The 42,304-nt window shown below is 44.0% G+C and carries 37 protein-coding genes; 21 read left to right on the top strand and 16 right to left on the bottom strand.

Translation table 11 applies throughout. The features are described from left to right. Nucleotides 1–126: 126 nt before the first annotated feature. Complete coding sequence (locus ACJ751_RS20330; RefSeq protein WP_407747355.1) at nt 127–288, top strand: hypothetical protein; 162 nt, start codon at nt 127–129, stop codon at nt 286–288. Next, complete coding sequence (locus ACJ751_RS20325) at nt 273–506, top strand: type II toxin-antitoxin system RelE/ParE family toxin (protein ID WP_407747354.1); 234 nt, start codon at nt 273–275, stop codon at nt 504–506. Before ACJ751_RS20330 ends, ACJ751_RS20325 begins: the two co-directional genes overlap by 16 nt. Before the next feature lie 97 nt (nt 507–603). On the opposite strand, the gene ACJ751_RS20320 is transcribed toward ACJ751_RS20325, so the two are convergent. Together ACJ751_RS20320 and dnaK are read right to left on the bottom strand one after the other, a co-directional pair. Next, on the bottom strand, nt 604–1,314 hold the full coding sequence (locus tag ACJ751_RS20320; protein ID WP_407747353.1) for a hypothetical protein: 711 nt from the start codon (nt 1,312–1,314) through the stop codon (nt 604–606). 336 nt (nt 1,315–1,650) lie between these two features. After that, complete coding sequence (gene dnaK / locus ACJ751_RS20315) at nt 1,651–3,567, bottom strand: molecular chaperone DnaK (RefSeq protein ID WP_407747352.1); 1,917 nt, start codon at nt 3,565–3,567, stop codon at nt 1,651–1,653. Nucleotides 3,568–4,428: 861 nt separating this feature from the next. On the opposite strand from dnaK, the gene ACJ751_RS20310 reads away from it, so the two are divergent. From ACJ751_RS20310 to ACJ751_RS20290, 5 genes are all read left to right on the top strand, one after another. Beyond that, the gene (locus tag ACJ751_RS20310; RefSeq protein WP_407747351.1) at nt 4,429–5,106 is read left to right on the top strand and encodes a hypothetical protein; all 678 of its coding nucleotides are present in this window, start codon (nt 4,429–4,431) and stop codon (nt 5,104–5,106) included. 9 nt (nt 5,107–5,115) lie between these two features. Beyond that, the gene (locus tag ACJ751_RS20305; RefSeq protein ID WP_407747350.1) at nt 5,116–5,853 is read left to right on the top strand and encodes an N-acetylmuramoyl-L-alanine amidase; all 738 of its coding nucleotides are present in this window, start codon (nt 5,116–5,118) and stop codon (nt 5,851–5,853) included. An 86-nt stretch (nt 5,854–5,939) separates the two neighbouring features. Next, nucleotides 5,940–6,473, top strand: a complete 534-nt coding sequence (locus ACJ751_RS20300; protein WP_407747349.1) for a GNAT family N-acetyltransferase — start codon at nt 5,940–5,942, stop codon at nt 6,471–6,473. Nucleotides 6,474–6,734: 261 nt separating this feature from the next. Beyond that, complete coding sequence (locus tag ACJ751_RS20295; RefSeq protein ID WP_407747348.1) at nt 6,735–7,811, top strand: DUF2235 domain-containing protein; 1,077 nt, start codon at nt 6,735–6,737, stop codon at nt 7,809–7,811. A 171-nt stretch (nt 7,812–7,982) separates the two neighbouring features. Beyond that, nucleotides 7,983–8,399, top strand: coding sequence for a helix-turn-helix transcriptional regulator (locus ACJ751_RS20290; protein ID WP_407747347.1), 417 nt, complete (start codon nt 7,983–7,985; stop codon nt 8,397–8,399). Here the strand turns inward: ACJ751_RS20290 and ACJ751_RS20285 are convergent. Continuing rightward, nucleotides 8,371–8,928: a DsbA family protein gene (locus ACJ751_RS20285; RefSeq protein WP_407747346.1), complete on the bottom strand. Its 558-nt coding sequence runs from the start codon at nt 8,926–8,928 to the stop codon at nt 8,371–8,373. The genes ACJ751_RS20290 and ACJ751_RS20285 overlap by 29 nt on opposite strands. A 161-nt stretch (nt 8,929–9,089) precedes the next feature. Between ACJ751_RS20285 and ACJ751_RS20280 the strand changes: the two genes are divergently transcribed. Continuing rightward, nucleotides 9,090–9,503: a VOC family protein gene (locus ACJ751_RS20280; protein WP_407747345.1), complete on the top strand. Its 414-nt coding sequence runs from the start codon at nt 9,090–9,092 to the stop codon at nt 9,501–9,503. Nucleotides 9,504–9,706: 203 nt separating this feature from the next. Here the strand turns inward: ACJ751_RS20280 and ACJ751_RS20275 are convergent, their stop codons facing one another. After that, a complete protein-coding gene (locus ACJ751_RS20275; RefSeq protein WP_407747344.1) occupies nt 9,707–10,264 on the bottom strand; it encodes a GtrA family protein in 558 nt (185 codons plus the stop codon). Nucleotides 10,265–10,724: 460 nt separating this feature from the next. On the opposite strand from ACJ751_RS20275, the gene argS reads away from it, so the two are divergent. Continuing rightward, complete coding sequence (argS, locus tag ACJ751_RS20270; protein WP_407747343.1) at nt 10,725–12,587, top strand: arginine--tRNA ligase; 1,863 nt, start codon at nt 10,725–10,727, stop codon at nt 12,585–12,587. 146 nt (nt 12,588–12,733) lie between these two features. On the opposite strand, the gene ACJ751_RS20265 is transcribed toward argS, so the two are convergent. Then, complete coding sequence (locus ACJ751_RS20265) at nt 12,734–13,756, bottom strand: tetratricopeptide repeat protein (RefSeq protein ID WP_407747342.1); 1,023 nt, start codon at nt 13,754–13,756, stop codon at nt 12,734–12,736. A gap of 32 nt (nt 13,757–13,788) precedes the next feature. Next, nucleotides 13,789–15,735, bottom strand: coding sequence for a 1,4-alpha-glucan branching protein GlgB (gene glgB, locus ACJ751_RS20260; RefSeq protein WP_407747341.1), 1,947 nt, complete (start codon nt 15,733–15,735; stop codon nt 13,789–13,791). A 209-nt stretch (nt 15,736–15,944) separates the two neighbouring features. Between glgB and ACJ751_RS20255 the strand changes: the two genes are divergently transcribed. Together ACJ751_RS20255 and ACJ751_RS20250 are read left to right on the top strand one after the other, a co-directional pair. Beyond that, nucleotides 15,945–18,743: an outer membrane beta-barrel protein gene (locus ACJ751_RS20255; RefSeq protein ID WP_407747340.1), complete on the top strand. Its 2,799-nt coding sequence runs from the start codon at nt 15,945–15,947 to the stop codon at nt 18,741–18,743. A gap of 46 nt (nt 18,744–18,789) precedes the next feature. After that, nucleotides 18,790–19,524 (top strand): GLPGLI family protein, encoded by a 735-nt coding sequence (locus ACJ751_RS20250; RefSeq protein ID WP_407747339.1) that lies wholly within the window; start codon nt 18,790–18,792, stop codon nt 19,522–19,524. Between the two features lie 22 nt (nt 19,525–19,546). Here the strand turns inward: ACJ751_RS20250 and ACJ751_RS20245 are convergent, their stop codons facing one another. Further along, nucleotides 19,547–19,984, bottom strand: a complete 438-nt coding sequence (locus tag ACJ751_RS20245) for a helix-turn-helix domain-containing protein (protein WP_407747338.1) — start codon at nt 19,982–19,984, stop codon at nt 19,547–19,549. Between the two features lie 471 nt (nt 19,985–20,455). Here ACJ751_RS20245 and ACJ751_RS20240 point away from each other — a divergent pair, with 471 nt between their 5' ends. Continuing rightward, entirely contained in the window at nt 20,456–21,286 is an 831-nt protein-coding gene (locus ACJ751_RS20240; protein ID WP_407747337.1) for a hypothetical protein, read from the top strand. A gap of 282 nt (nt 21,287–21,568) precedes the next feature. Further along, nucleotides 21,569–22,780: an epoxide hydrolase family protein gene (locus tag ACJ751_RS20235; protein ID WP_407747336.1), complete on the top strand. Its 1,212-nt coding sequence runs from the start codon at nt 21,569–21,571 to the stop codon at nt 22,778–22,780. A gap of 66 nt (nt 22,781–22,846) precedes the next feature. Here ACJ751_RS20235 and ACJ751_RS20230 read toward each other — a convergent pair whose 3' ends face one another. Then, entirely contained in the window at nt 22,847–23,572 is a 726-nt protein-coding gene (locus ACJ751_RS20230; RefSeq protein ID WP_407747335.1) for a hypothetical protein, read from the bottom strand. 102 nt (nt 23,573–23,674) lie between these two features. Next, the gene (locus ACJ751_RS20225) at nt 23,675–24,430 is read right to left on the bottom strand and encodes a hypothetical protein (protein ID WP_407747334.1); all 756 of its coding nucleotides are present in this window, start codon (nt 24,428–24,430) and stop codon (nt 23,675–23,677) included. A 206-nt stretch (nt 24,431–24,636) separates the two neighbouring features. Between ACJ751_RS20225 and ACJ751_RS20220 the strand changes: the two genes are divergently transcribed. Beyond that, complete coding sequence (locus ACJ751_RS20220; protein WP_407747333.1) at nt 24,637–26,442, top strand: DUF4082 domain-containing protein; 1,806 nt, start codon at nt 24,637–24,639, stop codon at nt 26,440–26,442. Nucleotides 26,443–26,558: 116 nt separating this feature from the next. Here ACJ751_RS20220 and ACJ751_RS20215 read toward each other — a convergent pair whose 3' ends face one another. Further along, complete coding sequence (locus ACJ751_RS20215) at nt 26,559–26,963, bottom strand: response regulator (RefSeq protein WP_407747332.1); 405 nt, start codon at nt 26,961–26,963, stop codon at nt 26,559–26,561. A 256-nt stretch (nt 26,964–27,219) separates the two neighbouring features. On the opposite strand from ACJ751_RS20215, the gene ACJ751_RS20210 reads away from it, so the two are divergent. Beyond that, the gene (locus ACJ751_RS20210; protein WP_407747331.1) at nt 27,220–28,719 is read left to right on the top strand and encodes a malate:quinone oxidoreductase; all 1,500 of its coding nucleotides are present in this window, start codon (nt 27,220–27,222) and stop codon (nt 28,717–28,719) included. Between the two features lie 65 nt (nt 28,720–28,784). Here the strand turns inward: ACJ751_RS20210 and ACJ751_RS20205 are convergent, their stop codons facing one another. After that, nucleotides 28,785–29,534, bottom strand: coding sequence for an SDR family oxidoreductase (locus tag ACJ751_RS20205; protein WP_407747330.1), 750 nt, complete (start codon nt 29,532–29,534; stop codon nt 28,785–28,787). Nucleotides 29,535–29,984: 450 nt separating this feature from the next. On the opposite strand from ACJ751_RS20205, the gene ACJ751_RS20200 reads away from it, so the two are divergent. Genes ACJ751_RS20200 through ACJ751_RS20185 form a run of 4 tightly spaced genes read left to right on the top strand, consistent with a single transcriptional unit; the run spans nt 29,985 to nt 34,615 of the window. Then, a complete protein-coding gene (locus ACJ751_RS20200) occupies nt 29,985–30,983 on the top strand; it encodes a glycosyltransferase (protein WP_407747329.1) in 999 nt (332 codons plus the stop codon). Beyond that, entirely contained in the window at nt 30,976–32,118 is a 1,143-nt protein-coding gene (glf, locus tag ACJ751_RS20195) for a UDP-galactopyranose mutase (protein WP_407747328.1), read from the top strand. The genes ACJ751_RS20200 and glf overlap by 8 nt, the downstream gene beginning before the upstream one ends. Beyond that, a complete protein-coding gene (locus ACJ751_RS20190; RefSeq protein ID WP_407747327.1) occupies nt 32,108–33,370 on the top strand; it encodes a family 1 glycosylhydrolase in 1,263 nt (420 codons plus the stop codon). The genes glf and ACJ751_RS20190 overlap by 11 nt, the downstream gene beginning before the upstream one ends. A gap of 36 nt (nt 33,371–33,406) precedes the next feature. After that, nucleotides 33,407–34,615: a family 1 glycosylhydrolase gene (locus ACJ751_RS20185; RefSeq protein WP_407747326.1), complete on the top strand. Its 1,209-nt coding sequence runs from the start codon at nt 33,407–33,409 to the stop codon at nt 34,613–34,615. 346 nt (nt 34,616–34,961) lie between these two features. Here the strand turns inward: ACJ751_RS20185 and ACJ751_RS20180 are convergent, their stop codons facing one another. After that, complete coding sequence (locus tag ACJ751_RS20180; RefSeq protein WP_407747325.1) at nt 34,962–35,972, bottom strand: phosphatidylserine decarboxylase; 1,011 nt, start codon at nt 35,970–35,972, stop codon at nt 34,962–34,964. A 155-nt stretch (nt 35,973–36,127) separates the two neighbouring features. On the opposite strand from ACJ751_RS20180, the gene ACJ751_RS20175 reads away from it, so the two are divergent. Next, nucleotides 36,128–37,003 (top strand): cyanophycinase, encoded by an 876-nt coding sequence (locus ACJ751_RS20175; RefSeq protein WP_407747324.1) that lies wholly within the window; start codon nt 36,128–36,130, stop codon nt 37,001–37,003. An 81-nt stretch (nt 37,004–37,084) separates the two neighbouring features. Here ACJ751_RS20175 and cphA read toward each other — a convergent pair whose 3' ends face one another. Next, nucleotides 37,085–39,718, bottom strand: a complete 2,634-nt coding sequence (gene cphA / locus ACJ751_RS20170; RefSeq protein WP_407747323.1) for a cyanophycin synthetase — start codon at nt 39,716–39,718, stop codon at nt 37,085–37,087. Nucleotides 39,719–39,818: 100 nt separating this feature from the next. Then, the gene (locus tag ACJ751_RS20165) at nt 39,819–40,733 is read right to left on the bottom strand and encodes an isoaspartyl peptidase/L-asparaginase family protein (protein WP_407747322.1); all 915 of its coding nucleotides are present in this window, start codon (nt 40,731–40,733) and stop codon (nt 39,819–39,821) included. Between the two features lie 111 nt (nt 40,734–40,844). Between ACJ751_RS20165 and ACJ751_RS20160 the strand changes: the two genes are divergently transcribed. After that, nucleotides 40,845–41,711, top strand: a complete 867-nt coding sequence (locus tag ACJ751_RS20160; RefSeq protein ID WP_407747321.1) for a cyanophycinase — start codon at nt 40,845–40,847, stop codon at nt 41,709–41,711. A 13-nt stretch (nt 41,712–41,724) separates the two neighbouring features. Here ACJ751_RS20160 and ACJ751_RS20155 read toward each other — a convergent pair whose 3' ends face one another. Together ACJ751_RS20155 and ACJ751_RS20150 are read right to left on the bottom strand one after the other, a co-directional pair. Further along, the gene (locus tag ACJ751_RS20155) at nt 41,725–42,024 is read right to left on the bottom strand and encodes a hypothetical protein (protein WP_407747320.1); all 300 of its coding nucleotides are present in this window, start codon (nt 42,022–42,024) and stop codon (nt 41,725–41,727) included. 45 nt (nt 42,025–42,069) lie between these two features. After that, nucleotides 42,070–42,304: Hsp20/alpha crystallin family protein (locus ACJ751_RS20150; RefSeq protein WP_407747319.1), on the bottom strand; the 235-nt coding region annotated here is incomplete at its 5' end.

Raw genomic sequence — 42,304 nt, 5'->3', positions numbered from 1 at the left:
TATACCCTGCAACGCGGCGTCGCGAAAAATAAAAATGCTTCGTTTTTGATGGAGAAGATGGAGATCATTTAATGTGAAAATTAGCAAATACCTGCCCGTCCGAAGCGACAGCGAAGGCGGGTGAAAATGGCATTACTGGAAACAGATAAAGCGGTTGAAGATTGGTGGGACGAATTAACCGAAGCTGATAAAAACCTGGTAAAGGAATCGGAGACTCAATATGGAAAGGGTAACTACATTAGCCACCAGGAATTGATGCAACGGTTTGAAGAATGGAGAAAGAAGTAGTTTGGACAGCTGTCGCACAAAAGGATTTCTGGGAAATAGTTGCTTATTTATCAGAAGCCTGGCCAAAGTCAGTTTTGGATCGATTTCATGGTGTACTATCAATAAAGATCCATCTTCTTCAAAAGCAACCTCAAATTGGGTTCAGATCAAAAAAGTATTCAAAATACCGAAGAACATTGGTAACCCGTCATTATGCGTTGATTTATTTCAGTAAATAGAAAACACATAGTGATTCATCGGCTGAAACATACTCGGTTAAAATAAAAATCCCTCCTGGTGTTGCCGGGAGGGATTTTGTTTTACAGAAGCACTTCTTTATTCGTAAAAATAGGTTACGGTATAAGTATCCTGGTCGGTTTTCATAATGCATGTTTCGGGCAAACCGTCGCTATTATAAGTATAGGTGAGTATTGTTGTTTGCTCGGGCATAAACATGCCCTGATAATTGATAATTCCTCTTGTAAACTCAACAATGTTATTTTTTGAAGCACCTGGCGCCAGGTAAGAAGGAAATCCTGTTATACCATCTACCGGTTTCAGGGCGGCAAAGTTTAATTTATTTACCGGGTTAATTTTATTATCATAGGTACATTTATAATACCTGGTAGTATTGTATGCCGCAGAGGGGTTGCCATAATGTACTTCAGCAACGTTATTATCCTTTATCAAAAAAGTGTCGGTTAACTGGCTATTTCCCGATCCTGTGTAAAAGGAACTGTTTTTTACCAGTATTTTGTCGGTAGCATACGTGTATTCGCGGGTGGAATAGCTTGAATTGCCGGTGAATATTACTGAATCATTGATCACCTGCCCCGCATTGTTAAATCTAAAATACGTCACTTCTATTCCCAGGCTGACTGCGGGGGTGGTGTTGCTGGCTTTAAAAGAATTTTTCTCTGTGCCGTTATAATAGTATTGAAAGCTATCTACCGGTGTAACGATCAGGGTGCCGGTTGATTGGTCACCTGTTGAAAAAATAAATTTATTAAGCCGTTGCTGGTCGTCATATGTAAAATCAATGACCATACTCTTATTTGCCGGCTGAGAGGAAACATGCTGTATAACTCTCGAAATACGCAGTATTGTAGCGTTGGGGTTTGTAGTGTCGTTGTGGGATTTGTGACAGGAAAACAAAACCAAAGGGAATAATAATATCCCGAGGTTACGGATCAGCGGTTGCATAATAGGGTTAATTTTTTTTAATTGGCTGCAAGATAGGAACGGAGTTTGGTCCTTAAAAATCAAATAAATATTCGCGTTGAATTAGCCCAAAACGGTCAGCAGGCGAATATGGATATCATTTAAAAACAAAACCCTTCCGGCTAACCGGAAGGGTTTGTTATTTATTGTAATCCTCGTCCCTTATTTCACTTCTTCAAACTCGGCGTCGGTTACGTTTTCGCCGCCACCGCCGTTGTTACCGCCCTGTTGCTGGTTGCCACCGGCTCCGGGTTGTTCGCCACCAGGCTGCTGGCCTTGTGTAGCTTTGTACAACTCTTCGCTGGCTGCTGTCCAGGCATTGTTCATTTCGGTTGAAGCCGCATCAATGGCTTCAATGTCCTGTGACTTGTGCGCTTCTTTCAATTTGTTCAACGCATTTTCAATAGGCGCTTTTTTATCGGCCGGGATCTTGTCACCATATTCCTTCAGTTGTTTTTCTGTTTGGAAGATCAAACTGTCGGCCTGGTTGATCTTGTCGATCTTTTCGCGGGCAGCCTTGTCACTGGTTTCATTGGCCTTTGCTTCGGCTTTCATTTTTTCAATCTCCTCTTTGCTTAAACCGCTACCGGCTTCAATCCGGATCTTTTGTTCTTTACCAGTGCCCTGGTCTTTCGCTGTTACATGCAGGATACCGTTGGCGTCGATGTCGAAAATAACTTCGATCTTAGGCATACCGCGTGGTGCAGGTGGAATGTCTGTCAACTGGAAGCGACCGAGGCTTTTGTTCTGGTTAGCCAGCGGACGTTCGCCTTGCAGTACATGAATCTCAACACCAGGTTGATTATCGCTGGCGGTTGAGAATATTTCTGATTTCTTGGTTGGAATAGTTGTGTTGGCTGTGATCAACGGGGTCATGGCATTACCCAGGGTTTCAATACCCAGGCTCAGCGGAGTTACGTCGAGCAACAGTACGTCTTTTACTTCACCGGTCAATACCGCACCCTGAATAGCAGCACCTACGGCTACCACCTCATCGGGGTTCACACCCTTGTTAGGTTTTTTGCCAAAGAATTTTTCTACTATTTCCTGTACTTTAGGAATACGGGTACTACCACCTACCAGGATCACTTCATCGATCTGTGAAGTTGATAAACCGGCATCTTTCAGCGCCTGCTCACAAGGTTTCAGACAGCGTTCGAATAATTTATCGGCCAGCTGTTCAAATTTGGCGCGGGTTAATTTTTTAACCAGGTGTTTAGGTACACCATCGATAGCAGTAATGTATGGCAGGTTGATCTCTGTTTCTGTTGAAGAAGACAATTCAACCTTGGCTTTTTCAGCAGCTTCTTTCAAACGCTGTAAGGCCATTGGGTCTTTACGCAGGTCAACAGCTTCTTCATTTTTGAATTCAGCGGCCAGCCAGTCCATGATCACTTTATCGAAGTCGTCACCACCCAGGTGGGTATCACCATTGGTTGATTTTACTTCAAAAACGCCATCACCCAGTTCCAGTACAGAAATATCGAATGTACCGCCACCAAGGTCAAATACGGCGATCTTTTGGTCGTGCCTGCCTTTATCGAGACCGTAAGCCAGGGCGGCAGCCGTAGGCTCGTTCACGATACGGCGTACATTTAAACCGGCAATTTCACCTGCTTCTTTGGTAGCCTGGCGTTGTGCGTCGTTAAAGTAAGCCGGAACGGTAATTACGGCTTCATTTACTTCCTGACCCAGATAATCTTCAGCTGTTTTCTTCATTTTTTGAAGGATCATGGCTGAAATTTCCTGGGGTGTATATAAGCGGCCGTCTATGTCAATACGTACCGTATTATTGTCACCTTTAGCTACTTTGTAGCTCCAATGGCTGATCTCTTCTGTCACCTCGTCAAACCTGCGACCCATGAAACGCTTAACGCTCATGATGGTATTGTGCGGATTGGTGATAGCCTGGCGTTTAGCCGGATCGCCTACTTTTCTTTCGCCGTTCTTTAAAAAAGCCACAACAGACGGGGTGGTACGGCGTCCCTCGTCATTGGCAATTACCACGGGTTCATTACCTTCCATTACTGCCACGCAGCTGTTTGTGGTACCGAGGTCAATTCCTATTATCTTTCCCATATATGCTGAATTTAATGTTCTCTTATGGTTATCAATGATTATGCCGTGGGCAGGAAGGATGAAAAAATGTCAGTTCCATGGCAGATGCTGTCATTAATTGGTTGACAGTTAATCTCAAATAGGCAGTTTGGCGTTCTGAATGCTGCGTTTTAGGTTCACAGTGGCAAGGCAGACGGCAGAAGGCAGAAGGCAGACGGCAGACGGCAGAAGGCAGAAGGCCCTCCTACGCTAAAGCTTCAGCGTGCAAAGCAGAAGGCCCTCCTACGCTAAAACTTGCGCCTCCGCTAAAGCTTCGGCGACACACGGACGGCGGGCAAGGCAAATTTCTTCGCAAATCCTTTTAGACTTCTCTTAGAATCCTTGTAGGCTTCTTCGCAAATTTGCGAAGAACTTGCGAAGAATTTGCGAAGAAGGGTAAGCCGTGTCTTTGCTCAGGGGCGAAGGAGACCAAGCCAAGAACCATTTGTTCCTTTTCAACTCCGTCAACTTTATCAACCCTCCTATCAACCTGCCCACCCAGAACTCTTAACTCCCACTCTTTCCCTGGTTAACTTGTCAACTCGTCAACTTGTTAACTCGTCAACTTGTTAACTCGTCAACTGATCAACTCGTCAACTGGTCAACTCGTACTTTTACTACCGCATCACGTATAACTTCCTTTTGTTATTAATTAATGTCTATATATCTTCATGCATTCACACCCCCTATACCTGCCGGTTATGCGCTGCGGAAGCGATATTTACCGGTAATCTTCAATTTGAACGATTAAATCGTAAGTAGAAACTCTTGGTTTTTGAAATCCGGCATTCCCTTTGAAAGTAAAGGGATTGTCAAAACAATGTCCCTTAAAAACAACTCCTTATGGTTTTTCAGTTCTGGGCCTTATTTGCCATTTTAACTGCCTGTGTTGTCGTTTGCGACAGAAAATTCAACATGTTGCGCGACCTGAGCAAGGCCAGTCCGCGCCCCTATAGCTGGTCGCGGGTACAACTGGCCTGGTGGTCGGTGATCATTATTACGGCGTTTACCTCTATTATCATTCAAACCGGTCATGCGCCCAATCTGCATCATTCAACCCTTGTGTTACTGGGCATCAGCGCCGGCACCACAGCCGTTGCCCGGGTTATTGATCTGGGCGATCAGCAGAATGCGTTGATCTTCCGGCATCAGGACATCAAGACCACCAATTTTTTCTTAGACATTTTATCCGATCAAAACGGGGTGAGCATTCAACGGTTCCAGGCCGTTTTATTCAATACCATTTTTGGTATCTGGTTCATTTCATCGGTACTGGGCAACCTGGGCGATCCCGGCTTTTGCATGTCCGATTTCGTCAAAGGCGATCCCAACCTGGCTAATTGCCTGCTGCATTCTACCGATTTTTTAATTCCAATTGTCAGCGACAATAATTTGATCCTGCTTGGGTTAAGCTCGGCTACCTATGCGGCTTTAAAGATCACAGAAAACAGAGGAACTGCTTCGGAAGCCCTGACGGAAAAAGTGGTGGATGAAGCCTTGAACACACCTGCACAGGGTTAAAACGTTTATATGAACATCACATCAGTAGCTAGTCCCAACTTTACACAGGGAAGAAGGACTTACCGGCCTGAAGCCATTGTTATTCATATTATGGATGGCACCCTGAAAGGTACCGACGGCTGGTTCATAAGCCCGCTGTCGCAGGTATCGAGCCATTATGGTATTGGTAAGAACGGCGAAGTACATCAATATGTCGATGAAACTGATACCGCCTGGCATGCCGGCCGTATTCACGATCCTACCTGGCCGCTTATTAAGAAGACCTCCGACGGCATGTTCATCAATCCCAACTATTACACCATTGGGGTTGAACACGAAGGCAATGAAAGCAGCGAATGGACAGACGCCATGTACGCCACCAGCGCTCAATTAATAAGAGGACTTTGCCAGCGTTGGAGCATTCCCGCTGATCGTCTGCATATTATAGGACATCATGAAATTTATTCTTTAAAGAACTGTCCGGGTTTAAAGGTGGATATGGATAAACTGATCGCCCTGGTTAATGGCAGCACCCAGGTGGTGAACGGACAGATAAGCAAAACCGAAAAGTCTGGCAAGGTAACCACGCTTACGCGGCTGAACCTGCGGGCCGGTCCGGGCAAAGTGTACAAAATAACGAACATGGTCAATGCCGGCATTCAACTGGCGTATGATGGGTTTACCATGCAGGGCGAAACAGTAAATGGCAATGGCAAATGGTATTATACTGAGGAGGGGAACTGGTTTTGGAGTGGCGGGGTGAAGTAATCGGACTACACATTTTCTTAAAATTGGACTATAAATATAATTCAATGCCTTCTTAGCTTTGCCATTCGCAAATAGAATTTAAATCCATGAATGTAGATCTGCAACCCACATTGGAAAATGAGCGTGTTATTTTGCGTCCATTACAACAGCAGGATTTCGAGATGCTCTATAATGTTGCAGCCGATCCTGCAATCTGGCAACAACATCCCAATAAGGATCGCTGGAAAAAAGACGTATTCAGCACCTTTTTTGAGGGGGCCATTCAAAGCGGCGGCGCATTCCTGGTCATTGACAAAACTACCGGGTTAGCCATTGGCAGTACCCGCTTTTATGATTACAACTCCAAAGACAATAACATCTTCATCGGCTACACGTTTTATGCCACAGCATACTGGGGTAAAGGGATTAACCTGGCGGTTAAAGCTTTACTATTGAACTATATTTTTAAATATGTGGATAAGGTTTATTTCCATATTGGAGCAGAAAACATCCGGTCACAAATTGCTATTGCGCGTCTCGGTGCCATAAAGGTAGGTCAGCAGGAAGTCACCTACTTTGGCGAAACTCCTAAGCTGAATTTTGTTTACGAGATCACTAAAGTTGCTGCAAGCCTTACATAAGCAATACTACTCAGCTTCTCCTTCTTGACCAATATCAATTCAAGAAATGTACATTGAATAAAAATAGTTTATAACTTGCCGGCATCTTCGGTTTATCCTTCCTGATTGGGCGTTATAATATTCCGTACAACTACCCTAAAAAGATCAGTAATTCCCGGTTGCTTCCTTTCTCCGTCCCTAAGTAATTTTATTGCAGCCGTTCTTTAAAAAAATACCTGAAACCATTCTTCCCTAACCGGAAGGTGCATAATTGTAACTGCCATGAAGCGTCTTATTACCTGCAGCGATGGAACCTGGAATAAACCAGGCAATACCGATCGCGGTCAACGTGTAGAAACAAACGTTGAAAAAATGTATCAATGTATTTGTTCGTACGACAATTCAACGGGGCAACCCATACCTCAACTTAAGTTTTACGATAAGGGCATTGGCACCGGCTACTCCTGGAAGGGGAATTTACTGGGTGGCATTACCGGCGCCGGCATTGATGAAAACATTAAAGACATTTACATTTTCCTTATTACCAATTACGAGCCTGGCGATGAAATTTACCTGTTCGGGTTTAGTCGCGGCGCCTATACGGCCCGCAGCATTGCCGGACTGATCCGCAATTGCGGCATTCTGAAACCCGAATACCTGGGCCTGGTTGATAAAGCCTACGAACTGTACCGCATGCGCGATGAATATACCTCACCCGAATCGGACATGATGGTGGGGTTTAGAAAACAATACGCCTGGGAAAATGTAACGCCAATAAAATTTATTGGCGTTTGGGACACGGTGGGCAGTCTGGGTATTCCCCTGCCCTGGTACCGATCCTGGAATATGAAGAGATACCAGTTTCACGATGTAACACTCAGCAGTTCTGTCGAGAACGCTTTTCACGCGCTGGCCATCGATGAACGAAGAAAAATGTTCGCGCCTGCTTTATGGCAACTCAGCGATACGGTTAAAAACAATCCCAATCACCCACAACAGGTAGAGCAACGCTGGTTTGCCGGTGTACATAGTAATATCGGAGGTGGCTATTCCGATACAGGTTTAAGCGATCTGGCCCTGAAATGGCTGGCGGAACAGGCGCATCAAACCGGATTGTGTTATGATACCAGGGAATACGAAACTATAAAAGGCAATCCCTGGGGCGAATTGCGCAACTCCTATTCTCCGGCATTCTGGTTCTGGCTACCGGTTTGGCGTTCTATAACCCTGAACGATGATACCCGGCAAACCATTGATGAAAGTGTGCTCGACCGCTTTCGGGAAATGTATCAGTATAGACCGAGGAATTTGAGGAAGTATGTTACTATTGATAATAGTGATAAGCCGGTGTTGGTTTAATGGCAGACGGCAGATGGCAGACGGCAGAAAGAAAGTCTACATAGAAAATCCCCAGGTGAACAGTTGCCTGGGGATTTATATTGTGTCATTATTTCGGATTCAAATGTCTGCCTTTTGCCGTCTGCCGTCTGCCTTGCAACTTTTCGTATATTTATCTTCAATAAACCAATAATGCCGATAGATACCGAATTATACCAACGAATAGTCACCGCCAAAGTGTATATAGACGACAATTTTCGGGAGGCTATCGACCTCGACAAAATAGCCGGTCAGGCATGTTTGTCGCGTTTTCACTTTCACCGCCTGTTCACCAAAGTATATAAGATCACTCCGCATCAATACCTGACACAAAAACGGATCAATAAAGCCAAAGACCTGCTTAATGAACAACACCTCACTATTACTGAAGTATGCAATGAGGTTGGGTTTGAAAGCATTGGGTCGTTCAGTATCCTTTTTAAAAAAGAAATTGGCTTTGCGCCTACCTATTACCGCAACATGGCCTGGTTAAAACAACAACAGGTAAAAGAACAACCCAAACAATTTATTCCGCATTGTTTTATTGACGGGTATCAGTTGGAGAAGTAGATGCTGATGACAATAAAGTTTGTAAATAGTTCAGCAAATTATGGCCGCTCCAGTCGCCATCGTATTTCTGCCCGTTTATAAAAAATGTTGGCGTTGCGTTTACGCCGCTTCTAAGACCACCATAAAAATCTTTTTCCACTTTATCATTCAACGCATTGTCCTGGATATCATTTTTGAAGCGTTCCAGGTCGAGCCCTACCTGGTGGGCAAATAAAAAGAGATGCTCCACTTCCAACGTTTGCTGGTTCTCGAAAATAATATCGTGCATTTCCCAGTACTTGCCTTGCAAGGCGGCTGCTTCCGTTGCTACGGCAGCCGATACTGCATGGGGATGCACATTCGAGAGCGGGAAATTGCGGAACACAAATTTTAAATGGTCGCCCATTTGCCTGATGATGTCTTTTACGATCGGGTGTGCGCGACCACAATGCGGACATTCATAATCGCCATATTCCACCAGCTCCAGCGGGGCGTTTTCATTGCCAAAAATATGGTCGGTATTGTTAACGTTCGTTCTTAATTGTGTCATTGGTTGATTGATTTAACGTTATCTGATCCTTCAATGGGCAGCAGCTTCAAAGTGAGCTAACAACGGAAAATGAAATTTGTTGTGATCGCAGGGCCCGAAAAGCAATAATCAATAAGGCATTTAATACCATGATCGATAGCTTTGTTCAAAACAAAAAATATATGATCACGAAATTATCCCACACCAGTTTATTTGTTAGCGACCAGGAGAAGGCTTACGACTTTTATGTAAATACACTGGGGTTTAAAGTTCATACCGATGCCACCATGGACAATGGCTTCAGATGGCTGACTGTTTCACCACCCGAACAACCTGAGCTGGAAGTGATTTTGTTCCCAGCTACCAATACTTTGAACGGTTTTGATGAAGAGGTGCGTAATGCCTTGAAGTTATTACTCGATAAAGGCGTTATGGGCGCCGGCGTTTTATATACACCCGATTGCCGCGCTACGTATGAAGAATTAAAAGCCAAAGGGGTTCAATTTAAGGGAGAACCTAAAGAACAGTTTTACGGCATAGAAGCCATTATTACCGATGGTTGCGGGAATTGGTTTAGCATGACGCAACCGAAGTAAGGCAGAGGGCAAAGGGCAGAGGGCAAAAGGCAGATGGCAGAAAATGAAAGGCAGTAATCAGTGGTCTCTGCTCAGCCGTGAGCAAAATGCAAAGGGTTAACAAAATAAAAATCCCCGGATCTTTTTGAGCCGGGGATTTCAATATTTCAATTGGTCTATGTCTTTTGTATTCAAATTTCTGCCGTCTGCCGTTTGCCTGCTTTCTACTTCCTACTGCCCTCCATTTCCTCTTTCTGCAAAGCTTCGGCCTCCACAACTGTTTCAGCTTCTAACAAGGCTTCTTCTTCCTGCGATTCTACTTTAAAGGTGAAATTCTTCTGGGTTACAAAACTGAATGCTACTACAATAAACGTGGTAAGTATTTTAGCTACCGTAGGGTACAAATGGCATTGTTCAACAAACAGCTTTATGAAAATATAATTTAGTCCAATACAGATCAACACCATCATAAAATACCGGAACAGCTGAATGCGGCCCCGCAAGGTTGAACCGGGAAATACAATGGTTCGGCTCATATAAAAACCCAACGGAAAGGTTATGGAGAAAGAGACCATGAACGCTGCCGTATATGGCTGCAAGGAAATAACAGGCGTATGAACCACCTGTTCCTTAAAGAGAAAATGATAGCTTAAATAGAACAGGGTTATATCGAGCAACGTATTCCCACCCCCACATGCTGCATACTTAAAGGTTTGTAAAGGCATGAAACGGCGAAACAAAGGATAAAAAGCGTTTATTACTGCATTGATCAGATTCTTCACGAATGGTATTTTGTACGTAACAAAGGTAATTGAATATCAATTATTACCGCCCAGGATCTATGGAAGGTGCATATTTTCTGTATGCCGGCACCGGAACGTCAACTTTGACGGTAATATTTTGCCAAAACAGCGATTTCATGATAGTTTTTTGGGGCAGAAGGCAAACGGCAGACGGCAAACGGCAGAAGGCAGACAAAAATACCTCGCAACAAGTTATCGCCTAAAAAGTCAAAGAGCTATCCACTTTTGGCAGACAGCTCCAGGGCGTTTAGGGGTTAAACAGGCGAAAAATAGCTGGTTTTAGAATAATTTAAACAAATGTTAAACTTTAATGAACCAGGTCAATTGTATTCTTCTGTCTGCCATCTGCCGTTTGCCTTCTGCCTTCTTCTTTAAACCATTGAGTATTCAGCATTAAGCGTTGCGCTTTTGTATTATTTTTGCCGTTCAAATTATACGCATGGCAATAGTTCCCATTATTCAGCAGGCAGTTAGCGAACAGCTCAATAAGTTGTACCAGGTAGAGGTAACCCCTTCTTCTATCACGGTAAGTGAAACCAAACCCGAATTTGAGGGCGATTATACCGTGGTGCTTTTTGCTTTGCTAAAGACCCTTAAAAAGAAGCCGGAGGAATTGGGCAATGAGCTGGGACAGGCCCTGGTGGCCGATAATGGCGCCCTTTTCAGCGCTTTTAATGTGATCAAAGGCTTTTTAAACCTCGCTATCAGCGACAGCTTCTGGCTGAATTTCCTGACAAAAAATTACAATGAACCTGCTTATGGCCGTCAGCCACGCAACGGCAAACGCGTAATGGTGGAGTATTCTTCCCCCAACACCAATAAACCCCTGCACCTGGGGCATTTAAGAAATAATTTCCTCGGCTGGAGCGTAGCCGAAATATATAAGGCCAATGGCTATGAAGTGATAAAAACCTGCATTGCCAACGACCGCGGCATTCATATTTGCAAAAGCATGATCGCCTGGCAACTGTTTGCCAATGGCGCTACCCCTGCCAGTACCGGCATAAAAGGCGACCACCTGGTGGGCGATTATTATGTGAAGTTTGCTACCGAGTTGAAGGAACAAATGAAGCCCATTAAAGAAAGGAAACTGGCGGAATTGTTAGCGGCTGGCAAAACCCAGGAACAGGCGGAGAAAATAATGGACGACGCCAACTTTAAACAGGAGCTGGAAAAAGAAGCGCCCATTATGCAGGCCGCCCAGCAAATGCTGGTTGACTGGGAAGCCGGTAAACCCGATGTGGTGGAGCTGTGGCGCACCATGAACAGCTGGGTGTACAAAGGTTTTGATGAAACCTATAAACGCATTGGCAGCGACTTTGATAAAGTATATTATGAAAGCGAAACCTACCTGCTGGGGAAAGACCTGGTGGAAGAAGGCTTGCGTAAAAAAGTTTTCTTTCTGAAAGAGGATGGCAGCGCCTGGGTGGATCTAACCGCCGAGGGGCTGGATCAAAAAATTGTACGTCGTCGTGATGGTACGGCGGTTTACATTACCCAGGATATTGGCCTGGCCGCAGTAAAACAGAACGAATTTAATTGCGACCTGAGCGTATATGTAGTGGGTGATGAACAGAACTATCACTTCAAGGTATTAAAGCTCATTTGCCAGAAGTTGGGCATTGCCGGCGCCGATGGCATCTTCCATTTAAGCTATGGGATGGTGGAGTTGCCTACCGGCAGAATGAAAACCCGCGAAGGCACTGTGGTGGATGCGGATGACATGCTCGATGAAATGATCAGGGAAGCAGCGCGCAAAAGAACGGAAAGAGAAGAGGAGCAAAAAGAAAAAGGTCAGCATAAAACGGAGGAACTGAGCGCTGAAGAACTAAAAAAACTGGATGAAACGGTTGGCGCCGGTGGGTTAAAATTCTTCCTGGTTCGGGTTGATCCCCAAAAGCGGATGATCTTTAATCCTGAAGAGTCAATAGACCTGCATGGGTTTACCGCCACCTTCGTTCAATATGCTTATGCCCGTACACAATCGGTATTCAGAAAAGAATTATATACGGGTACCGACATTGGGACAGACCTGTTACCGCTTGAGAAAGAATTGATCCTGGCAATGGAAAGATATCCCGAAATTATTAAACAGGCTGGTGAAGAAATGAACCCGAGTGTGATTGCCAGTTATGTGTTCAACGTGGCCCAGTTGTACAACACTTTTTATTTCAAGCATCAAATATTGAAAGCTGAAACGCCTGTTAAAAAAGAACTGCGTCTGCAGATAAACCAAATGGTAGCCCATGTGCTTAAATCGGGTATGGCGTTGTTGGGTATACAGGTACCTGATAGAATGTAGGCAGAAGGCAGACGGCAAACAATTGACAAAATAAAATCCCCGATCAATATTGATCGGGGATTTTCTATTTTGAAATTCATTTGATCTTTGTCTTTTGTATTCAAATTTCTGCCTTCTGCCGTCTGCCTTCTGCCTTGCCTTTAAATTCACCCGGGCATCTTCTTCTCCTCTTTCAAATTCTTTAACGAAGGATCCATTTCAATGGCTTTATCACACAGTTGCTGCCCTTTCTCCTTCTCCCCTTTCTTTTGATACGACAACCCGATCATGTATAAGGACTGTGCATTCTTTTTATCGAGCTCCAGTATTTTATCCCAATAAGTGATGGCGTCGTCATATTTACCGATCCTGAAATAGGCATCGGCAACATTGTACAACAATTCCTGGTCCTGCGGTTTTTTAACCAGCACTTCCTGTAACAGGGCCAGTCCTTTATTGTAATCTTTAATGTTCAGATAGGCATTGGCGAGGTTCTCTATAAAATCGTTGCTGCGGGGATAGCCTTTGGCAGCGGCCCGCTCAAACCAGTAAATGGCTTTTTTGTCATCGGGTACCGCGTAATAAACCAGTCCGGCTTCATACATCCAGTTGGCTTTACTGCTATCGAGTGCGATGGCCTGCTCGTAGCAACCGGCTGCTTTTTTATAGTTGCTCATATCAACCAGGCAACGCCCGGCTATATAGGGTACTTCCGCATTTTTGGGATCGTCTTTATAAGCCTGCTCGCAGTATTTTACCGTTTCACCATAGTTCTCCAGCCCGTAATAACTTTTGGCAAGGACATAATTGGCGCTGTTGCCAATTTTCAATTCCTGCATTTTTTTAGCGTAGGTGATCGCGTCATTCCACTGGCGGGTATTCAGCGATAAGGTAGTCAGCTGCATTACTGCCTCGGCATTTTTGTTATCGGCCTGGTACACGCCGGTAAATTTCTCTTTGGCTTCCACATAGCGCCGTTGTTCTACGAGCGACTGTCCCCAGGCTAATAACACGTTGGGGTCTTTGGGCGAAAATTGGGCAGCTTTGGCGAAGCTTTTTTCTGCTTCGCGGAACCGGCGGGCATCTTTTTCGGTATTGCCCTTTTTAAAATAAAAATCAGTGCTGTCAGTTTGCGAATAAACACTGTGGGATATTAATCCCAACATTAAGATACCAGTAAGGGTTTTCATAGATATGCTCTTTTCTTATACACAAAAATCAGTTACTTCAATACTATAGCTCCCAACGGCGGCAGATGCACATTTATTTCATACATATTATCATTTTTATCTAAACTTCTCGTGTGGATCTCCGGATTGAACACATTTCCGGTTCCCCAATATCGTTTGTCGTCGGAATTAAAGATCTCGCGCCACTCTGATTTTCCGTACGTATACACTTTCCAGTCGTGCCGTACCACCGGGGTAAGGTTTAAGATGATCAGGAGGTCATTGGCGGGGTCTTTCCCTTTACGCCGGTAGGCTACTACGCATTCGGCGGGATGGTTAAGGTCGACCCATTCAAACCCGTAAATATTAAATTGGTTTTCATACATCGCGGGTTCATTACGCAATAAAAAGTTCAAATCGCGCACGCAATCCTTCATCAAACGGTGTGGATCAAACTGTAACAGTTCCCATTGCAGCTCACTTTTGTAATTCCATTCATGGGTATCGCCAAATTCATTACCCATGAATAAGAGTTTTCCGCCGGGATGTGTAAACATATACGTGTACAGGGTGCGCAGGTTGGCAAATTTCTGCCATTCATCGCCCGGCATTTTAAAGATCATCGGGCTTTTACCATGCACTACCTCGTCATGACTCAGGGGTAATAGAAAGTTTTCGTCGTAATAATACATCATGCTAAAGGAAAACTTATTCTGGTAGTGGCGCCGGTAAATGGGATCCATTTTAAAATAATCCAATGTGTCGTGCATCCAGCCCATCATCCATTTCATGCCAAAACCCAACCCGTTTTGAAAAGTGGGGCGCGATACGCCGGGCCAGTCGGTAGCTTCCTCGGCAATGGTTTGTACATCGTGAAAATCGCGGTAAATGCTTTCATTTAAATCTTTAATAAAACTAATGGCTTCAATATTGCCATCGCCGCCATATTCGTTGGGTTCCCACTGGCCGTGGGTACGCGAATAATTTAATTTCAGCATGGAGCTAACAGCATCCACCCGAATACCGTCGATATGAAATTTATCGAACCAGAAACGCGCGCTGCTGATAAGGAACGATTTTACCTCTCCCCTTTTGTAATTGAACACATAACTGTTCCAGTCGGGGTGAAAGCCTTTGCGCATGTCGGCATATTCGTAGGTGTTGGCGCCGTCGAACATAAACAGGCCATGCGCATCGTAAGGAAAATGCGAAGGCACCCAGTCGAGTATAACGCCAATGCCTGCTTCATGAAAAGCATTCACCAGCTCCATAAAACGCTGCGGATCGCCAAAGCGTGAGGTGGGGGCAAAATACCCTGTTCCCTGGTATCCCCAGCTTCCATCGAAGGGATGTTCCATCACGGGCATAAACTCCACATGGGTAAAGCCCATTTCCTTTACATAGGGAACCATCAGCTCCCGTATTTGATCGTAGGTGTTATAAGATTCTTCATCGTGCTTATTCGGCCGCATCCAGCTGGCGAGGTGCACTTCATAAACGCTGCAGGGCGCATTCAGCGAATTGTGATGGCCGCGGTTGTTCATCCAGTCGTCATCTTTCCAGGTATATTCCAGGTTCCAGGTAATGGAAGCCGTGTTGGGTCTCTTCTCCCAGAAGTTGGCAAAGGGATCGCCTTTGTCGATCCTGACGCCCTTAAAACCATCGATGTGATATTTATATACTTCGCCTTTGGTCAGGCCGGGGATAAATCCTTCCCAGATGCCCGATTTATCGAGCCGCACAAACAAGGGGTGGCTGGTGGGGTTCCAGTCGTTGAAGTTACCTATCAGGGAAACGGCGGTAGCATTGGGCGCCCATACGGCAAAATAGTAGCCTTTTTTACCCAGCACTTCAATTTCGTGTGAGCCAAACTGATCGTACAACCGATAATGAGTGCCCTGTTGAAAATTGCGGATGTCATCTTCCGAGAAAAACGAATAGTTCCATACTGCTCTTGTACTGTCTACGAAATGAACCTCTTCATATTTTTTTACTTCCATAAGCCTGTTCTGTTTGTTTTGATCCTTTTACTTGTCTGGTATATTATGACCAGATATATATGAAACTGCTTTAACGATAAATTAAGATACCGGGTTGTTAAATTCCAATTACATTCCAGACATTCGTTCAATCACCAGGGCGTACGGGCAAACTAATTAAACACGTTAACCAGGAACAACGGCTTAGCGCCTGCGTCCCTTACTTTCCCATGAAGAAAACAACCTTACTACTAGCCCTGGTATTGATTATTTCCTTTCCTGTTTTAGCCCAGCAAGCCACTCTTAAAGGTACAGTAATTGATACTTCGGAAAAAAGAAACCTTTCCAATACAATTATTGCATTATTGAGGCCAGCCGATTCGGTGTTGGTATCTTTTACCCGTAGCAATACTGCAGGGCAATTTTCACTGCAAAAGTTACCGCCCGGTAAATTTATTGTTATGGTTACCCGCCCGGCTTATGCGGATTATTATGACCGGGTTGACCTGCCATCCGGCGCCACAATTGATTTAGGTAAGATTTCCATGACCTTAAAAAGCCAGTTGCTGGCAGAAGTGGTGGTGCAGCACAAACTGGGCGCTATTCGCATCAAGGGCGATACCACCGAGTATATGGCCGACAGCTTTAAGGTAAGTGCGGGCGCCACTGTGGAAGATCTGTTGAAAATATTACCCGGTATTCAGGTAGACAAAGACGGTAAAATAACCGCTCAGGGCGAAACGGTTCAGAAAGTACTGGTTGATGGGGAAGAATTTTTTAGCGATGACCCCACCATTGCCACCCGCGGGTTAACCGCCGATGCCGTGGAAAAAGTGCAGGCATTCGATAAAAAAAGCGACCAGGCCACCTTTACCGGCATCGATGATGGACAGAAAAGCAAAACCATCAACCTGCAGTTAAAGGAGGATAGAAAGAAAGGTTATTTTGGAAAAGTGGAAGTTGGCAGCGACTTCAATAAATACTGGAACAACACCGGGATGTTTAACGCCTTTAAGGGAAAACGCAAGTTTTCGGCCTATGGCATTATGTCGAACACGGGTAAAACGGGTTTAGACTGGAATGAAGGCATGAACTACGGGTCTGGCAGTGACATGGAAGTGAACGCCGATGATAATGGTGGCATGAGTTTCAATTTTAGCGGAGGCGATGGTGAATTTGGCAACAGTAACTACTGGGGTGAAGGCCTGCCCAAAGGATGGAATGGCGGCCTGCATTACAGTAACAAATGGAATGGCGACAAAATACACCTGAACGGAAATTACCAGTATAATAAACTGAATTCGGATGCCCAGGGCAATACCTTCAGTCAGAATATCATTGGCGATACAATTTTATATACGAATGAATTTGGCAACAGTTTCAGCACCCGCGATCGCAACCGGTTGGATGCGTTGTATGAAGTGCAACTCGATTCCTCCTCTTCTTTAAAAGTAACGGCGCAGGGTTCGCGGGGAAATACCTTCAGCCAAAGTACCAATCACCAGGAATCATTGAGCAACCTCCTGGGCAGCGATACATTAAGTGTGATCGACCGCCGCACCACCCTCGATGGTGACAATAAGAATTTCAATGCATCTCTGTTATGGCGACAGAAGTTCAAAAAAAAGGGCCGCACCATTTCGATCTCGGCTAAACAGAATTATACGGAATACGCATCCAAAGGCATTTTTGGTTCGGATAACAGGTATTATAAGCAGAATGTAGTGGACAGCATCAAAATACTGGACCAGCAAAAGCTGAGTGAAAGCAGCGCCTCCGCCATCAATGCCCGTGTTTCGTACACCGAACCTTTGAGTAAAAGATCGTTGCTGGAATTTAACTATAGCATAGATAACAACCACCGGCAATCCCACATCACTACCCTGGAAAAGGACGCTGTAACGGCGAAAGAATATGGGAAACAGATCGATTCCCTGAGCAATGATTACAGCTTTAATGTGCTCACGCAATCGGGCGGGATCAATTTTCGCTATGCCAAACCCAAAAAGATCAATTACTCGTTCGGGATGAATATTTCCAATGCCGCCTATACGCGTAAAGACATCAAAGGCGACTCCATTGCCAGTTACAGTTTTACCAATTTCTTTCCGCAGGCTAATCTAACCTGGACTTTGGGCAGCAGCGCAAGCATCCGGTTTAATTATAACGGCGCAACGCAAGCGCCTTCCATTGACCAGATACAACCCATCCGGGATATCACCAACCAGTTGAGCATCCGGGAAGGCAACCCCAATCTGGAACAGGCCTTCCGCCACAGGTTCCGACTCTCGTATGACAGTTATAAATTGATGACAGAACGCAGCATTTGGGGCAGTGTAAACTTTACCACTGTTCAACACGATTTCAGTACCAATAACTTCATAGACCTTAGTACCGGGCGCAAGATCTCACAGCCCATCAACGTGGATGGCAACTACCAGAGCAACGGTTATTTTGGTTACCAGCGAAAGGTAACAAAATGGGGGTTGCGCCTTGGCGGGCGTGGACAGTTCAACCTGAACCACAATACCAACCTGATAAATGGCCAGGCGAACGAAAACAATAGCTATTCTTATGGCGCCGGACCTAGTTTGAATTATTATAAAGAGAAGAAATTCAGTATCTGGTTATCTACCAATTTCAGCAATAATATTTCCAAAACATCGCTCAACAACGCGGTAGTTACCCGATACTGGACGCAGAACCATAATGTGGATATTTGGATATTCCTGCCCTGGAGACTGGAGCTGGGCAGCGACTGCGAGTTCAACCTGCGGCAAAAGACCAGCGTTTTTGAAAGGAATAATAACTCCATCAAATGGGATGGCCATATAGACCGGAAGTTATTTAAGAATGATGTGGCCCGCCTGCGTTTTTCTGTTCATGACATCCTGAACCAGAACATCGGGTTTAACCGGAATATCAACAGCAACTTTATTTCAGAAAGGACCTACAATACCATCAAACGGAATTTCCTGGTAACGTTCATCTGGAATTTTAGTAAGAACGGTAAACCGATGGAATGGTAAATTTAAAGGCAGAAGGCAGAAATTAAAACCGAATAAAAAATCTCAAATGAAATCACTAATATATATACTAGTGTTGTTGGGCTTCTCTTCTACACTGTTTTCTCAACAACAATTTATAACGCAGGGAAAAATTGAGTACGAACGCAAAACCAACCAGCATGCCTTTCTGGATGAGAACAGCGCCTGGGATGAAATGAAAAGAAAAGCGCTGCCCAAGTTTGTTACTTTTTATTACGACCTTACTTTTAAAGATGATAGAACTTTGTTTAAAACAGGCCGGGAGCCGGAAACAAAGCAAACGAAGAACTGGGGTATATTCGATTCGGAGAATACGATACTTACCAAATTAGATAGTAATAGTTTATTAACGCATAGAAGCTTTTATGGCGAAAATTTCCTGGTGTCTGATTCGCTGCGTCATATCGAGTGGCGCATTTCGCCGGAAATAAGAAAGATAGCCGGTTTTGATTGCCGCAAGGCGGTGGGCAAGGTGATGGATTCCATTGTGGTGATCGCATTTTATACCGATGAAATTGTAACAGGTGGCGGACCGGAATCTTTTAATGGTTTACCGGGCATGATCCTGGGCCTGGCCATTCCGCGATTGCATACCACCTGGTATGCCACCAAACTGCAGCTGGTTGAAGTGACCGATAAAGACCTGGTAGTGCCCAAAAAAGGAAAAAAATTAACCGGTAATGAATACCGCACGCAAATAAAGGACCTGATGAAAAATTGGGGCCCTGATGCCGTCAAATTTCAATATGAGTTTTTACTGTAAGCCACCAAATGTTTAAAGTTCATTAAGGTTTTATTACCAGTCGTACACTTTTTGTATACCGGGAAGGGGTTAACCCTGTAAATTTTTTGAATGCACTGGTTAAAGTATTCCGGTTTTGAAAGCCACAGATCAATGCAAGACCTTTCATGTTCAAATCGTTTGCCAGGCCTTCCTTAATAAGATTTTCACAATACTCTATCCGGAACTGGTTCAGATAATCAGTAAAACGTAAACGTTTTTCCTGATTTAAATAAGCTGACAACAGATAGGCCTGTACCTGGATATCATCGGCCAGGCTTTTTAGGGTATATCTGCAACGCAGATATGGCTTTTCTTTAAACATGAACTCTTTCAACCGTTCAGCAATGTCACTTATCTTTTCAGGACTCAAAACATGTGCATTAAAGCTTGAGGTCCTTTTTTCAGTCTCCGGTGAGAAGGTTAGGTTATGGTGTCGCATACCAGTAAGATTTAATTGATTGGTTACGCTTGTGTGTAATACCTGTAACAGGGAACTAAGCTTTCTTTGTGGGAATAGGAAATAATATTAGCGGGAATACGAAGTAAAAAGTATGCTGGTGTTTGTAGTACAATTTACCATCTCTCACCAACATCGCCTAATTTATATAGGTGATTTTTATCTGTTCACAGTTAAACGGAACCGGCTTTACAGTTAATTAAAAAAATAATCATAACATTGTATGGCGAACTGAATTAATACGTTTAAGGCAATGGATAATTCGCTCAAAAATTGCCAGTTCAATATTTACCCACAGTGCCCTGCATTATAGAACGTACACCCTCCTTGTGAGAACAACGGGCTTTACAATCATTTCACAATAATTTGAGTAAATTCAATCAAGTGTAATCTATTGAATTATTGGTGATCTATTTTTAGTGACTCTACATTTATTGACCAAAAAACCTGACTATGAACTTCCCGAATACAGTCGTAACTAACAACCTGTTTAGTTACGACTCCATTACTGGCCAATTGGATAAAATATTCGTGCATCCTGATTTCAGGAAGTCAGCGATCCTGAAAAAGTTCCTTTCTTATATTGTTCATGAAACCCTTATTGGCAGGGCGCATTGTATAAAGGAATATACAATAGCAGTACATGTACTCGAAAAGCCAGTTAGTTTTAATCCGCAGAAAGATTGCATTGTTAGAATTCATGCCGGCAGGTTGCGGCTGGGATTGACCCATTATTATTCCGGAATGGGTTTCAACGACCAGATCGTGATCGGTATACCCAAAGGAAAGTATGTGCCTGTTTTTATGGATCGCCAACAATTGATCGATGAAAAGAGAACGCTCACTTTAACCCGGGAAAGGGAACCGGCCCTTACTGATCCTGAACCGGTGTCATTTGCTATTATGCCATTGATCTGCACCTCGGATGGCAAACTGATAAAAGCATTTAATGACAACCTTTGTTTGCAAATGTGCACCATGCTGTCGCAATTGAAGGAAGTATCAGTGATCGCTTACCAGGCCATAAAGAACCTTGCTGCCAGGTACCTCGACCTGAAAGAACTGGGCGCCATAGTTGGCTTCAACCATATAATTACCGGTGGAACTCAATATGTAAAGGACAGGATCCGCATAAACCTCCAGATCATAGACAGCCGTAATTACAAACAATTATGGTCAAGGATCTTTGAAAGTAAAGTAACTGCTACCAACCTTTTTGATATCCAGGACGAGATCTGTCAGCAAACCATCATTCAGGTACAACGCCTGGTAAACGTATATTAGGCTAATCAACACCCCCTACTCCCTTCGATTTTTATGTGTTTAATCTTGTTATGCTCATGAAAAGTTTTTTTCAGAATTTGATATATGTCTGTGCATAAATAAGGCATCGCAATTTTATAAACTGTAGTTTCACCGAACGAATTATCCCAATTAACCGCTCCCGCCGCTACCTGTAACTATCTAAACTCTTCACCGACATAACCCGAACAAACTTTTCATAATTACAGGAGGCCAAAAGTCTGCTCGCAGTCTGCTGTACTTACCATATTAAAACCTAACATCATGAGCACAAGTCAAACCTCTGCTGTTCCCAAAATGGCATCCAGTGAATCGCTCAGGCCCTTTCAGTTCCTTGTTCCGCAATCGGAACTCGAAGATCTGATACGAAGGCTTAAGGCAACGCGCTGGCCCGAAAAAGAAACTGTGACCAATTATTCACAAGGTGTACCCTTAGCAATGATGCAACAAATAGCCCGTTACTGGACTACTGATTATGACTGGCGAAAAATTGAAGCAAAGCTCAATTCCTACCCCAACTTCCTTACAGAAATTGACGGGCTCGATATTCACTTCATTCATGTTCGCTCCAAACATGACAATGCGTTACCGGTGATTATTACCCACGGATGGCCGGGCTCTGTAATAGAGCAAATGAAATTGATTGAACCATTGACCAATCCTACTGAGTATGGCGGAAACGCAGAAGACGCTTTTGACGTGGTGATCCCTTCCCTGCCCGGTCATGGATTTTCAGGTAAGCCTGCTACTCCAGGCTGGGGCCCTGAACGCATTGCCAACGCCTGGGCTGTGCTGATGGACCGCCTTGGATATAAAAAGTATGTTGCACAAGGTGGAGACTGGGGTTCCATGGTAACAGACCTGATGGCTGCACAGGGACATCCGGAACTGATGGCCATTCACAACAACATGCCTGGCGCTGTTCCGCCCGAAATAGATAAACAGCTCTGGGCCGGTACTGTGCCAGCTGGTTTATCTGCCGATGAAAAGAAGGCTTGCGAAGAACTGGTTTTCTTTTACAAACAGGTTTATTATGCTTTTATTATGGGAACTCGTCCGCAAACCCTCACAGGATTAGCTGATTCTCCCATCGGCCTCGCCACTTTCCTGCTTGATCACGATGCAAAAAGTACGGCGCTCATTAACCGTTCCTTCGAAGGAAAAACAGAAGGGATTACAAGAGATGATGTGCTCGACAACTTATCGCTTTACTGGTTCACCAACACGGGTGTTTCTGCTTCCCGGTTGTATTGGGAAAACAAGCTTGGCTTTTTTGCTCCAAAAGGTGTAAATATTCCGGCGGCAGTGAGTGTTTATCCCGACGAGTTATATCCCTGTCCACGCAGTTGGGCCGAAAAAGCTTATCCCAAACTGATGCATTACAACAAACTTGATAAAGGCGGCCACTTTGCTGCCTGGGAACAACCCAAATCATTTGTGCAGGAATTGCGCACTGCATTCAAATCGTTACGCTGACATGTAATAAAAAGAAAAAGGGACGCCGTTGCTATGCGTCCCTTTTTAAATTTATATTGTTTGTTGTTACTCTTTCACTTCTTTGGAGATCTCATCGATCAGGAGGCGGCTTTGTTCCAATACTATATGATACCTTTCCAGGATATCCAGTATAAAGGCGTCATACGACAGGTAGTTGCGTAATTGATGGCTTTGCTTCAATAATGTTTTCAGGTTGTTGTCTGATTTGTCGGCAGACGTCAGGTTATTTTCCAAAAAAGCAGCCAGCCGGTTAACTTTAAAATCGCTGAACATATTCGTAGCCCGTAAAAGCATAGGTATTTTTTCCTGGTACAGGTCAAGGATATCATTCAGGAGCTTTTTATCGGCAATCACATATAACTTTCCTGCAGATTTCATTCCCTGAAAGCGACTGTCATTTGGTTGCAGATCGGCGGTATTGTATAAGGTATTCCAATAATAGGGAATGCTATCCGAGGTTCCCTGATCAACAGCCAGCCGTTTAAAATACCGGAAGCCATTGAGTGTTTTTATATATGAGGTGGAATCATCCGATAATTCTTTGATATCACTTTGCAGGTCTTCTTTTAAGCCTAATAAAAACTCATCCTGTAAGTGACGATCCTCTCTTTTTTCAGCCCGTTCGTGCAGGTACAATGACAACGATATGGCAAATACGATGATAAATATCTCGAGGATGATCTCCGCCACTTTGTCTTTCCAGTGTTTTCTGGGATCGGTTGCCACTTTAAGAACCTTTTTGGTATGTTTAATAATTTCCTGCTCGGCCATAAGATACAGTTAGTTTTATATTCAAATATATACAAAAACGCCAGGAGCGACAAGTTCCCGGCGTGGTGTAATGTATTGATGTTTTTTGTAATTTAATGTTGTCTACGGCATTAAAAAAATATCGATCAATTGTTTATTGTCCTGCCGCCAGCGCAACCAGCCGGTAATAGAATTCGCGCACTTGTTAATATAGTTACGACAGGGTTGTCCTTCGTAGGGGTTATTATCGCTGTTATAAAAACAATCGTACTGCACTTTTACCCAGTCGCCCTTAACCTGCATGGCGCAAAACATTTCTTTACCAGCCGGAATGGAAACGGTATCAGCCAGATCGCTTGGGTCTTTTCGCACCAGGCCAATAGGTGTTCTGGTTGAATCGGAGGTGGTTTTGCGTCGGATGCCAAAAGAACTTTCAACGTATTGTTCCCAGGTTTTGAATTGATAGTCTTTTTCCCGTGGCAGCCATTTTACCTGTGAGTAGTTGATCAGCACGCGGTATGCCCTGTCGGTTTTACCGGTACAGGCAAAATGCATCAATCCATACTCGGGATCAAAAACACAGGAGCACACATTGTTCAGGCTGTCGTATTTTTCGTACATGTCTACCAGTTGAGGCTCGCCTTTTAGCAGACTATCGTCATACAGGGAGAATTTTAATGGCACTATAACCATGCCTATACCCAATGAAGAAACGTCGTTGTCGATATTGCAGCGGCCATCAAAATGAGGTATGAGGGTTGTTGTGCTGCTGTCTTTCCTAACGGGAATGATCTCTTTTTTAATAGGACCTATCTTATTTTTATTGTCGGCACAGGAAAAAAGGCTTACAGCCAGTACGGCTACGATCAGGTTTTTCATTGTTGGATGTATGTTGTTAGTCTAAGGTATTTGGCGTTTACTGGTAATGGATTGGCGTGTAAAATATAAAAAGGGTTTGTAATTCAAAAACTTGCGCGGATAATAAAAACTACTACGGAGAAGTACGATGCATCTTCCAAATCTTTCCACATACCCTTATTAGGCCCAATTATTGATTTGTCCCACATATAAACATACCTTACTTTATGAAAAGAACCTGTAGTGTTGCGGGCAACACGCTTTTTCCTATCCTTGCTATCGTATTATTACTGTCTGGCTGTAAAAGAGATCTTGATTCAGCCACCAATGAAAAAACCAAATTGGCCGCTGCAGGGTCGTATACGGTGTTCACCACCCAACGGCCAACCACAACTGATTCTGACACCCCCGTTGAATTGGGAATGAAATTCAAATCGACTGTTTCCGGAGAAATTACAAAATTCAGGTACTTTAAACCGGCCGGTGAAACGGGCACGCATACGGGTCGTTTATGGTCTGCCGGCGGCGTTTCGCTAAAGACTGCTGTTTTTACCAATGAAACAGATACCGGGTGGCAGACCGTTGTGCTGGATACTCCCTATCACATTGTGAAAGATTCAATTTATGTTATCTCAGTGAATGCAGTTACCCGTTATGCAGCCACGCCCAGTGAGCTGGGGGTTGCCATCGTAAATGGTCCTTTAAGCAACATCGCCGGTAACAACGGGGTGTATACGTATAAATCAGGAACCTTTCCGGTAAGTTCGTATAGCAATACCAATTACTACCGCGATATTGAATTTGTAGCCACCGATAACGATGCCAATGCGCCCACGGCGCCGGGTAATCTTTCCACATCAGGCATCACCAACAACAGCGTGGTGCTTGGCTGGTCTGCCAGTACCGATGATGTTGGCGTCACAGGGTATGAAATATACAAGAACGGGTCCTTGTTAACCACTGTTACCACTACTTCTTTTTCTGTTACCGGTTTAAGCCAGGGCACCGCATACAGTTTTTATGTGAAAGCAACAGATGCCTTTGGCAATCGTTCTGCATCCAGTAATGTGGTTACTATTACTACGCTGAATACAGGTGGCATTACGCATGGTATGCAGCTTACCACTTCCCTGGTAGGACCGACAGGTATTTCTATCACTTCATTCACAACCGTACCTGGCGGCACATTTACCGGCACAGCATTGAATGGCTGGGGCAGCCTGGCCCGTACCGTAGGCGCCGGCGGTGAAACAATTGATGGATTTACTTTTCCGGCAGGAACCGTGGTATTGCAGGGCGCAAACGTAAGCTCCCGGATCACGGTTAGCTCAGGCTGGCTGGTGATACGGGGTTGTAAAGGAGCCATCCTGGCCAACCATCCGCTTGGCAATGCCGGTGGAGTGGCTGCTTTGTATTGTGAACTCTCCCAGTTTAATACCGGTGGCCGCAAATGGAACATGCAGCCTGTGGCGTCCATTGTGCATCGCTGTTATTTCCCACATAGCGGGCTGGAGAATGTTTATTCAGACAATGTAACGGTTACTGAATGCTGGATAACACCCGACCCGGCTGCGGCAGGCGCAGACGATCACATCGATGGTATTCAAACCTGGGGTGGACAATATTACCTGAACTTCTCCCGTAATCATATTGAATTTAACGGCCCTTATACACCCCAGGCCGCTTTATCGGGCATGATAGGCATGTATTCAGACGGCGATCAGCTTGGTTTTGAGGGTTACGATCATGTTGCGGTAAACAACAATTATTTTATCCTGCATGGTTATGGTGTTGCGTTGCATGCACCGCTGGCTGTGCCCGTAACAAACATGACTGTTACCGGCAATCGCTGGAAATGGTCAACTGATGCGGAGGATAAAGATTATACCAATGCGGTATATCATAACCCCAGCTGGTCAATTCCCAATTATAAAGCAAACGGCAATAGCTGGTCAAACAATCGCTGGGCCGATGGTCCTTATGCGGATTCGTTCCTGTTACCTGATAATCAAACTTCGAGGTTAGAATATTAAGGTTGAATAGATCATACTACAAAGCCCCGGTACCGGCTCAGCCGGGATCGGGGCTTTTTTAGCACCTCTAAATGAGATTCTGATTATAATTTCAAAGTAAAACCAAAAGACTAACGTTAGTTATTTTCCCATCTGATGAAAAAAATATCTTTTAATTTTTCAACCAGGTCCTTTATGGTGGAGGGTTTTGCCAGAAAATGAGAAGCGCCTAACTGGCGAACTTCTTTTTGTAGCTCGGTATTATGAGAGGTACTGCAAATAATGATCGGTATAGTGGCATAACCAGGCAGCTTGCGAATTGACTCCAGGCAATGATTGCCACTTAACTTAGGCATGTTCCAGTCTATAAACAACATATCAGGGGGATTAAAAGCCGTGTTTGAAAGGGTCGCCAGCGCTTTTTCACTGTCCTGGTAATACAGCAATTCAAAGTTGTGGGGAAGGCTGTTAAGCGCTATATTAAAAATATACCCATCATCTTCATCATCATCAATGAGCAAAATTCGAGTAGGATAACTCATGAAACTATTAAATTGTAGTAAAAATACGATACGGACCATGCACGTCGGGTTAAAAATATCCAAATAGGTGGACTAATGAAATGGAAGAGACTGATTTAGTTGCCCGGGTAATTGGATATTCCAGATCCCATACATAAAACCTTGTAGTGAAAATTGTATCATATTGATTAAATGTCTAACCAACAATACAATGAAATTCAAAGTTGTTCGTTAACTTTGCGGCGATTGCTGGCCCATTATTTTATAAATAGTAATAATGGCAAACAGAACAACGAAAGAAACTGATGTAATCCTGATAGGTGCCGGAATAATGAGCGCAACGCTGGCAATGTTACTCAAACAGTTGAATCCTTCTATAAGAATTGAAATTGTAGAACGGCTGGACAGTGCAGCTGCTGAAAGTTCCGATGCATGGAATAATGCCGGTACAGGCCACTCCGCATTTTGCGAATTAAATTACACCCCTGAAAAAGAAGATGGCACGATCGACATTTCGAAGGCCATAAAAATTGCGGAATCTTTCGAGGTTTCAAAGCAATTCTGGGCTTACCTGGTAGCCAACCAGGTGATAGAGTTGCCTGATTCATTTATTAAACCTATCCCCCACATGAGCTTTGTATGGGGAGAAAAGAATGTCAGCTACCTGCGCAAGCGTTATGAAACAATGCAGACCTGTCACCTGTTCGAAGGCATGCAATATTCGGAAGATCATAACCTCATCAGGGAATGGGTACCGCTGGTGATGGAAGGAAGAAAAAGTGATGAGCAGGTGGCTGCTACCAAAATGGATCTTGGTACAGACGTAAATTTTGGTACGCTGACAAGAAATCTTTTTGCGGCCCTTGGTTCAATGGAAAATGTGAACCTTCATTTTAAACATGGCGTTACCAACCTGAAAAAGAAAAATAATAAATGGAATGTGAAAGTGCTGCATGAAGAAAATAACGACCTGCACACTTTAATTGCGCCATTTGTATTTATCGGTGCGGGCGGCGGGTCCCTTCCTTTATTATTAAAATCAAAAATACCGGAGTCAAAAGGTTTTGGCGGATTTCCTGTAAGCGGACAATGGCTACGTTGCACCAATGAGGACGTTATTGAGCAGCATGCCGCTAAAGTGTATGGAGCAGCAGCAGTAGGCTCCCCTCCTATGTCTGTTCCTCACCTGGACACCCGGTGGATAAAAGGAAAAAGGGAATTATTGTTCGGCCCTTATGCCGGGTTTACCACCAAATTTTTGAAGAGTGGTTCATGGCTTGATCTTATTAAATCTATCAAATTCAGTAATATCAAGGCAATGATCTTTGCCGGCGTGCGCAATCTACCCCTGACAAAATACCTGATTGACCAGGTACGATTAACACCTGAAGCACGCCTGGAGGCATTGCGGGAATATTATCCAAATGCGCGTAAGGAAGACTGGGAACTCGCCGTAGCCGGTTACCGGGTGCAGGTGATCAAGAAGCATGAGGAAGAAGGCGGCATCCTGGAGTTTGGGACTGAAGTTGTAAGTGCAGCCGATGGAAGTATCGCTGCCCTGCTTGGCGCATCACCAGGCGCATCGACGGCGGTTTCGATAATGATAGACCTGGTACGCAAATGCTTCCCTGAACAGGCCAACAGTACTGAATGGCAAAAAAAGCTCAAAGAAATGATCCCTTCTTATGGCAAGCCATTGGGCAAGGATGAAGCCCTCACGCAGCATGTTCGTGAATACACAGGTGAAGTGCTGGGATTACATCAACTTCATTTTTAATAATAACTAAAAGAAGCCCCCTACTTGCTTCCCCCAATGGGGAAGGTTAGTGGGGGGCCATTTTTTTACCAGGGTTGACTTGTTGGTCCAATGGTAAACTCATTTACGTTGGTATCTTCAGGTTGTTCAATGGCGAAAGCAACAACGTTAGCAATCCGATCAGGTGTAATGCCATATTTTCTGTACAACTCGGTCATACCTTGTGCAGCATTCTTATCAGTGATCGTATGTAACAATTCTGTGTTAATTGCGGCCGGATAGATAGTTGCTGTACGGATGTTAGTGCCCTCCAGCGCAGATTCCATCCGCAGCACTTCCATTAAATCACGAACTGCCCACTTGGTGGCGCCATACACCGCACCGTTTGGATAAGCTTTTAACCCGGCTACAGATGAAGTAGTAATGATATGTCCAGACTTTTGTGCGGTGAAAACCGGTAACACGGCGGCAATACCATTCAAAACTCCTTTAATATTCACATCGATCATCTGGTTCCATTCATCAGTTTTCAATGCAGAAAGTGGCGAACTGGGCATTAGTCCGGCGTTCAGGAAAATTACATCTACACCGCCGAAACTGTCTTTAGCCAGTTGAACAAGTTGTTTACTATCCTCCGGATTAACCACATCTGTAACCCGGGAAACGGCATCACCGCCATTTGCTTTGATGGCTTCAACCAATTTTGCCAGCCGGTCTTCCCGTCTTGCGCCCAATACAACTTTTGCTCCTTTTTGTGCTAACAGCCTGGCTGTAGCTTCTCCTATACCTGAAGAAGCTCCTGTTATAATGACGACTTTGTCTTTAATGTTTGACATAATAAAAAAAGTTTACTCTTATCGCTGATTTGATACCTGCCACAAAGTTATTTAGGAATGCCTTCCCGGTGGTAAAGATTATCAAATCAATGGTTAAGAATTTCAAACCTCCTGCACGCTGAGGGTTCCACACCATGCCATAAGCGTGGTATGATTTTTTAGTTATTATAACATAATCCTCCCCAGACATCTTCAATAATTAATCTGGTTTTAATCTCCGCTCTCCATTAGAAAACTACATACATAAAGTGCATTAAATAATTGGCCATCTGGCTATTAAAATTCATGTTATAACATGTTAGTGTTATGGTAAACATTGATATTATATGTTTCTGTCACCTCAGGTGGAATTTCGTTTTTCAACGTCCCCAACATTTATTGAGCCGGTTTGCCAGAAACCGCCGGGTGTTCTTTATTGAAGAACCAATTTTCGATGCAACTGATAATCATATGGAAATTACTATAGATGAAACAAATACGGTTTGTATAGTAGTGCCCCATTTAAAGCCCGGGATGAAAGAGGAGGAGGTGATGGCTGCGCAGCAACATTTGCTTGATAATATGTTGAAGTCAATGCATATAAATAAAAATATGCTATGGTATTATTCTCCGATGGCCTTGGGCTGGACCGATCACCTTGATGCGGAACTTATAATTTATGATTGCATGGATGAGCTTTCTGCTTTTAAATTTGCACCTCCCCTGCTTGTTCTGCGTGAACAAAAATTATTGCAAAAAGCCGATGTGGTTTTTACCGGCGGCCAATCTCTTTATGAAGCAAAAAAGCATCTGCACAATAATATATACCTGTTTCCCAGCAGTATTGATAAAGCACATTTCAACAGGGCCCGTTCTCCATTGCCAGAACCTGTTGATCAGGCAACGATACCGCATCCACGAATAGGTTATTATGGAGTACTGGATGAACGGCTGGATATTGACCTGCTGAAAGAACTGGCGGCTTTGCGACCCGACTGGCATTTTATCCTGGTGGGTCCGGTGGTAAAGATCGATGAGGCGGAACTTCCACGGAAAAATAACATTCATTATCTGGGGAGTAAACAATACAAAGAGCTTCCCAGTTACCTGGCCGGCTGGGATATAGCCATGATGCCTTTTGCATTAAATGAATCAACCAGATACATTAGCCCGACTAAAACACCAGAGTACCTGGCAGGTGGAAAACCGGTTATTTCAACCCCGATCAAAGACGTTATTACGCCCTATGAAGAAAATGGATTGGTGCATATAGCTGCTACGCCTGCATTGTTTATAGCAGCCGCAGAAGCTATTTTAACAAAAGCCGGATATGATAATTGGCTTACAAATGTAGACAGGTTCTTATCTGGTATTTCCTGGGATGAGACCTGGCAAAATATGGAAGCACTCATTGAAAGGGCGATAGAAAATAAACAGAAAGCTAATTCAAAAGCACATAATTATGTTTGATTATTTAATTGTAGGAGCAGGATTTGCAGGAGCGGTAATAGCAGAAAGGTTAGCCTCCTGTAGTAACAAAAAAGTGCTGGTTGTAGAAAGCAGGCATCATATTGGGGGAAATACCTATGATTATTATAATGATGACGGCATATTGGCACATAAATATGGTCCGCATATCTTTCATACGAATTCAAGGGAAGTATATGATTACCTATCCAGGTTCACTGCCTGGCGGCCATACGAACACCGGGTACTGGCAAGTGTAGATGGTATGCTGGTGCCTATTCCGATAAACCTGAATACGATCAATCAATTATACGGAATGCATTTGTCTTCGCCCGAAGTGGAAACCTTCCTGGCATCAAGGGCAGAAAAAAAAGACCGGATCATAACATCCGAAGATGTTGTAATTAGTAAAGTAGGAAAAGAGTTGTATGAAAAATTCTTTAAGGAATATACCCGCAAACAATGGGGTTTGGACCCTTCGGAACTGGATGCTTCCGTAGCAGCCCGTATTCCAACCCGTAATAATTGTGATAACCGGTACTTTACCGATAAATTTCAATCTATGCCGTTGCATGGGTATACCCGGTTATTCGAGAATATGCTGTCACACCCCAATATAAAGGTGATGCTTGGCACCGATTACAAAGACATTGAAGGAGAAATTCCTTATAAGAAAATGATCTATACAGGCCCGGTTGATTATTTTTTTGATTATTGCTATGGTAAGCTGCCTTATCGTTCCATTGAGTTCAGGTTTGAAACATTGGAAATGGAGCGCTATCAACCTACAGGCACGGTAAATTATCCTAACGAACATCCATACACAAGAGTAACCGAGTTTAAGTATCTGACTGGTCAAAAACATCCTAAAACGACTGTTGTATTTGAATATCCGAAGGCAGAAGGAGATCCCTATTATCCCGTGCCCCGGCCCGAAAATGCAGAATTGTATAAAAAATACCACTTACTGGCCGGTGCCCTGCCAAACGTATTTTTTACGGGCAGGCTGGCCACTTATAAATATTACAATATGGACCAGGTAGTAGCGCAATCATTGACGCTTTACAAAAAATTAAGTGGCGATACAAAAAATGAACGACCTATTAATGGACAGAAATTGCCTACTTATGAATCCTGAAATCTGGGGCGGTATTGAATGCACTATTAACCGGATAGGAAATACTTTTCGCGATCAGTTGCATTATTGCGGGCATTATACAAGAGACGATGATATTGACCGTATTGCGGAACTGGGCATCCGTGCATTACGATATCCTGTTCTATGGGAACGTCATCAGCCTGTGCGTAGCCAGGTAATTGACTGGTCATGGACAGCGCAGCAATTACAAAAGATTGACAGGAATAATATAACGCCCATTGTTGGCCTCATTCATCATGGAAGCGGTCCTGCCTATACGAATTTATTGAACGATAATTTTGCAGGTGGACTGGCCGAATATGCGCAACAGGTGGCCAGCCGTTTTCCCTGGCTTGAATATTTTACGCCGGTAAACGAACCGCTTACAACTGCCCGGTTTAGCGGATTGTATGGATACTGGTATCCGCACCTTACAGATGCGTACAGCTTTGCCGTAATGTTGTTGAACCAGGTAAAGGCAACAGTGTTGGCCATGCAAGCCATCAGGCGCATAAACCCGGCTGCCAAACTGGTGCAAACAGAAGACCTTACAAAAATACACAGCACAGAACTGTTAAGTTATCAGGCCGGTTTCGAAAATGAACGCCGGTGGTTAACCTATGATCTGCTATGTGGAAAAGTAACCCGTGATCATCCGTTATGGGGTTATTTTTTATCACTGGGTATTAAAGAATCCCAATTATTCTTTTTTACTGAGCACCCTTGCGTACCTGATATCATGGGAGTAAATTATTATGTTACCTCTGAACGATACCTGGATGAAGACCTGGATGCTTATCCTGTGCATACGCACGGTGGAAATGGCATTCATGAATATGCAGATGTAGAAGCAGTACGGGTAGCAAAGTCTGCCGGCATAAAAAAGCTCTTGCTCGAAGCCTGGGACAGGTTCCATTTGCCAGTAGCCATAACAGAGGTGCATTTACATTGTGATGAGATAGAACAGGGCCGGTGGTTTAAGGAGATCTGGGACAGCTGTTGTATGGTAAAGGAACGCGGAGTGGACCTCAAAGCAGTAACGGCATGGTCGTTGCTGGGAGCTTATGACTGGGTGAGCCTGTTAACAAAGCATGAGCAGGTGTATGAATGCGGTGTTTTTGATATAAGTGATAACGTATTACGGCCCAGGCTAACAGCAGCTATTATACGTTCTTTGACCAACGAGGGTCATTGTAATCATCCGTTGTTTGAGCAAAAAGGCTGGTGGCATTATAATAGCCGTTCAATTTAATACAGATCCGTTTCACAAACCATTTCAATAAATGATATGTCAGGAAATAAATTCATGTTTGCAACAGGCATCGAGAATAGTTATCCAACTATTCCGTTACCAAATGGAAAAACAAAGCGGGTAGATGAAATGGCTAAAACCGGGCATTATGCGCACTGGGAAAAAGATTTTAGTTTATTGACAGACCTGGGAATTGAGTTTTTACGGTATGGGCCTCCCTACTTCAGTACGCATACAGCGCCTGGTCAGTTTGATTGGGCGTTTGCAGATGCCACCTTTAATAAATTAAAAGTGTTGGGTATCACTCCCATTGTTGATCTGTGTCATTTTGGAGTGCCCGACTGGCTGGGCAATTTTCAAAATCCTGAATTCCCTTTTTTCTTTGCAGAATATGCACGGGCATTTGCAGTGCGATTTCCAGAACTTCAGTTGTATACACCCATCAATGAAATATTTATTGCTGCTATGTTCTCGGGTCAATATGGATGGTGGAATGAATGCCTGAAATCGGATAAGGCATTTGTTACCGCTTTAAAACATTTATGCAAGGCCAATGTGCTTGCCATGCATGCTATTTTACAGGTTCAACCTGATGCTACTTTTATCCAAAGCGAATCATCTGAATATTTTCATGCGCAAGACCCCAAAGCGGCTCCTTTGGCCCGCTTCCTGAACCAGAAAAGGTTTTTGTCACTTGATCTCACCTATGGTTATCCCTTAAATGTTACCATGTACGAGTTTTTGCTGCAAAACGGTATGACGAAAAAAGAATATAACTGGTTTATTGAAAACCAGGTAAAAGCACGTTGTGTGATGGGTAACGATTACTATGTTACCAACGAACACCTCGTTCATCCTGATGGCAGCACACAGGCTGCCGGTGAAATTTTTGGGTATTACGTAATTACTCAACAATACTATCGCAGGTACAAACTGCCCATCATGCATACTGAAACCAATATCAGAATGCCGGCCTGTAAGGAGTGGTTAACAAAACAATGGGCCAACTTACACAGATTGAAACACGATGGGGTTCCTGTTATAGGTTTTACCTGGTATAGTTTATTGCACCAGGTTGACTGGGACTCTGCCCTCCGCAATGATGCAGGAAATATAAATGAATTGGGTTTGTATGATCTGAACCGGGAAATTATGCCAGTGGGTCAGGCGTATAAGGAATTAATAATGCAATGGAAGGACATTATTTCTGAAGAAAGCTTTGGGTTGATCTTTCAACAATGGTAAGAACCATTATCAGCTATCTGATAAAAACAGTTTTTGCCCGGATTATTTCTGCAGTAAATAAATTGAAAAGATCATGAGGCGGAATGGAACTTTTATCCTTGCCTGACAAGTCAGTTCTGGGTTGTTCTGTAAAAGCCCAGGTTTCATCGCTGGTGATGTATTTTCTTTTTTCCTGAGGCGATGAATATTTTAGACGTTCGGTTAATTCAATGTAAATCATGCTTTATTACTGTAAAAAACAGGCCAGCCTAACAGAAAATTAATGATATGATAGTTATAGATTTATAAATTAACTCTTACACCCGGTCTGTTAAAATGGGTAATATGATTCACATATCAGCCACTTTTAAAGTGTGCCAATTTGCTCGCCCTGCTTATAATGAGTACCTGTTTTTGCACTAAACACTACCGGTTTTTCAAATAACATGATAATATCTGAACCACCAAAGGCAAAATAACCAAATTCATCGCCTTTCACCAGTTTTGCTTCTTCCTCTGCAGTAATGACAGCCGACGAAATATGGCCCATGCCAACAGGTATTACCGCTATAAACCCTATGGGTGATTCAATGATTATATGTGCGCGGGTGTGCGTAAACTGAAAACCAACATCATCCGTATTTTCCAAAGAACCATCCGGTTTTTTTGTTTCTGTTATCCAGGTGGTGGCCGGTACTTTTTTAACTTCTTTTATTATACCGCTTACAGGTACATGATATCGATGATAATCAGTTATGGCTAAAAAGCTGTGCGTAAATACGCCTTCCTTAAATGAATCTTTATAGGCGCTCCCATCGAGCAGCGTCTGAATAGAATAGGTACTGCCTTTCACTGTTATGGTTGAATCCCTGGTAATTTTCCACGTACCCATAAAAGTGCTGTCGGCAGGTGAAACAATAATGCTGTCATTGCATCTTTCTGCTACAGGTCTTTTTCCGGGCTTTAACTGCCGGGCCAGAAACTGGTTATAGGATAACCAGCCACTTGGCCCTTTTATATAGTCATCAATTTTATAGTCGGGATTATTGATAAAACTGTCAAGCGTTGCTGTTGATTCAATAGTATCCAGAAAGCTACCCCTGGCCTGGATAAACTCATTGATCCAGGCATTAAAGTCAGCATCTTTTTTTAAAAGATCATCTGGTGATCTATCAAGAACAAAATAGAACTTCCGTACAGAAGGCATCAATGCTTCCTCTGTTGGGATATGCGTTAGTATATTGTCGAGGTATTGATAAAACTCCGCCAAATTAATCATTCCTGGCTCGTTAGCCTGCTGTAATGAGACATTCACTGCGTTCTTCAGCCCGCTATTCGACTCCAGGAGATCCTGCAATTTTTGAACAACTGCTTGCATAGCCATATAAGTTAGTTAATGCATACCATATTACTTATTGCAATTGTTAAACCACCCGATCCTATTCCGGTTTCCTTGCATGAATGCTGCAAGCATATCTTACATGGCATAAATTTTTTTCTCAGGTTAATAAGCGGTATTAAATAAAAACAACTATGGCAGAACACGTAAATGCAAAGAAATCAGAATGTCCCACGCCCGCTGGAATTTTGGTTATTATTGGCGGAAAAGAAAATAAAGGCGAGCAACCAGGCAAGGATGGGCAGTCACAAAATGTTATTGAACTTGAAATACTGAAAGATTTCACAGGCTATATTAAAAAGAAAAAACCTGTCATTGAAATAATTACTTCTGCCAGTTCCGAAGGGGAAGAGTCATTCAAAGAATACCGTAAGCTTTTTAAACAACTGGACATAACAGAAGTTAGGCATATTCACCATAACAGACGGGAAGAGGCATTAAACGATCAGCTGATAGAACGCATTGACCAGGCTGATGCTTTTTTCTTTTCGGGTGGGGACCAGTTAAAACTGACCACGATATATGGAGGCACCCACCTGCTTACGGAATTAAAGAGTAAATATATCAGTTCCCCCATTGTTATTGGCGGCACCAGTGCAGGGGCTATGGCCCTTTCTACTCCCATGATCTATGCAGGGAATAAGGATGAGGAGCAGATCTGCGGTGAAATAAAGGTCACCACCGGTCTTGAATTTTTGAAAGACGCCTGCATAGATACGCATTTTGTACACCGTGGCCGGTTTGTACGTATGGCGCAGGTAATTGTTTCCAATCCTTCCTGCATTGGATTTGGGATAGAAGAAGACACCGCCATTGTAGTACGTAATGGGCTGGAGGCGGAAATAATAGGCAGCGGCACAGTGATTGTTATGGAGGGAAGCAATATCAGCGATACGAATTTTACCAATTTTGCCGAAGTACAGGCCGTCTCTATCCGCAATTTAACCGTGCATTTACTGGCCCGGGGCGATAAATACATTATCCCGCAAATCAATCCCCCGCATAAATAACTTTCTCAGGGTCCATAGCAGCTAAAAAGGGAGCCGGATATTTTATTCCAGCTCCCTTTCTTTTGTATATAGCATTACAATTTAAGCTACGGCTTTTTCAGTTTTTGCCATTTCAGGGATCATAAAGCTGCGGATATGTTCAACCACTGCTTTTATATTATCCGCAAAGAAAACAATCACTGAATTTTCGGTTGCATTTTTAATAACTGCTTCCACTGCCTTTAATTCATTCGAAATAATGGTGATCTTTTTCGCAGGTGCAATTTGCCGGATGCCATCACAGATCAACCGATCTATGTCGGACTGGGTTCTGCCCCGCAGATCATCATCATGCCGGATAATAAGTTCGTCAAATATGGCAGCAGCTTCCATTCCCAATGACCTGATGTCTTCATCACGGCGGTCCCCCACCCCTGTTATCACCCCTACTTTTATTGAAGCGGGCATTGATTTGATAAAGGAAGCGATCGCTTTTACTCCATGCGGATTATGCGCATAGTCAACTATTATTCTGAACGAATTAAAATCAAATACATTCATTCTTCCCGGAATGGTTTCAGGGCATGGAATAAAGGTCTTTAATGCTTCGGCAATACGGCCGGGATAGATCCTTTGTATAAAGGCCGCCAATGTTGCAGGTAATATGTTTTGAATATTGAAATCGGCGGTTCCCGAAAAAGTGATCGGTATATCTGCTGCCTTTGCCAGGGTGTATACCATTTGTCCCTGTCTGATGGTAAGATACCCGTTTTCATATACAGCTGCCAGACCGCCATTTTTTATATGTTGCTGTACCTGCATATTATCGGGATTCATAGTAAAATACGCCACATTACAATGAAGATTTTCACTCATCTTAAGCACTAACTCATCATCTGCATTCAGGATGGCATATCCATCGGCATGAACTGATTCGGGCACTACCAATTTTACCCTTGCCAGATCTTCCAGTGAATCGATGCCTTGCATCCCGAGATGATCTTCAGCAATATTGGTAACAATAGCCACATCACATTGGTCGAAGCCGAGACCAGCCCGTAAAATTCCTCCCCGTGCACACTCCAGCACAGCCATGTTCACCCCGGGGTCTTTTAACACGATCCTGGTCGATTCCGGACCGGTACAATCGCCTTTCACAATCATTTGATCCTGGATGTAGATGCCATCGGTGGTAGTATACCCCACCTTATAGCCAGCCTGTTTGGTAATATGCGCCAGCAGCCTGGTGGTAGTGGTTTTACCATTGGTGCCGGTGATGGCCATAATGGGGATGCGTCCGTTTTTTTGAGACGGGAACAGCATATCAACGATGGCCTTTGCTACCGGACGGGGTTTACCTTTTGAAGGAGACAGGTGCATCCGCAGTCCCGGCGCTGCATTCACTTCCAGCACAGCCCCGCCATTATGCGTAATGGGCGTACTTAGATCAGCCGCCATAATATCAATCCCACAAATATTCAAACCCACCAGCCGGGCTATACGTTCAAACAAAGCTATATTATCAGGATGCACCTCTTCGGTAACGTCTTCGGCAGTACCGCCGGTGCTGAGGTTGGCGGTTGTTTTCAATAATAACTTATACCCTGCTGAGAGGACACTATCGGGCGTATACCCTTTTTTTCTTATTAACCCCTGCGTTACCTCATCGATCTTTATTTGGGTTAACACCTTTTCGTGATCATTGCCTCTGTTGGGATCTGCGTTGATCCGGTCTATCAGTTCACGAATGGTATGCCTGCCATCGCCAGTGACAGCCGGTGGTGTTCGCAAGGCAGCGGCCGTATACTTATAATCTACAACCAGAATCCGGTAATCAGAGCCGGCAATGCATTTTTCACAGATCAATTCCGGGCTGTTTTGTTTAGCCAGCCTGAATGCGCTAAGCGCCTCTTTGTAATTTTTTATATTGGTGGTAATGCCATTACCCTGACAACCATCCAGGGGTTTTAAAACAACAGGATAGCCAATTTCATCGATGACCGGTAATAATTGTTCTTCTTCACTTATCACCCGGCCCTCAGGTACCGGTATATAGTTGCTATGCAATAGTTGTTTAGTAACCTGTTTATTGCAGGCAATGTCTACGGCAATATTACCAGTGGTGGAGGCAATGGTTGCCTGGATCCTTTGCTGTGCGGCGCCATAACCTAACTGAAGGAACGACTCATCGTTGAGCCGCATAACCGGGATATTTCGCCTGATGGCCTCCTGCACAATAGCATTGGTGCTGGGGCCTAACCGGTTCTTTCCTGCTATGGATTCTATGGCATCAATGTCTTCCTGGATATTATAAGGGCTTCCCTTGATGAGCGCCCCGGCTATCCGCACGGCGGCCTGCGCTGCATATTTACCAGCTTCTACATCTTCATAAGCAAACACCACCTGGTACAACCCCTTTTTACCCGCTCCGCGCGTACGCCCAAAACCTGTGTGCATCCCTGCCAGGAATTGTAATTCCAGCGCAATATGTTCTATTACATGCCCCATCCAGGTGCCATCCTGTACCCGTTTAAAAAAGCCGCCGCGTATCCCTTCCGAACAGCGATGTTCTACAAGAGAAGGCAGTAATGTTATAAGGCGTTCGTAAAATCCCGGAATACAATTGGTTGGTTGTTCTTCCAGCTCTTCCAGGTCAAGTAACATCACAATCAACTTATGTTTTCTCACCGACCAGTAGTTTGGTCCCGCCGTTGCTTTAATATCAATCACTTTCATAGTAATATTAAAGTTTAAAAAGAAACAATAAATTATTATACCATAAAAGTCACGAAAGCCAATGTGGAGCGCTGTTTCAATGGTGAAAACATTTCTACAGCTATTCAAAGATCCTGATAGTGATCTCCCCATTGACATTGCAGCAAGCCCTGTACATACCTTCTGAATTGTATGGCATTTGTATGTTACCCCAGCGATCGATGGCTATCAGCCCGCCCCTGCCATTTATTTTTTCAAGCCGTTGTATGGAATAAGCACATGCTTCAGGCAGAGTAAGCAATTTATATTCAATGAGGCAGGAAATATCATAGGCTGCCACGGCCCTGATAAAATGTTCCCCATCGCCGGTACAGGAAACGGCGCAGGTATTGTTGTTGGCATAAGTACCGCAGCCAATAATAGGGCTATCACCCACCCTGCCATATTGTTTATTGGTAAGGCCGCCGGTACTGGTAGCAGCCGCCAGGTTGCCCTCTTTATCCAGCGCAACGGCGCCTACAGTACCAAAATTCAGATCAGCCGACTGGTCCCGCTCGTTCTCCTGTTTCTTCTTCCATTGGTGGTAGCGGAGGTCGGTATAAAAATAATCAGCCGTTGCTTCCTCCATCCCCTGCTCCCGGGCAAACTCAACAGCGCCCTGTCCGCTCAGTAAAACATACCTCGTTCGTTCCATAACAGCCCTGGCCACTTGTATGGGGCTTTTAAAACCACTGAGGGCAGCCACTGCGCCGGCTGCCAGTGTGCTTCCATCCATGATGGCCGCATCGAGGGTATGTCCGCCAGCTGCATTGAAAACGGCGCCCCGGCCTGCATTGAAAAATGGACAATCTTCCAGTTCCATAACAGCCGTTTCCACCGCATCGAGGCTGCGGCCTCCATTTTGCAGGATGTGTAAACCAGCCTGCAGGGCCTGCCGCAACGCCTTTTCATATTGTTGCACTACGCTTTGTGAAAAGCGTTCTCTATGAAGCGTGCCGGCACCGCCATGAATGGCTATGGCAAATTGTTCATTCATATAGGAACTAATTTTTTTAAAGTTATTGAAGCAGTCGTTCAATAACTAAGCCATGGTTTGCCTGTTATACATACAGTATCGTTGTTTATGATCAATATTAATATGTAAGGAATGGCTGATATAAAAGGAATTCTGGTGCCTATTGGAGGGGCCGAAGACAAAGGGATCGATTACATAAAAAGCGCTACGGAAAACTCCCGGTTCGATTTTTTTGAAACGGGTATTTTGCGACAGATCGTTAAACTCCTGGAAAAACAACAGGGTACGCCCAAGATTGAACTGATCACCACGGCTTCTTCCTTTCCTGAAAAAATGGAAGAAACCTATTGCAAGGCATTTGGAAAATTGGGGTGTGATAATATGAGCCATCTTTTTATCACCCACCGCGACCAGGTAGATACAGAAGAACATCTGGAAAGGTTAGGCGCCTGTAATTGCATCATTTTTACAGGTGGCGACCAGTTAAGACTCACCTCCATATTGGGCGGTACTGAATTCCTGGCCTGTATTAAAAGGCGGTATCTGGAAGAGCCTATTGTAGTGGCCGGCACCAGTGCAGGCGCCATGGCCATGGGTGGCACCATGATCTATGATGGCAACGCTACCCGGGCGCATCTGAAAGGAGAAATAAAATTCAGCACCGGGTTCGATTTTATTTCCAATGTGATCATAGATACGCATTTTGAAAAAAGAGGTCGCTTTAACCGGCTGGCGCAGGCAGTGGCCGTACAACCCGGTATCATTGGTTTTGGACTGGCCGAAGATACGGGCATGATCATTTCAGCCGGAAACAATATTGAAGTAATTGGCTCAGGCATCCTCACTATTTTAAATGGAAAGAACATAACGTACACGAACCTCATAGATATTACCGACCAAATGCCTATTTCGGTAGAAAATATCATTGTGCACATTCTTTCACAGGGCGAAAAATACGATCTCGCCACCAATCAGCCAATGCGGCCGGGAATGCAGTAAGTGCGGCGCCGTTTTAAAAGGGCGTTATTGGTTTAAGTGTCAATAGTCGAAAGGTTTCGCGTAATATCAATTTACAATTATCACCAGCTTCACAGAGAATGGCAAACCGGGTTTTAAGCACAGTGGACAGTGCATCTCTTATTTCTAACAGATCAAAGCGAATGGCAGCCGGACTTGTGGGGTTGTCTGCACCACTTAATTGCGCAAAAAGATCAACCGCTGCGTCGAGATCACCAGTGAGGGGGAAACGGCCGGCGTCAACATATCCTTCAGGCACACGAACATTTACCACAATTTCATATCTCGGTTCCATAGCAATAAATTGTAATAAAAACCTGCCCAGGGGGGCGGGCTTGTGTTAATTAATTGAGATCTGTTTTGGCCCTTTTTGCTTAGCCTCTTCCCTTTTAGGGATAGTTAAATTTAAGAGACCATTTTCGTAAGTAGCCATAATTCTTTCAGCGTCTACCACGTCCTTGGGAAGCTGAAAAGTCCTGGTGAAAGACTGATAGCTGAATTCCCGGCGGGTATAGCTCTCTTCCTTCTTTGTTTCTTCAAATTGTTTGGCAGAACTGATGGTAAGCTGATTGCCG

This window comes from Niastella sp. (assembly GCF_045805085.1).
Lineage (GTDB): Bacteria > Bacteroidota > Bacteroidia > Chitinophagales > Chitinophagaceae > Niastella.
The sequence above is the reverse complement of the archived record's forward strand: the minus strand, read 5'-3'. Positions and strand labels throughout refer to the sequence as shown.

What these genes read in the sequence shown, in the direction of transcription:
- ACJ751_RS20330 (WP_407747355.1), top strand. Translation starts at nt 127, where the DNA reads ATGGCATTACTGGAAACAGATAAAGCGGTTGAAGATTGGTGGGACGAA.
- ACJ751_RS20325 (WP_407747354.1), top strand. Translation starts at nt 273, where the DNA reads ATGGAGAAAGAAGTAGTTTGGACAGCTGTCGCACAAAAGGATTTCTGG.
- ACJ751_RS20320 (WP_407747353.1), bottom strand. Translation starts at nt 1,314, where the DNA reads ATGGTCATTGATTTTACATATGACGACCAGCAACGGCTTAATAAATTT.
- dnaK (WP_407747352.1), bottom strand. Translation starts at nt 3,567, where the DNA reads ATGGGAAAGATAATAGGAATTGACCTCGGTACCACAAACAGCTGCGTG.
- ACJ751_RS20310 (WP_407747351.1), top strand. Translation starts at nt 4,429, where the DNA reads ATGGTTTTTCAGTTCTGGGCCTTATTTGCCATTTTAACTGCCTGTGTT.
- ACJ751_RS20305 (WP_407747350.1), top strand. Translation starts at nt 5,116, where the DNA reads ATGAACATCACATCAGTAGCTAGTCCCAACTTTACACAGGGAAGAAGG.
- ACJ751_RS20300 (WP_407747349.1), top strand. Translation starts at nt 5,940, where the DNA reads ATGAATGTAGATCTGCAACCCACATTGGAAAATGAGCGTGTTATTTTG.
- ACJ751_RS20295 (WP_407747348.1), top strand. Translation starts at nt 6,735, where the DNA reads ATGAAGCGTCTTATTACCTGCAGCGATGGAACCTGGAATAAACCAGGC.
- ACJ751_RS20290 (WP_407747347.1), top strand. Translation starts at nt 7,983, where the DNA reads ATGCCGATAGATACCGAATTATACCAACGAATAGTCACCGCCAAAGTG.
- ACJ751_RS20285 (WP_407747346.1), bottom strand. Translation starts at nt 8,928, where the DNA reads ATGACACAATTAAGAACGAACGTTAACAATACCGACCATATTTTTGGC.
- ACJ751_RS20280 (WP_407747345.1), top strand. Translation starts at nt 9,090, where the DNA reads ATGATCACGAAATTATCCCACACCAGTTTATTTGTTAGCGACCAGGAG.
- argS (WP_407747343.1), top strand. Translation starts at nt 10,725, where the DNA reads ATGGCAATAGTTCCCATTATTCAGCAGGCAGTTAGCGAACAGCTCAAT.
- ACJ751_RS20265 (WP_407747342.1), bottom strand. Translation starts at nt 13,756, where the DNA reads ATGAAAACCCTTACTGGTATCTTAATGTTGGGATTAATATCCCACAGT.
- glgB (WP_407747341.1), bottom strand. Translation starts at nt 15,735, where the DNA reads ATGGAAGTAAAAAAATATGAAGAGGTTCATTTCGTAGACAGTACAAGA.
- ACJ751_RS20255 (WP_407747340.1), top strand. Translation starts at nt 15,945, where the DNA reads ATGAAGAAAACAACCTTACTACTAGCCCTGGTATTGATTATTTCCTTT.
- ACJ751_RS20250 (WP_407747339.1), top strand. Translation starts at nt 18,790, where the DNA reads ATGAAATCACTAATATATATACTAGTGTTGTTGGGCTTCTCTTCTACA.
- ACJ751_RS20245 (WP_407747338.1), bottom strand. Translation starts at nt 19,984, where the DNA reads ATGCGACACCATAACCTAACCTTCTCACCGGAGACTGAAAAAAGGACC.
- ACJ751_RS20240 (WP_407747337.1), top strand. Translation starts at nt 20,456, where the DNA reads ATGAACTTCCCGAATACAGTCGTAACTAACAACCTGTTTAGTTACGAC.
- ACJ751_RS20235 (WP_407747336.1), top strand. Translation starts at nt 21,569, where the DNA reads ATGAGCACAAGTCAAACCTCTGCTGTTCCCAAAATGGCATCCAGTGAA.
- ACJ751_RS20230 (WP_407747335.1), bottom strand. Translation starts at nt 23,572, where the DNA reads ATGGCCGAGCAGGAAATTATTAAACATACCAAAAAGGTTCTTAAAGTG.
- ACJ751_RS20225 (WP_407747334.1), bottom strand. Translation starts at nt 24,430, where the DNA reads ATGAAAAACCTGATCGTAGCCGTACTGGCTGTAAGCCTTTTTTCCTGT.
- ACJ751_RS20220 (WP_407747333.1), top strand. Translation starts at nt 24,637, where the DNA reads ATGAAAAGAACCTGTAGTGTTGCGGGCAACACGCTTTTTCCTATCCTT.
- ACJ751_RS20215 (WP_407747332.1), bottom strand. Translation starts at nt 26,963, where the DNA reads ATGAGTTATCCTACTCGAATTTTGCTCATTGATGATGATGAAGATGAT.
- ACJ751_RS20210 (WP_407747331.1), top strand. Translation starts at nt 27,220, where the DNA reads ATGGCAAACAGAACAACGAAAGAAACTGATGTAATCCTGATAGGTGCC.
- ACJ751_RS20205 (WP_407747330.1), bottom strand. Translation starts at nt 29,534, where the DNA reads ATGTCAAACATTAAAGACAAAGTCGTCATTATAACAGGAGCTTCTTCA.
- ACJ751_RS20200 (WP_407747329.1), top strand. Translation starts at nt 29,985, where the DNA reads ATGGAAATTACTATAGATGAAACAAATACGGTTTGTATAGTAGTGCCC.
- glf (WP_407747328.1), top strand. Translation starts at nt 30,976, where the DNA reads ATGTTTGATTATTTAATTGTAGGAGCAGGATTTGCAGGAGCGGTAATA.
- ACJ751_RS20190 (WP_407747327.1), top strand. Translation starts at nt 32,108, where the DNA reads ATGAATCCTGAAATCTGGGGCGGTATTGAATGCACTATTAACCGGATA.
- ACJ751_RS20185 (WP_407747326.1), top strand. Translation starts at nt 33,407, where the DNA reads ATGTCAGGAAATAAATTCATGTTTGCAACAGGCATCGAGAATAGTTAT.
- ACJ751_RS20180 (WP_407747325.1), bottom strand. Translation starts at nt 35,972, where the DNA reads ATGCAAGCAGTTGTTCAAAAATTGCAGGATCTCCTGGAGTCGAATAGC.
- ACJ751_RS20175 (WP_407747324.1), top strand. Translation starts at nt 36,128, where the DNA reads ATGGCAGAACACGTAAATGCAAAGAAATCAGAATGTCCCACGCCCGCT.
- cphA (WP_407747323.1), bottom strand. Translation starts at nt 39,718, where the DNA reads ATGAAAGTGATTGATATTAAAGCAACGGCGGGACCAAACTACTGGTCG.
- ACJ751_RS20165 (WP_407747322.1), bottom strand. Translation starts at nt 40,733, where the DNA reads ATGAATGAACAATTTGCCATAGCCATTCATGGCGGTGCCGGCACGCTT.
- ACJ751_RS20160 (WP_407747321.1), top strand. Translation starts at nt 40,845, where the DNA reads ATGGCTGATATAAAAGGAATTCTGGTGCCTATTGGAGGGGCCGAAGAC.
- ACJ751_RS20155 (WP_407747320.1), bottom strand. Translation starts at nt 42,024, where the DNA reads ATGGAACCGAGATATGAAATTGTGGTAAATGTTCGTGTGCCTGAAGGA.